Raw genomic sequence first — 55339 nt, 5'->3', positions numbered from 1 at the left:
GAAAGGCTCCCCATATCAGCAAGTATGCGGTTTCTAAAAATGATCCCTGGGCCGCCAAGTCTTGAATAGGAACGCCTCGATATTCCAAAACCCCCTCAACCCCGTCCACATGGCTAATGCTGGATTGGGCCGCAGGTATACCTTCTAATCCGGGTTGATAATCGCAGCTGAACATCGGTCCTCACTTTTTGTCATTGAGCATTCTTGTAAACTTGGACTCTAAAGGTAGGGTCACAAATACGAAGGCCGCAGATGCAACGTCGTCGCGGTCAAGTCCAGTCTTCTTTTTTACTACTGCGGACAGAATAAATCTGTTCACGCCAATGAATTTCTCGGGTTTTTTCAAATAACGTGGAGTCTGTCAGTTTCCACCGGTTCATTACCTTATCCAAATCCGCTTGAATATCCCGGCCTCCCGGAAATCCCTGGTATCGAATCTTGAGTCGAGCTAGTTCAGCGAGATTTAGATCGTTGGCCTCTTCGCGCAAAAGTCGATCGGCAACCTGGCGATCGCGATTCCACTGGGGGTGCTGTTGATCCTTTTGATGAGAAGACTTGTCCATAGTGCATTATAGCTGAACCTTAAAAATCCACTCTGGATGGGAATGATCCCGATTCTCCGTGATGGCCGTGAGCTTGTCGCGGAGCAGCTGCGTTATGGGCCGATCTAAAGGGAGGGCATAGTTTTCAATTTGTTTCACCGGGGTGATTTTGGCAGCGGTTCCGCTCAAAAAGACCTCGTCAGCAATCAACAGTTCAGACTTGTCGAGGGGGCGTTCGATTACCTCGATTCCGGCCTCCTTCGCCAGCTGAATCACGCTATCGCGGGTGATTCCTTCTAAAATGTCTTGGTCAGCACCGGGGGTGATCAAGCAGCCCCGACGAACTGCAAAAATATTCATACCCGATGCTTCACTCACCTTTCCTTGGGCATTGAGCAAAATGGCCTCATCAAATCCAGACTCCACTGCCTCTGTCTTAGCCAGGGACGAGGTGATATAGGCTCCGCCTACTTTTCCTCGCAGAGGCAGACTGCGATCTTCCTGGCGACACCAAGAGCTAAACCGACAGCTGACTCCGTCCGGGGACAGGTAATCTCCTAGTTCTATGCCGTAGATCAAAAAATTCTTTTCAATGTTGTGCAGGCGAGGCGCAATTCCTAAATCTGAGGTGTATACCAGCGGACGAATATAAAAAGACGACTGGGGCCGGTTTTTTTGCACAAAGGTTTCAATGGTGGATTGAATGGCCTCGGCACTCAGGTCGTAGTTTAGGAACTTAGCACTCTGGCTAAGGCGCTGGCAGTGGCGATCGAGGCGAAACAGAAGAATTTGATTGCGCTGATGCGGATCGGGGATGCCTCGCAGTCCGCCAAAGGCAGAGGTTCCGTAGTGCAGAGCATGGGTGGCAATCGAGAGGGTTGCCGATTGAAACGGGATAAACTGATTTTGAAAGTAAGCGATGTCAAGAAATTGGTACATGAAGGCAATCGCGATGGGAAAGCTTTGATTTTGAGCCGTTGAGCGCCATTCACTGGATTGCGCATGGCAGGGCTGGCCCAAAGATCGCCCTTCACCAGCCTAGGAGACGAGGGGAAACCCTGGCAAGCTTTTCTTGAGAGCACCTGGAGGTAGAAATAAAGATGAATATGGACGTCCCCTTTGCACCTGTGGTGGTTACCGCTGCCCAGATGCAGGCCATTGAGGCGCGGATCTTTTCCCACGGGATGCCCGTTGCTGCGCTAATGGAAAAGGTGGCCCAACGGATTACCCAGCGTATCCAACAGCGCTATCCCCTGCCGCAATTTCCCCGCGCTGCCATTTTGGTGGGTCCTGGGCACAATGGGGGAGACGCCCTAGTGGTGGCCCGCGAACTGCATCACCGGGGCTACCAGGTCCAGATGCATCAGCCGGTCTCCACCTTGAAGCCCCTGACAGCTGATCACGCCCGCTATGCGCAGCATTTAGGTCTCTCCTTTTGTCAGAATTCCCAGGATTGGCTCGCTGCGGATTTTATCGTGGATGGTCTCTTTGGTTTTGGCTTGACGCGGCCTGTGAGCGGCGCACTTGCGGATCTCGTGGCGGTGATCAATCAATCCTCTGTGCCCGTGGTGAGCATTGACCTGCCCTCGGGCCTTCACACTGATTCTGGAGCCGTGTTGGGAACGGCGATCGCTGCCCGCCACAGCTATTGCCTTGGACTTTGGAAGCGAGCCTTTTTTCAAACTGCCGCGCTCCCCTACCTGGGACAGGCAGAGCTGATCCCCTTTGATATTCCAGCCCTGGATCAGGCGGCCATTCTCAGTCAATCCGCCCCGATTCAGCTCATTACGCCCTCCTTGGTTCGCCAACTGCTCCCCTGGGATCGTCCCCCTGCAGCCCACAAGTACCAGGTGGGATCGCTGCTGCTCATTTGTGGATCCCAGCAATATCCGGGGGCGGCCTTGCTCTGTGCCCGATCTGCGCAGGCCAGTGGAGTCGGCATGCTCTACGTTGCGGTTCCGCAATCACTTCGGCTCTGGGTCGTCTCCCAAATCCCAGAGGCGGTGGTGATTGCCTGTCCAGAAACTGACACCGGAGCGATCGCCGCGCTGCCGTCGGACATTCACTGGGAGCGCATTGATGCCATTGCTCTGGGACCCGGTCTAGGAGACTCTCCCATTGTGCCGGCACTGCTGGCTGTGGATAAACCGCTGGTGCTGGATGCCGATGCGTTGAACCAGCTTGCCCAGATGCCGGTTGAGGCCACGCTCCAGGCTCGATCCTCTCCCACCCTATTGACGCCCCATGGTGGTGAGTTTAAGCGACTTTTCCCAAGGGAGGCAGAGAGGAATGGAGATCTAATGAACTGCGTTAGGGATCTTGCCTCTCAACTGCATGTCGTACTTGTGCTCAAGGGGGCAAAAACCTTCATTGCAGGTCCCGATGGCTGTCTCTGGATCAATCCTGAAAGTACGCCAGCCCTGGCCCGCGGGGGAAGCGGGGATGTCCTGACCGGCTTGATGGGAGGGCTGCTAGCGCAGCATCCTCAACCGGCAGCGTCCTCCGGCTGGATCACCCAGCTTGCCGCAACGGCTGTTTGGTGGCATGCTCAGGCAGGCTGCTTTGCAGCTCAGCGCTACAGTCAGCTCAGCGTCAGCCCCAGCTTACTGGTGGATACTTTAAAGGACAGCCTTGCTCACCTTCGCCTTGCTTAATCCGCCCATGAAGCCCAAGAAATTTACCAAGTCAAATCTGCCGGAAAAACAATGTCAGGTTTGTGGTCGTCCCTTTAGCTGGCGCAAAAAATGGGCCGATTGTTGGGAAGAGGTAAAATATTGCTCCGAACGCTGCCGTAGGCGACGTCAGAAACCTATTGATCCCCTCTAAGCCCCCTTGGGGAACAACGGGTTTGCCAGACACACAGGGGAATTTCCTGTTAAGGTGAGATCATTCACGCCATGGATCCCCAATGGATAGTCAGCAGCTTGCCCGCTATATTGAAGAAAATGACGGTCTCTCTAAGCCTTGGCTGCTCCTACAGCTCCGGCTCAGGAAGCTGCAGGAGCGTAAGTCTGAACTTTCCCCGGAGGACTATATTTGTGAGCTTGAGGAACTGCATCAAGCCCTCATGGGGCTTGGCGAATGGTGGGTTGGCCAGGAATCAGAGGTCTTTAACCCTGAGTGTCCATAAAACCTGAGTGTCCATAAAAAAAGAGAAGGGAACATTCCCTTCTCTTTCTGCAAGCGCTTTAATAATTCACCACACGAGTCCAGAATCCTAACGAATCTTCTTCGCCATGTTGCGGAACATATCCATACTGGTGTCCACCGGACGACGGGTGGGTGTGGGGGTCGAGGGGCTACTCTGACTCATTGACTCAGAGGCCTGATAGGTGGGGGTACTTTGGGTGTAGCTGCCACTTTGAGAAGAAGCCGCCGACGTTGCGCCACGCTGATCATAGGCGGAGACGGTTTTCTCAGAGGCGTCGATCACACCCCACCCCTTTGATTTTGCAAAGGTGCGCTTTACCTTCTTGGGGGTACGCATGTACTCAATGTCGCCCATGCTTTTAGCATCATCTGGCTCCAGGAAATAAGACTCAGATGAACCCCCTAGTCCCAAAAAACCTGCCATATGTATCCTTCCAAGAACATTAGAAATGTGAATTTATATAACTTATCTTAATCATAAACTCAACTTTTTTCAACTTTTCTTTCAAAAATCATATTGGCCATTTCCAGGACAGGGCTAGGGTTGAGCCTGTGAGTGATCCATTTCCCGCTGCTGCGCAGCGTTACGTTCTACTAAGCTATTTTCATTTGTTGATCCTGGGGGCCTGGGGCTTGGCGCCATGGGTAGGGCAGGGTGGAGCGCTCAGGGATCGATCGAGCCAGCCCACAGCTTGCTGAAGGCGCAATAGAGCCTCTTGGGGCTGATCCTTTAGCAAGAAGACAAGGGCTGCTGCACAATGCTCTAGGGCTCTGGCCTTTCGATTGGACTTGAGCCGGTGCCAGTCCTGGGATTGAATCATGAGCTTCGATGAGATCTGGGTGGCAAGATCGATCACCGTTGAGTGATCTGCAGGACCCGATGGAGAGGATGAAGGGAGAGGGGATGTCACAGAGTGCTCCTTGTGAGGACAGAGAACCACCCAAATTTTAGTGTAAAGCGCGAGGACAAAGTACAGCGTCGGTCGGCGGGGCCTGCTGCAGGAGGACTGCACTGGGCAGCGGTGGGGAATATTGTTAGAATTTGAAAGCCTATTCTACGGTGTTGGTGACTGCCAATAATGTTTTTTGATCTATGTTTTGTTCCTAAGGGAACCTGAAATTGTGCGATCGCGGTAAACCAGGCTCGCACCTGGAAACTTAAGATTGTCAAGAAGGTGCCCACCTGGTTTTTCCAGGTCTAAAACTGAGGCAGAACGGCACAGCGGAATAGACAACAAAAGGCTGGATCACAACCGTGATCCAGCCTTTTGTAAAATGGGGGCGGAGGGACTTGAACCCTCACGACCTTAACGGTCAACGGATTTTCATCCTCCTGCTGCTTTCGCAACGGCCCTGAGGCCTTGAGAATTGGACTCTCCCTTTACCCTCGCCCGTTGGGGCGGTGGGGTAGCTCCCGTCGAGTCTCTGCACCTTTCATGAAAGTAAGCGCCAAATGCTTAACCTCCGATGACTTGGCTCAGGATTGCCCTACTTAGGCTGTGATGGCCTAAACTTAGGTTTCCCTGAATTTGAGAGCATTCACTTACGCAATTCCTCACGCAAGGCTCAACTTACCTTAAGTCCGTAGCGTCTACCATTCCGCCACGCCCCCAAAAATCAAGCAGATCAACCATATCACCCCAGGATTCATCGTGGCAATGGTCCTCGTTGATACTCATCGCTGGGTAGAAGAGGGGGAGGGGCTATGCCAGAGGTCAACCGGAGGCTCAGGCAAAGGACTCCAGATAATCGCGGACCCGATTGCGGCGCTTAGGTTGGCGGAGTTTTTGCAGCGCCTTACATTCAATCTGCCGCACGCGCTCACGAGATAGATGCAGCACCTTGCCAATCTCTGCCAGAGAGTGAGTGTTGCCGTCTCCCAGTCCAAAGCGCATGCGAATCACGTCCTGTTCTCGGCTGGTTAACTCCGTCATGATGTCGTAGAGATCATTTTGCAACGACTCTCGCATCATCGACTCCTCGGGCGACATGGCTTCGGTTTCCAGTAGCTCGCCTAGCTCCGTATCCTTGTCTTTCCCCACCTTCGTTTCTAAGGAAACGGAGCGAGGCACCTTCATCAGCAGCTCCCGAATTTGTGGCGCAGTCATCTTGAGTTCCTTGGCCAGGTCATCGATGGTGGGGGTCCGTCCCATGGCCTGGGAAAGCTTTCGCTGCGCTTTTTTAATTTTGTTGAGTTTCTCGGTAACGTGGACCGGCAGACGTATCGTGCGGCTCTGGGTGGCGATTGCGCGGGTGATGCCCTGGCGAATCCACCAGTAGGCGTAGGTGCTGAATCGATATCCCTTGGTGGGATCAAACTTCTCCACGGCCCGCTCCAGACCTAGGGTTCCTTCTTGAATGAGGTCCAGTAGCTCCAATCCCCGATTTTGATATTTTTTAGCCACCGATACCACCAGGCGCAGGTTTGCCTGAATCATATGCTCCTTCGCGCGGGCACCCTCTTTGACAATGCGATCGAGCTCTGCCACCTCTAGTTCAACCACCGCAGCCCAGGCCTGTTTCCCCTTGGTAATCATGGGTTTGAGCCTCGCTGGATCCACCTGGGCCTCTTTGGCCCAGCGCTCTAAAGAGGGACGATGGCCTAAGGTGGCGGTGAGGCGATCGCGGGTTTCCAAGAGGTCAAGATAGTGTGTCAAGGCAGGATTGTCCTGGGCTTTGGCCTGCTCACGAGACTCCAGCAAGTTCATATAGCGCTGAACTTTCTGAGCCTCGGAGACTTCTTGGGCTCGGGTCAGAAGACTCACCCGCCCAATCTCTTGAAGGTAGAGCCGGACTAAATCAGTGGTGCCGCGAGGGCGTGCCGATTGCTTTTGCTCAGATTGCAAATCCATCTCGATATCGAGATCCCCATCGAGATCCTCATAATCTTCTCCAGTGCGAGATGAAGACAGGGAATCCGCCGCCTCGTCCGCTTGGACTAGGGGGGCAGATTCTAAAGCGTGATCGTCAAAAGTTTTGGGCATGTCTGGCATAGAAAGTTACCTGCGCCGTGTCTCAATTCGACTGGAGTGACATCCTTAGAGTTCCCAGAAAGAAAAGTATTGATTCACCTAAAGGGCTTCCTGGGCTTGGGTTGAAGCGAACAAAGGGATGGATTCCGCGATCGCCTTTGCAAGGGCATGGGGTTACTTTAGGGCGCCTCCCCCTCTTCCCAGGTGATCGGGATCCAATTGCTGCTGTGATCTTAATCACAACTTTCGGGCTCAGCGGATGGGGACTTCACGAGGATCTGGAAAAAATTGATAATAGATAGAATGTCAGCCCCTTAGTATTTGAACTCATATTGTCCATCCCTATGACCAGTCAGACTGTTATTCCCTCCACTCTGTTTCTCACTATTCTGTTGATGATCGGACTTTTCTTCTTTGTGCGGGCCTCGATTAAAGACAGAACCGAGCAGATGGAATGGGTCACAGATGCCCCAGGAGAGGAGGTTCTATCTCGGGTGGAAACTCTCTTGAAATCTCGGGCCTATACGTTGACCCAGGTCAAACCAGAGGAATCCACCGCAATTTTTGAAGGGTTGGTGCGGCCGAGTTTGGGTTTAGCCCTCCTATTAGTCTCTTTAGTGGCCTGTGGTCTGATGGCTTTCAGCATAGTCCTTTCCCTCTCAATGCCTTGGGTGGGGTTAAGGTTTTTAGGCCTGGTTTTGCTCTCGCCCTTGGCCGGTTTTTTTTACTGGCGTGGTGCTGAGCGGGTTGAGCAGGTGGTCGTTCAAATTGTCGCTCCCTCCCCCGACGCCTCACAGACGCCTCGCACTCAGCTACAAATTAGTGCTCATCGGGATGAGCTGCTGGTGCTTCAATCCGCTTTACCGTATCAAGTTGTGTAGTTTGTAAAGAATTCGGCTTGCGCTGAATCCCAATAGTGAGACACTAGGAAAGAATCAACGCTCGTCCATTGTTTGAGAATCTACAGACCTATGTTCAAATTACGTTCCTGGCTGTCTGCTGTTTTGGTCCTTTTGGCGTTTGTTTTAGTGAGCTGTGGAGGGCCTTCTAGGGTAGCGCTACCGACAACCTACGCCCCTGAACAAATTGAACAAATTCAGCTTTATGTTCCTAACATTTTGTCCGCGAAGGAGCGAATGTCCGAGCTTTACAAGGAAATCAACGAGCAGGATTGGCAGGAAGCCCAGGCCTTGATGCGGGGACCTCTGGGAGAGATGTTACAGCAAATGAAGTATACCGCTTCTCATCTACTGCCCGATGATCAAAAATCCGCTCAAGCTTCCACCAGGGCCGTGTTTGAAGATTTTATCGGCATTGATGCCGCTGCTGCTGCCAAAAATATCTATGATGCTCAGCGTCAGTACGACTCGGCGATGCGGGATTTAGATCGATTTCTCTCGGTTATTCCCGAGGAAGCCTTTGACTTTGGTGGTGATCAGGGAGAGCCAGAGGTTAACCTCAACGCTGAGGAATCAGCAGCAGAGGGCTAGACCGCCTAGTTTTTGAGGACTACTGGACGGGGCACCGTTTCCGTCTAGTCCTCAAAAAATCTCGACATTATCTCGACATTATGACGAAAGTGTGAGTTTTTGGCCCCTGGAAAACTCACACTTTTTTAATTCTGAACAACGCGATTAAACCCATGCGTATTGGAATTGTGGGGGGGGGCGTCGTTGGGGCTGCCATCGCCTACCACTTGAGTCAAAATCCTGCCTACACCATTCAGGTCTGGGAGGCGCGATCGCCCCAGTCCTTTGGATCAACCGGAGCTGCGCTGGGCGTTTTGATGGCCGTGATCAGCGGCAAGCTGAAGGGTCGGCATGTCCGGTTGCGTTTAGAAAGCATTCGCCTTTTTGATGAGTGGGTTGATTGCCTGCAGACTCAGACCCAAACCGAGCTTCCCTACAATCGGGCTGGCATTGTGCAGCTGCTATTTGATGTTGATCAGTGGGCCCGGTGGGAGAAGACCCAAGCGGCCCGGATCCGGAAGGGGTTCGAGCTAGAGCGCTGGACTCGGGCCGATCTGCTGGCCCGCTATCCGTTTTTAGATCAGGCCCGATGCTTGCAGAGCGGATCTGCCTGTGTGGGCGCAATTTATTCCCCCAGCGATCGCCAGATTAACCCAGTGGCCTTCACCCAGGCCTGTCGGCAGGCTGCCCAGGACAATGGTGTTCAGTTTTACTACGAAAGTACCATTCATCAACTCGTTACGCATCAAGCCACCGTCACGGCCCTACGAACAGAGTCCCTGGAGGTGCCCTTAGATCTGGTGATCCTGGCGGCTGGCCTCGGATCGACTCCGCTGACCGCCCAGCTCGCTCACCCCATTCCCCTTCGCCCTGTCTTAGGTCAGGCTCTACGGCTGCGCCTTCTATCTTCTGCCTGGCCGCTGCCCTGCCCCGTGATTACCGGCAATGATGTCCACTTGGTTCCCCTCACGGACCAAGAACTTTGGGTTGGCGCCACTGTGGAGTTTCCTGCTGCGGACTGCGCCCCAGACAATTCTCCTCAGGCTCCTGTGCCCGATGTCCAGCTTTTGAGGGCCGTTCAGGATCAGGCCATCGCCCTTTGCCCATCCCTGGCTGCATCAGAGGTCGTTGAAACCTGGTCAGGACTCAGGCCTCGCCCCGTTGATCGGACCGCGCCAATTATAGAGTGGCTCTCTCCTCTGGACAATGTGCTCTTGGCCACCGGTCACTATCGCAATGGTGTGCTGCTGGCACCCGTGACTGCGACCAAAGTAGCCGGGCTCATTGCCCAAAGATTTTCCTGATCCTTTGACCGACCCTTAGGGTCGCCAGGGAAATTGGCGGAAATTGGGAGGCCGTTTCTCCAAAAAGGCTTGTTTCCCCTCGTTGCTCTCTTCGTTCATGTAGTAAAGTAAGGTCGCATTGCCCGCTAGCTCCTGAATGCCGGCTTGACCATCACAGTCTGCATTGAAGGCCGACTTCAAACAGCGGATGGCCAGGGGACTTTTCTGCAGAATTTCCTGTGCCCACCGTACGCCTTCTGCTTCCAGCTGATCGACGGGCACCACTGTATTGACGAGCCCCATGTTCAGGGCTTCCTGAGCGCTGTACTGGCGACAGAGAAACCAAATTTCCTTAGCCTTTTTGGGGCCTACTAGCCGGGCTAGGTAGCTGGATCCTAACCCCCCATCAAAGCTGCCCACCTTGGGACCGGTTTGTCCAAAAATGGCGTTGTCCGCTGCAATGGTCAAATCACAGATAACGTGAAGGACGTGACCGCCCCCAATGGCGTAGCCTGCCACCAGCGCAATGACCACCTTGGGGAGGGAACGAATCAGTCGCTGAAGATCCAATACGTTCAGGCGGGGAATGCCATCGGATCCCACGTAGCCAGCATAGTCGCGGATGCTTTGATCGCCCCCGGCACAGAAGGCATACTTCCCGTCGTGATGGGGGCCAGCGCCGGTCAACAGGACTACACCAATCTCAGGGTCCTCGCGGGCATCCACGAAGGCCTCGTACATCTCAAAAACCGTTTGGGGTCGAAAGGCATTTCGCTTATGGGGACGATTGATGGTGATTTTTGCAATCCCATCGGCCTTGTGGTAGAGGATATCTTCGTAGTCCTTAGCAGCGGTCCAGCTGATGGTCACCATGTTTCCCTTAATCCTTTGGGCTGCACTGTGTAGGAGTGAGCCTATCGTAAAACCGGACCGGTCTTGGTAAAAGTCAACGGTTTGCAATAAACCCTTTCCCGGGATGCGCTCGTCCCTGCATTGACCTATGGTCCCTAAGCCGTTTCAACCTCAGTCATTTCAATGACGCGACCATCGTAGGTTTTGACCAGGAAGTTCATGGGTTTCTCCTGGCGGACCTTAAATTTGACGTAGCGTGACTGGACTCGCCGCAAAATTTGCTCCAGACATTCGCGATCAAAGCAAACGTGGCGCTGCTGATTGCGTTTGCCAACGCTAGCTCCGGGGATAACGTGAAGCTGGACATTTTTCTTAAGCTGGTACCACAGCCCATCTGCTTGGCTGCCTAGCGCGGCATTGCCAGGATTATTCAAGGTGGTGGGCATATAAATGGGATCGAGACTCGAGAGGCCCAGGGTCTGCTCGTAGTTGTGGTAGTAGTGCAGGGGAATGTCGGCAACCGGAAGTTGCAGATCCTGTTCGTAGAACTCCTGGGCGACCTTAATATCGGACACCATGAGGGTAAAAACCTTGGGGGCGCTGGAGAGAAACATCCACATGGCGCCTGCGTAAGCCACCAAAAGCATGACCATGACCCCCTGGGTCGAAAACAGACTGTCAAAAGGAAACATAGACTGAAATGGAATGGGATCGCGCTAAGGTTCATTTAGTATAGCGATCTTCGTTTCATGCAGCGTATTCTTGGGATTGATCCGGGGCTAGCCTCCCTGGGGTTTGGCGGGCTCCAGCTGTACCATACCCCCAAGGGCGATCGCCCCCAGCTTTTAGATTTTGGAATTATTCAAACCCAGCCCAAGACCCCCGTGGGCGATCGCCTGCAAACAATTTACGACGATTTGCATGCCCTCATTGACCAGATCCAGCCCACGCTAGTGGGCATTGAAAAGCTCTTTTTTTATCGCATGGGCAATACAATTTTGGTGGCCCAGGCCCGCGGGGTAATTCTTCTAGTGCTTAACCAGCGTAAGCTACCCGTGGTTGAATTCACCCCAGCGCAGGTAAAGCAAGCCCTGACTGGCTACGGCAATGCCGATAAGCTGGACGTGCAGCAAGCGGTTGCCCGTGAGCTGGAACTCGAGACCATTCCCCGCCCCGATGATGCAGCCGATGCCTTGGCTGTCGCCCTAGCCACCAGCTTTCAGATCAGGGGTTAAGCGGCGAGAAATTAGGCAAAAACTGATGCACAATCTGAAAAATCTGCTCTCGTTCCAGGTCTAGGGGAAGAATGTGATCGGATTGATGCAGCCAGTGCAGGGTCTTACAATCGCTGCCGAGTCGATCGTAAAGCTGCTGTGCTCCGTTGGGATGAACCACGCTATCGGCATGAGATTGAAAAATGAGTGTAGGGGTGGCAATCTCACCCAGTCGAGGCTTGAGGCGATCAATGAGCTGGTTGGTGCTGCGCACCGCGGCGAGGTTAAAGGTTTGGAAGAAGGCCGCGTTCAGTGCTGCTTGGCGCATCTGTGGGTCTCGAATCGGCAAGGTTAACCGGGGTAGATCAGACATGAGATAGCCCAGAGAATAGAGGTAGACCTCCGGGGGTAGCAGGTAATACCAGCGTCGGCGAATGAGCAAATAGGGCGCCATCAGGACCAAGCTGCTGATCTGGTTCTGGGGAAGATTCAAAACCAGGTTGAGCGCTAGCAGACATCCGGTGGAAAACCCAAGGATGCTCACGGACTGATATTGGGACGCTAAGGTTTGGTAGGTGTGCGCAACTGATCCATACCACTCTTCCCACCGGGAATTTGGCATTTTGTCTGCTTGCCGATCATGCCCTGGGTAGAGAAGAGCGCAGGTGGAATATCCCTGTTCCTGGAGCGATCGCGCTAAGGGTTGCATTTCGTAGACCCCACCTCCTAGCCCATGGAGCAGCAAACAGAGATGGCTGCCGTGGCGATCTCCCTGGGTGAGAAAGGGCTGGTTGTGCAGGTGAGGAATAGTCATAAACCTGGGGGCTGGGCCCTTTTGACTGTAACTTTGTGACTTTTGGTTGAAATAAAGCGAGGATTTAGAATTTAGCTTTAAGATTGCGGAGCGAGTATGCAGCATCGATCAAGGATTTGTCTCCATGTCTAAGGGGTTAACCGCATCCATCCTGCTTTTAATCTTGGCACTGTCAGCCTGCGGGAGTGAGGGAGGCAGTGGACCTTTTGAATCGTCACAGGGGGATCCGTCGCCAACAGATCTGTTGAGCCCTGAAACAGCCACAGTCTTGAGAGCGGGACAATTTGCCGACGCGGAGCGCCCCACCTCTGGCCAAGTTCAGCTTGCCCAGATCAACGAACAGGTGCATGTTCTTCTGGGGCAGGATTTTAAGACGGCTAAGGGCCCAGATTTACAGGTGGTTCTGCATCGGTCCTCGGATTTGTTAGCCCAGCTTGACCCCCCGACCTTTCCTTTACAAGAAGCGGATTACGTGGTGATCGGTCCCCTCCGAGGAACCCGAGGACCGCAAAAATATACAGTGCCTGCTAGCGTCAACCTCGCGGATTACGGGTCGGTCGCCATTTGGTGCAGGAAGTTCAATGCGACCTTTGGTGCGGCTAATCTGGAGTGACATCTACTCAGCCTGTACTTTTTGAATCGGGGGAATCCAAATCCCCGGCTCTGAAACCCTTCCCAGGCCTTGTGCAGTTGTTTGATGGTTGGCTGCAGCCCCTGAGACGGGAGCCTCACCCAGTTTGGGAAAGGCCTGCTTAGCCTGTGGCAGAGCAGGCAACGGTTACACTTCACTGGGAAATTTCCAGTCCGCGGGCAGGATATATTCTTGCTCAATCGAGCATCGGTCAATCCTACACTTCCGGCTATGGCACCAGTCCTGTATCTCTCGCAACGCATCGTTGTAGGCCTGGTGACAAGTTTCCATCCACTCAAACAAGGTTGCTTGTGGAGATGATTTCCAGGGGTGGATGTCTCCAGATGGAATCTAACCAGTTTATTCCACTGGATTGGATTTGACCCCACGACTGATCCACTCAATGGCAAGGGTGAGGCCTGAGAAGCATAGCAGTAAGAGCAGCACAGGCTGAAAACTATAGTTGCTCAACTCTTCCCTGAGCAACACACCCAGCCCGCCTGCCCCCACCAAACCCAGGACAAAGCTTTCGCGAATGCAAACCTCTAACCGGTAAAATCCGTATTGGGCAAAGCGGCTGCCGATGCGACTGAACAGCCCATAGACCAGACTACTCATCAGGGGAACGCCTGCATTTTGCAGGGCTTGCATTGGGGCTGCGGCGCAGTTTTCGATTTCCTCTGCAAACAGGCGCCCCATGACGCCTGCGTTGTGAAGTCCCAGGGCGATTGCACCGACGGTAATGCCAGGGCGCAATAGGTACAGCAAGACAAGGGCCCAAATCGGAGAAGGGATGGCCCGCATGAAAAGCAGAATACCGTGGGAGACTAAAATTCGCAGACGACGAGTGGGAGAAAGGACGCGGGGCAGATCGGACTTGCCCCAGGACCGTGCGGCTGACCAGGAAAGTCCAAAGGCGCCAAGGGTGGCAATGGCGATCGCTAAGCTGCCCATGGACAGGGTTTGAACCACTCCCCAGGGTAGGGCGCGAACCAGCTCTGGAGGCAACTGCACTGGAAAAAGCCGGGCTGTCATCTGCGCCCCCAGGTGGACCGTTGGCGGCTTCCCCAGCAAAGAGAGATCAGGGGCCAGGGAGACCCAGGCTGCTCCCGTCAGGGCCAGGATCACCGCCGTTAGGATGAGGCTGCCCCAGGCCCCGAGACCGGGTGAAGGGGCCTGGGGGGCCTGGGTTGGAGGCACGATCAGCCTTAAGGGATCCTTGAGGTGCATACGTGGGGGTGCCCTGATCCGGTGGCGACAGTGGGCACTCAGCAGGTCTACCATGCCATTGAGCAGCACGATAGCATAAAAGAGGGTCCAGATTTGGGCATAGCGTAACGATTGGAGGCTGAGCATCATCTGATACCCCAGCCCGCCAGCGCCAATAACGCCTAGAATTGCAGCCGATCGCAGGGAACATTCAAATCGATAAAAGCTGTAGGACAGCAGGCTTAGGCTGGCCTGGGGGAGAAGCCCATAGATCAGGGCAAGGGCTGGAGGGGCACCGCTTTGAAGAATCGACTGAAGCGCGGATTGGGGAGTGTCATCTAAAATTTCGGCAAAGATCTTGGCCACAATTGCGCCGTAGGGAATGGCGATCGCCAGGAGACCCACCAGCGGATCGAGTCCAAGCAGGTTGATCAAAAGCAGGCCCCAGATGACTTCATGCAGCGATCTCGGCAGGGCCAGGATCGCGCGTCCCCAGCGCTGAATCCCCCAGTGCGCCAGGCTGGGCGCCAGGGTGCTGATGATGACGTCCGAGGTCAGACTGGCGCCCAGGACACCCAGTCCCAGGCTCATGGCGGTGCCCACCAGTGCATAGCTCAAGGTGGTCCAGGTGGCCTGCAGGGTGAGGGTGAGGAAGGCCGGGGAAAGATCGGGGTGCCCGCTTGCCTGAATAAATGCCCAAAACTGAGGCCATCCGTAGGGGTTGATGACCTCGAAATCAGGCGCAAGCGCAATGGCCCCGGCCAGGCCCAGTATGATCAGCAGCCCGACGAGGTTTCGTAGGGTCGGAGGAAACCAGAACTGAAGTGGATGAATCTTGGGGGAAACAGCAGGCAATGCCAGGACAATGACAGGACGATAACCAGATCGGAACCATTGAATCTGCCTAGGGATCAGATCCGGGCCGCGATCGCTTTTTCAGGATAGATTCACTGGGTGACGCTCATTAAAAACTTAGGCTGCAACAGCCACTTGAGTGCGCCCTGTCGGGGACGAACTTGCGACCAAAGCTCACAGTCAAACTCAATCCGAGCGATCGCGGCCGTGGGAAAGATCAAAGTGCCTCCTCCCATGAGCAGGCTTGTCAACCTGGACCAGGTGGGCTCGTGTCCCACCACCATCACCCAATCGGGGCCATTGAGCTTGCGAATCACCTGAAGAACTTGCTCTGGCGTCGAATCATAGAACTGGTCGCAGGTTTGCATGGGTAGCGCAATCCCAAGGGCTGCAATGAACTCCTCTGCGGTTGTGCGGGCACGCACTGCCGTAGAGCTGATAATGAGTTCCGGCAGCTGTTCTGCCCTGGCCAGAGTCTGCCCCATAAATTGGGCGGCTTTGATGCCACGGGGAGCTAGGGGGCGATCATGGTCGCGCTGGACATCATCGCTCCAATCTGATTTTCCATGGCGCATCAAGAGGAGATTGAGAGTCATCCGGGAATATTGTGGGTTTTAGGTACAGGATGCAGTAAAGGCATGATGTATGCTCCTAGGCCGAGTCCTGCAATCAGGCCAAACAAAGTGACGACAGGATTATGATAGTCCCACCAGCCCCAAATTTGGGCATAGAGTTCTGCGGGATAGACCAGGCACAAAGCTCCACAGATGACCAATCCTAAGGGACCAGAGCGATGCAGCCAGAAGAACTCTTGCCCCCCCGATCGGGAAACGAGATAGCGCATGATCATCAGGCCCATCAAGGTTCCATAGCAACGCATGCACACCGCCATCAGGTGGGGAGGCCACAGCATCAGGCCCATCTCCGGTTGTGGACAAACCCACTGGCCCATAGTGTAGATAAGGTTGGCGATCTGGGGAAGCAGCGGCAGGCTAGTGGAAGCTAGAAACGGCGCTGCTAAGGGACCGCTTACCAGACCCACCAGCACAAAGTCTGCTAGGTAACTGCGGAGAGGACGCTGGGAAAACCAGGGTAAGGAAGAAGAAGAGTTCATGGGAAAGAGTTCATGGGAAGTTTTTTAGACCGCGAGAAGATCTGTTCGTGACGTTCTCCCGCCGCTAACCTTTGGTACAGCGCGGGCTTCACTGGATCGCTCCAGCGACTACCTGCTTGGTTCGGTCTTGTCTAGGCAAAGCCCCCGACAGAACCCGTCCACAGGCGACTCCATCAGCCGTGAGACCCACGACTGAGTGTCCACGATTACGAATTATAGGTTAGGGAAGAAGATGGACTCCCTAGAAAAGAGCGAAAAGAGTAGGGCGACTCCGTTCCCCTCCGTTGCCTCGGCGTTCATCCCGACACTCACGCTTCGCTTAGAGGCGGCTTTCCGCCGATTAGGCTAACGATTAGATCACACGATTAAATCAAACGATTACGATATCAGCTTAAAACTCAATGCCAGTTAAAACTCAATGCCAGCTTGGGCCTTAATGCCTTGCTCGCGAAACGGATGCTTAACTAATTTCATTTCCGTGACCAGATCGGCGGTTTCTATAAGGGGGGCAGGCGCACCGCGACCGGTGAGAATGACATGACTTCTGTCTGGTTTTTGATCCAGTCCTGCCTGCACCTGATCGGGGGTAAGATAGCCCAGCTTCAGGGCGACATTCACTTCATCGAGTAAGACCAGACGGTAGGCCGAATCTTGAATATACTCCAAAGCCTTGCCCCAAGCGGCCTGAGCCTTGGCAATGTCGCGATCGCGATCCTGGGTTTCCCAGGTGAAGCCTTCGCCCATGGCGTGGAAGACAAGCTGATCAGAGAATTTTTCCAGAATGGCTTTTTCCGCGGGTTCCCAAGCCCCCTTGATAAACTGTACGATCGCCACGCGATGGCCATGCCCCAGCGATCGCATCACCATGCCCAGGGCCGCCGTGGTTTTCCCCTTTCCATTGCCGGTGTGAATAATCACCAGACCCTTTTCCTGGGTCCGTTCAGCCAGGCGCCTGTCCTGAACTTCCTTGCGACGCCGCATTTTTTCCTGATACTGCTCCGGGCTCAGGCCTTCGTATTGCTGGGCGTCGAGGGTATCTGGAGAGGGATCGCCCAAGGGGCTATGCAGTTGGGACATGGCGGGGGGAGTGTGAATAGCCTTTCTATCCTAAAGCTCAAGGGTCTCTCCTTGCTAGCTCAGCTGAAAGGTCGATTCCAGGGCGGAATCTGTACGGCGATCGCCCCTGAGAAATGGACGGAAACCGAACCTGGGCAAACGTTTGAGCTTGTTATAGTCAAAACAGAGAGGACAGGGATTCTACCCCAAAGAAAGCGTCCCTGGCCAGTGTTAAGGAGGTTAACAACTATGGCAATCGTACGTTGGGATCCATTGGGTGAAGTAGAATCACTCCATCGGGAAATGAACCGACTGTTTGACTCCTTTTATCCCACCCGCGATCGCGGTGGGAACGGGTTTGGAATCCTTCCCGCCCTTGAAATGAAGGAAACCGATGAAGCGTTCCAAATTCAGCTGGAGCTACCGGGCTTTGAGGCAAAGGACCTAGATATTCAGGTGACGGATGAGGCTGTGATTGTCAGCGGCGAGCGTAAGCAGGAGTCCGAATCCGAGGAAGAGGGGGTCCATCGCTCTGAGTTTCGTTACGGCAAGTACCATCGGGTCATTCCCTTAACAGCTAAGGTTGTGAATCAAGAGGCCTCGGCGGACTACCAAGATGGCATTTTGAAGCTCACCTTACCCAAGTCAAAGACCGATGAGAAGGTCCACCGTCTCAAACTCAGCTAGACATGTTTTCGGTCTAAATCACAAACTCTGAGCGACGACGTTAGGGAGAGCCATCGGTTTTCCCTAACGTTTTCGAGTTTCTTTCTCTAAATCTATACAGTAGGATGCGGGAAAGCGCCTTGGACTGCAATCCTTTGCGCTCTGCTGGTTCATCCTAAATGCATCGCCCTCATTGCAAAAAGACTATGCCTGTTACTGACTACAAAGACTACTACAACATTCTAGGGGTTAGTAAAACTGCTAGCGAAGGCGAGATTAAAAAAACCTTTCGCAAGCTGGCCCGTCAGTACCACCCTGATTTAAATCCAGGAGACAGTGCGGCTGAGGCACGGTTCAAGGAAATTAACGAAGCCTACGAGGTGCTATCCGATCCGGATAAGCGCAAAAAATACGATCAGTTTGGCCAATATTGGCAGCAGGCGGGGCAGCCAGGCGTTGACATGGGCAACATGGACTTCGACTTTGGCCAGTACGGCAGCTTTGACGAATTTATTAACGAGCTGTTGGGGCGCTTTGGGGGTGGCTTTGGGGGAACGGGCGCCAGCAGTGGCTTTAGCGGCGGCATGCCGGGTGGATTTCGCTACCGAACGACCTCGGCAACACCGGGCGGATTTGGGGGATTTGGTGACTTTGCAGGGGGCGTTCCGGGGCCGTCAGCCGATACAGAATCCACGCTTACCCTTAGCTTTGAAGAGGCGCTGAAGGGTACGGAAAAGCGACTGTTGATTGGTGGCAGTGAAACCGTGAATGTGCGTATTCCTGCTGGAGCCAAGACCGGCAGTCGCATTCGGGTTCGGGGCAAGGGACAGGTGAACCCCCTTACCCAGCAGCGCGGCGATCTCTATCTCAAGGTGACCCTCAAGCCCCACGAGTTCTTTTCCCTGGAGGGCGATTTTCTCATTTGTGATCTGCCCATTACGCCGGACGAAGCAGTTTTGGGAGCAACGGTGGAGGTTCCGACCCCCACTGGCTTGGTCAAAATGAAGATCCCTGCCGGGGTCAAGTCCGGTCAGTCGCTGCGTTTGCGCAACAAAGGCTGGCCTAAGGCTAAGGGAGGACAAGGGGATCAGCTGGTGAAGCTGCAAATTGTCCCGCCTAAAAATCTGAGTGCCCAGGAAAAGGAGTGCTACGAAAAGTTGGCTCAGCTGCGAACCTATAATCCGCGATCGCACATGAAGGCTCCCTAAGCGATCCAGGGTACCGGTCTATCCACTGTCCCGGTCGGGATCAAATTTGCTCCAGATGCGCTATGGTTTGGGTGCATTCTGCAAGGGGCGTCTTCTGCCTTGAAGCCCCTGCAAGCAAGAGTCATAGCCGCTTGGGGAGGAGCCCCGATGATCCAAACCAACTTTAAATCTGTCCTGATGGCCCTCGTGCTGGTGCTGCCCTCAATGGCCCTGACCCGCGTTGCCAAGTCCATTGCGTTGCTCAGTGACGCGCCCAAAGCCGTGGTAGACGAGGCCTGGCAGCTGGTGAACCGGGAATACGTGGATCGCTCCTTTAATGGCCATGATTGGCGGGCGGTTCGCCAAGATTATCTCAGTCGCACCTATACCTCCCAAGGACAGGCCTACCAGGCCGTCAATGAGATGGTCAATCTGCTGGAGGATGAGTACACCCGTTTTTTACCCCCCCAGGCTCTGAATGACTTGGTCAATAATGTTTCCGGTGAGTTTATCGGTGTTGGCGTGACGGTCAGTGTGAACCCCCAAACCCGAGAGTGGATGGTTGTAGAACCGTTTCGGGAATCCCCCGCCGACAACGCTGGCATTAGGCCGAGAGATGTGATTGTGAGTCTCAACGGCACCAAAACCGCCGATATTGATCCCAGAAATGCTGCTCCCTACCTCATTGGCCCTGTGGGTAGCAAACTGACCATGGTGGTTCGGCGTCAGGATCAACAAGAGACCTATACCCTGGTGCGCGAACAGATTAACCTCAATCCTCTGACTTACCAAGCCCGCCCCACTCCGAAGGGGAAAGTGGGCTACATTCGGCTGCCGGTATTTACCACCAAGTCCCCTGCTGCTATGAAAAAGGCCATCACCGATCTTGAGCAGCAGCAGGTTGTGGGCTACATTCTGGATCTGCGCGGTAATCCGGGGGGCGTCCTTGAGTCTGGGATTGCCATCGCTCAGCAGTGGATTCGCCAGGGCCGAATTATGTCGCTGACAACGGTACGGGGAGGCACTGAGGTATACAACGGGAATCAAACCGCGCTGACCCAAAAGCCTCTCCAGGTTTTGGTCGATGAAGAGTCTGCCAGTGCCAGTGAGGTGCTAGCGGGAGCGCTTCAAGATAATCAACGTGCCGTTTTAATTGGAGAAAAAACCTTTGGCAAAGGTGTCGTGCAATCTCTGGAGAAACTGGGAGATGGGGCTGGCATGGTGATTACGGTGGCCAAATACTCGACACCCTCCGGCCAAGATATCCATAAAAAGGGGATTCAGCCTGATGAGGTCATTCCCACGGACGACACAGCACTAGAGCATTTAGAAACCCATCGCTTTGACCAGGACCTGGCCTATCAGCGTGCGCAAGCCAATCTGCTCCGATCGTTGTAAGGGGATGGGTTTCGTTTGCGGTGGTGCCGAAACAGTCTCAGCTGAGGCCATGCCTCACAAGTTCCTCACATTTAAAGCTTATATTAATAACCTGATAAGAGATCGGCAGCGCTGCTTTTAAGCTGCCGGGTAAGATGCCTAAAATTTAAGGCTAGCCTCACCCTTTAAAATTGAATTTAAAAACTAGCCTCCTGCCCAGGAATTGGGTCAGGGGGCTACATTTTTTATCTAGGGTCTCGCCCGAGCGGAGGACACCGGCTGCCGCTGCCCTGGGGGTGGCGCATAACCTAATCGCGGGGGGCTCTCACGGTCAGGGGCCGTGAGGTTATGGTTCTCGCGTTGCCGAAACCCTGCCCCAGGTAAAAAAAAGCAAGGACAACGTCCTTGCCGGGAACCCATTAATGTTAGATTGTGAAAGGAAAATCCAGAAGGATCGGCCTGCACAAAACCTTGTATACGTTAGAACTCTGGCCCAGGAAGCTGCGTGGAATTCCCACATTCCATGCATGGTTAATGCTTTCTTGCTAGTTCCTAATCTCTATAGTAGGCGATGGATGGTTACAAAATTTAATTCATAAAAGTTTATATTTGTAACCTAGACTACGATAATTTTCACTGATGTATTATAGCGACTGCAGCCTAGGCAAAGCCGATATCGGTCCCGCGGTTGCTGTGAACCAGAGCTAGTTTTTCATATTTTCGGGCATGTTCAATTAAATCTGCGGCTTCGGCCTCGCTCACCTCACGGATGGGCTTTGCCGGAATCCCTACCCAGAGCGATCGCGGCGGAACAGACTTTGACACCACGGCTCCAGCCCCAATAATACTGCCTGCCCCAATCCTAACCCCGTTCAAAATAATGGCGCCAATTCCAATTAAGCAGCCAGCTTCGATCTGGGCAGAGTGAATCACGGCGCGGTGTCCCACCGTCACGTAATCGCCCAGGACCGTTGGCAGTCCCACATCGCCATGAACAATTGCGCCGTCCTGAATGTTGGTGTGGGCACCAATGTGAATGGCTTCAATGTCTCCACGCACCACAGCGCTATACCAGATGCTGGCCCCTTCTTGAAGGGTCACCTTTCCCATTACCGTTGCGCTCTCGGCCACAAAGGCGGCTTGGGAGAGATCGGGAGCGGGCCAATAGTCAAACTGAGATCCCTGTAAATTCAAGACAATGTTCCTCGCAAACAAAGGTTAGAGCCATTATGGACTGAACTCGACATCATCCAACCGTCGCCGCCATTGTTCTTTATACTGCTTAGGAACCGATGCCCCGCCTCCGTTCTCTGGTCCAGGAAGGCTGTGGATGGCTAGGGGTAAACCGGTGGGCGATCCTCCTCCCCCATTCTTCACTCTTGTCCAGGGTCAAACCGCTATGCCTCTGCATCACGTTTCTATCCGCACCGCCAACATTTACCGGGCGATCGCCTTCTACGAATTGCTGGGATTCTCGATGGAGGAGCGTTTTACCGCCGACATTACCCTTGCCTGCTGGCTCAGCGGTCCCGGTGGTCGTCTGGAGTTGCTGCAGATTCCCGAACCCCAGGCTCCCGTAGATGCATTTCATAATGAACATTATGTGGGCTACTATCACCTGTCGTTTGACCTCACCGCGCACCTGGAAGCTGACCAACCCTTAGCGGACTGGTTAGACAAATTTATCCCGGCGGTGGTTGCCCAGGGCATTGGCATTACGGTGCTGTTGCGGCCTGAACTGCAAACCATTGGCAATTGCACCTACGAAATTGCCTTTATTACCGACGCCGATGGCTTACCAATTGAGCTGCTGCGGCAATGCCCCCCGAGTCCTTGATCGCTAGCTCTCTAGATCTTGGACATCCTGAACAATCCGCGAGAGATCACGCTTTTCATCAATGGCGGAGCGTCGAGGGGTGCCGCTGATGATGCCTTCAAAATTGTGGAATGAGTCTTTGATGTCGGGGCCGTTGCGGCTAATGGTATATTCTCGAATTCCTTTATCGTGCCAGGATCCGCGCATTTTAAACACGTTGATGGCGCGCGACATCTCTCCGCGAATTTCAACGTACTGCAGCAGAATAATCGTATCGGTAATGGTAGAAATGTGGGACTCTGTAATAGAGCTTGAACCCAGAAAATGATCGGTGGTGTTGGTAAAAAAGCCGGTAATTTCTTCCTGCTTGGCAAAGCCCGTGACCCCAATTACAAATTGACGAAAGGCATTATTGCTGACACCGCGAGCCAGTGCCGAGAGGGAATCAATGGAAATTCGAGCAGGCTTGAACTCCATAATTTCAGATTTGATAATTTGCAAATGATCCTCGAGTCCAGCGGATTCGGGATAGGCGCAAATAATTTTGAGCAGCCCTTTTTGCTCCATCTCCTCTAAATCAATGCCCCAGGAATAGGCATTGCGAGATAGCTGGGCACGAGATTCCTCATAGGCAAATAAAATAGCTCGCTCCCCCTGGCTACAGGCCTCTTCAATAAACTTACTCACCAGCAGCGTTTTACCTGTTCCGGTGGCGCCGGTGGCCAGGATAATGGAGTCTTTGAAGAATCCGCCGCCGCACAGGGTATCGAGGGCAGGCACGCCTGAGGAAACCCGCACATTGGATGACCGTTGGGTTAAGCGCATTGCCCCAAGCGGGAAAATATTGATCCCATCCTCCGTGATGGTAAAGGGGTATTCCCCCTTCATATGGCTGGTGCCGCGCAGCTTTAAAATTTCAATGGTGCGACGGCGGCGCTCTCCTTCCAGGACATTGCGCAAAATCACCACATTATCAGAGACAAATTCCTCGACCCCGAAGCGAGCAATTTGTCCATATTCTTCAATGCGCTCCGTGGTCATAATGGTGGTAACATCCAGGCGTTTGAGGCGAGCCGTCAGGCGAAAAATTTCTCGACGGACCACTGGGGCTGCATCGTACTGCTGAAAGACTGCCGTCACAGAGTCAATGGCCACCCGCTTGGCTTTGTATTTCTGGATGGCGTACTGGATGCGCTCGATGAGTGCTGAGAGATCAAAACTTCCAACAATATCTTGCCCCTCTGGATCGGGGGAGGCGTCCAAGATAAACAGCTTTCCCTGGTCGATAAGGGCATCGAGATCCCAGCCAAAGCTGAGGGCATTTTGCTTAATATCGGTGGGTGATTCCTCAAAGGTGATAAAAATTCCGGGCTCGTCAAAATCAATAATCCCTCGATACAGAAACTGGACTGCCATCAGGGTTTTACCCGTGCCCGAGGTGCCGCTGAGTAGCGTTGTGCGCTTTTTGGGCAGTCCACCGTGACTGATATCGTCAAACCCCTCGATCAGCGTCTGAATTTTGCGAACCGCGACTCGCTCTGGAGAGTTTTTGTGATCTTGATTGTCGTTGTTTAAATCTGCCATTGTTTCACAAACTTCAGTCTTTTATCAGTCTTTTATAAGGGGGTGACCTGAACAGGCGCGGCAAAGGGCCGGGGGCTAGACTTCAAACTCTCCATCAAAGTTAAGTTCTTCGTAGAGCAGGTCAAGACCAATTAAAACACGTTCGCGATCCGACAAATCCCCGATAATTTTACGTACGGGGGGGGGCAGAATCTTGGCCAGGGTCGGGGTAGCCAGAATTTTGTCTTCTTCAGCTAGCTGAGGATTTTTGAGTACATCAATCACTTTCAGGGCGTAAACGCCTTGAAAATCCTTTTCCAGGATATCATTGAGGGTTTTTAAGGCTCTAATGGAATTGGGGGTATTACCAGCAACGTAGAGCTTGAGCACGTAGGTTTTTTGAGGAGAACTCATGGGAATCTACCGTGAAGAGGGGCCGGACTGAGGTAAAGCGCGTTAGGCGGTAAAGCACCTGGGCAGGGGGCCTGGAGAGGCATATTTAATTATCCCCTGCGCTGTTCAGGCGTCTCGGGGAATACAGCGACGATACATTTCGCACAGATGGGCAATGGTATCAATTAAGGTCAGGCGGTAATCTAAAAGCACATCATCGCTGCGTCCTTCTAGCTTGAGCTGTTTGGCAAAGTTATCCATGAGTTCCATATGTAATTCGAGGATCCACGAAACGGAAACATCGGCAAAGAAGGCCTTAGTCACAAACTCATCCAAAAGGGAATTGACCTGATTGCTTTCGTGGAAATAGCTGAGGACGATTTTGCGATAGTCAGCTTTTAACTCAGTAATGAGCGCTTTGCGTGCATCAGGGTCTAGATTGCGCAGGAACTGTTGTGAATCTCGTTTGTAATAAATACCCAGATACCCTAGACGTTCTTTGAGCTTATCGGATAACTTCTGCTGTTGCTGGGCAATTTTTTCTCGCAGGTTGGGGGCTGAAAACCAGGCTTTGAAATTAGACCCATCATCGACGCGAGCCACTGTGGTGAGCCGCAAAAAGTTGGCCGCTGATTGGTAGACTGCGTAGGCCACCTGAGAGAGTTGGGCGGCTGGCAGCTTTATTTCCGCAGGATGATAGAAAAACAGCCTTGGAGGGAGGTTAGAGTCTTGAGATCCGACCAGGGTGTTTTCAGATTCCCCATCGGTAATCAGCAATGCCGGGAGCAGAATATCGTTGGCGCGCAGCAGATCAATCAGTTGGGGCAGCGCCGCTGTGATCTGGATGACCAGGCAGTCGACAAGATGATGCAGACGGATAATCGAGTCGATAAATGCCTCGATCGTTGAGGTGCAGACTAAGTGGTATTGACTTTCCTGGAGCTGCTCATGGAGCTGATCTTGAATCGTGGATCTGGGGTCAAGAAAGGCACAGATTGAGATCTGGGTGTCCACTTCCCCAGCGTTGTCATGATCCATCAAGTCTGTTCATTCCAAAAAGCATTTCTAAATCTTAACATCGTGTTTTGAAAGTCCCTTGCGCTCCGCGGGATGACTTTGGGGAGATCGCCCATGGTCCCAGCAAAGGCGGACCGAATCTTATAGGATAACCCTTGGGTTTCTTCGGGAAAACGGTGCGCAGCGTGAAAAAAGAGAAGGGGAAAACTCGTCGAGATTTAAAGATCTTACTGTTGCAGGTGCGAGAAGATCCAGAAACTCGGGCTGAGGAATTTCAGGAGTTTGTTCTCTACGGCCAGCTTTTGGCGCACCAGATCACGGTGTTGGATGCCTTTGCGACTCCCCATTTTTCCGCGGATCTCCTGGTGGGCTACGATGCTCTGTTTGTGGGTGGTTCGAGCGATGCCTCGGTCCTGAAGCCGGAAATATACCAATTTATCAATCCGGCACTAGCGCTGCTTGCGTACGCAGTGGAATATGCAGTGCCTGTGTTTGCCTCTTGTTTCGGGTTTCAACTGCTGGTGGTTGCGCTAGGGGGAACCGTAATTCGCGATCGCCCCAATATGGAAATGGGGGTGTACCCTTTGTTCCTCACTGGGGCTGCGAAACTAGATCCATTGCTTCAAGATCTTCCCCAGCCCTTTTGGGCTATTTCGGGCCACCAGGAGCGGGCTAGTCTCCTGCCGCCTGGCTTGATCAATCTAGCCTATTCAGAACGCTGCCCTTACCATGCCATTAAGGTGGTGGGTAAGCCGATTTATGGATTTCAGTTTCATCCCGAGGTAAATCCCCAGGATCTCAGATCGCGCCTGGAGCGGTACTGCGATCGCTATTTAGAAAGTGCGGCCCAGACCCAACAAATCCTGGCAACTTTGCGAGAGACTCCAGAAGCCAATCAGCTAATCGGGAAATTTGTTGATCGCATTCTCCTAAGTTCCTAAAGTAAAGGAAGTTCCGCAGGTCCCTCGTGCCGCTACGCTGCCCCGTCCAGCCCACGGGAATTGGTAGAACCAGAACCTACGGGCTTCTTCATCCCATTAGCGCCATAAAATTCATGCCCCACACCGTTACTGCTGACCAAGTTAATCAGATTGTTCAAAATCACCATCATGATCCGTTTGAGCTGCTGGGGCCTCATTTAATTGAGATGGACGGCCAATCTCAATGGGTTGTGCGAGCCTACCTGCCAAATACCGCTTCTGCCGCGGTTATTTGTCCCGAGCAACGCAAAGAATACCCCATGCAGCCTGTCCATCATCCCCATTTTTTTGAATGCTTCATCGAGGGGGATCAGATGCCGAACTATCAGCTGCGTCTGCAATCGGGCAATCACGAAGTGGTGACCTACGACCCCTATGCCTTCAAGTCTCCGTTGATTACGGACTACGACCGCTATTTGTTTGCTGAGGGAAACCACCACCGGATTTACGAAAAGCTGGGGGCCCATCCCACGCAGATGAATGGAGTCAAGGGAACCTATTTTGCGGTTTGGGCACCCAACGCCAGAAATGTCTCCGTTTTGGGCGACTTCAACTACTGGGATGGACGACAGCACCAGATGCGCAAAGGCGAAACGGGGATTTGGGATTTGTTTATTCCTGGGGTTCGGGTGGGCGAACCCTATAAATACGAAATCAAAAACTATGCAGGGCATATCTACGAAAAATCAGACCCCTATGGTTTTCAACAGGAGCCTCGCCCCAAAACGGCCTCCATCGTTGCGGATTTAGAGGCCTACAATTGGTCTGATGCGGAATGGCTGGAGCGTCGTCGTCAGAGAGATCCCCTGACCCAGCCCATTTCGGTTTACGAGGTTCACCTGGGATCCTGGATGCATGGGTCTGCTGATCAGCCCCCCCTGCAGGCCCAGGGAGGGTACGGGAGTGGGGTGACGGTTTCAGAGCTCAAGCCAGAAGCGCGATTTTTGACCTATCGAGAGCTCGCTGACCAATTAATTCCCTATGTGAAGCAGCTGGGATTTACCCACATTGAGCTGCTGCCGGTGGCCGAACATCCCTTTGACGGATCCTGGGGCTATCAGGTGACCGGATATTATGCCAGCACCTCCCGCTATGGTTCCCCGGAGGATCTGATGTATTTTATTGACCAGTGTCATCAACACCAGATTGGGGTGATTGTGGACTGGGTGCCTGGACATTTTCCCAAGGATGGCCATGGTCTGGCCTTTTTTGATGGCAGCCATCTGTACGAACATCAAGATCCGCGTCAGGGTGAACACAAGGAGTGGGGGACGTTGGTCTTTAACTATGGTCGCCATGAGGTGCGAAACTTTTTGGTGGCCAACGTCCTGTTTTGGGCTGACAAGTATCACATTGACGGCATCCGAGTTGATGCGGTGGCCTCTATGCTCTATCTCGACTATAACCGCAAAGAGGGGGAGTGGGTGGCCAACGAGTACGGAGGCAATGAAAACATTGAGGCAGCAGACTTCCTGAGGAATATGAATAATGTTTTATTTAGTCATTTCCCTGGGGTGCTTTCCATTGCAGAGGAGTCCACGGCCTGGCCCATGGTCTCCTGGCCCACCTATGTGGGGGGGTTGGGCTTCAACTTAAAATGGAATATGGGCTGGATGCACGATATGCTGGACTATTTCCACACCGATCCCTGGTTTCGGCAGTACCACCAAAATAACGTCACCTTCAGCATCATGTATGCCTTCACGGAAAACTTCATGCTGGCGCTTTCCCACGATGAGGTGGTGCATGGGAAAAGCCACATGATTGGGAAGATGCCGGGGGATGACTGGCAGAAATTTGCCAACCTCCGCTGTTTGTACAGCTACATGTTTACCCATCCTGGGAAGAAAACACTGTTCATGGGGATGGAATTTGGTCAGTGGAATGAATGGAACGTCTGGGGAGACCTGGACTGGGATTTGCTCCAGTATGATCGCCATCGTCAGCTGAAACAGTTAGTGGGAGATTTAAACCAGCTCTATAGGCAGGAGCGTGCTTTGTTTGCTGAGGATTTTTCAGAGGCTGGATTTGAATGGATTGACTGTAGCGATAATCGCCACAGCGTCATTTCCTTCCTCCGAAAGGTTAAAGACTCCGAGGAATTTCTGCTGGTGGTCTGTAACTTTACCCCCCAGGCCCATAGTCATTATCGAGTAGGCGTCCCTGAGGCGGGGTTCTACACGGAGCTGTTGAATAGCGATGCTGGGAAGTATGGCGGCAGCAACATGGGGAACATGGGAGGGAAATGGTCTGAGGAGTGGTCCTTTCATTTTCGACCTTCCTCCATTGATCTGTGCCTTCCCCCCTTAGCCACGGTGGTGTTTAAGCTAGATCGTGAGAAAACCCAGCAGGTGCTTCAATCGCAGTCTCAGTCGCCTAGCGAGAAGGCCCTACCCTGATGGATCGTCCTATTTTGCCCCCCAATTTTATCCTGGATCCCTGGCTAACCCAGTGGCTCAGGGAGGACCTGGGGCGAGGCGATCGCACGACCCAGGCTCTGTTTTCCCCGGGGGCGTCCCCCCTGGGTGTGGCGGAGGTGCGACTGAAGCAGTCGGGCGTCATTGCGGGGTTGCCGATTGCGCTGCGGGTCTTTGAGCTGCTGGATCCCCAGATCATTGCCGAGAATGTGGTGAGCGAGGGAGGCTACCATAGGGCTGGCGATCGCCTTGCCACCGTCACCGGACCCGTATCTGTGCTGCTGAGCGCGGAGCGGGTTGCTTTGAATCTGCTCATGCGCTTGAGCGGCATTGCCACCTTAACCCAGGCCTACCAGGCTAAAATTGCGGATCTGTCGGCCCAGCTAGTGGATACTCGTAAAACCACGCCTGGGCTGCGAGTTCTGGAAAAATACGCCATCCAGGTGGGGGGCGGCAAAAATCATCGCTTTGGCCTGGATGATGCCCTCATGCTTAAAGATAACCATATCGCAGCTGCTGGGGGCCTTGGACCTGCGATCGCTCAGGTGCGGCAATCTGCCCCCTATCCCCTGAGCTTAGAGGTGGAGACCGAGACCCTGGATCAGGTGCAGGAGGCCGTCAGCCACGGGGCAGATATTATCATGCTGGACAACATGACCCCCGATCTGATGCGGAAGGCGGTGCAGCTCATTCGCATCAGATCGCCCCAAACTAAAATTGAAGCCTCCGGCAACGTGACCTTGGAAAACATTCGCACCGTTGCCCAGACGGGGGTAGATTTCATCTCCACCAGCGCGCCCATTACCCAGGCGACCTGGCTCGATATCAGCCTGAAGTTTCTGGCGCAAGGGCGCTAGTTTAGGGGGCCGATTTTCAATGGGCGACCATTTTGAGGTTTACTAAACATATTGTGTTGCAGGTCTACAGCTATGTCTGACCTTCCGTTTACCCTGGATCAATTGCGTATCCTCAAGGCAATCGCAACCGAGGGTAGCTTTAAGCGTGCGGCGGATAGTCTTTACGTTTCCCAACCCGCCGTGAGCCTTCAGGTTCAGAACTTAGAGCGGCAGCTAGATGTGCCCCTCTTTGATCGGGGCGGACGGCGAGCGCAGCTGACCGAAGCAGGGCATCTCCTCCTGAACTACGGCGATCGCATTTTGGCCCTGTGTCAGGAAACCTGCCGGGCCATTGAAGATCTCCAAAACCTTCAGGGCGGTTCCCTGATAATTGGGGCCAGTCAGACCACCGGCACCTACCTGCTGCCCCAGCTCATTGGCCTTTTCCGACAGAGCTATCCCGATGTTGCCGTGCACCTCCAGGTGCACTCCACCCGGCGGACCTGCTGGAGCGTGGTCAATGGACAGGTTGACATGGCCATTATTGGGGGAGAAGTTCCTCTGGATCTGCAATCGACCCTGGAGGTCAAGCCCTATGCCGAGGATGAAATGGCCCTCATCGTTCCTGTCTTTCACCCCATGGCCCAATCTGGAACCATTCAGTGCGACGATCTCTACAAACTCAAGTTCATTGCCCTCGATGCCCAATCCACCATCCGTAAGGTCATCGATCAAGTTCTAGGCCGCAGCAATATTGACCCCCGATTAATGAAGATTGAGATGGAACTCAACTCCATTGAAGCCATCAAAAATGCCGTCCAAGCGGGACTAGGGGCCGCCTTTTTGTCAATTTTAGCGGTCGAAAAAGATTTAGAGTTCAATGTGTTCAAGCGGGTGACCATTGAAAACGTTGTGGTCAAACGTCCCCTGTCTCTGGTTCTCAACCCCAGCCGCTATCGATCCAAGGCCGCAGAGATGTTTATCAAGGAGGTGTTGCCTCAGGTGTTTCAGCTCAATCACCACCTGCACCCCCTCGTTCAGCTCCACGAGGATAGCAAGTAGCCTCTCCCCAGGTCGGAGACTCAGAGGAATCCTAGACCTAGGGGTCTTGGGGATGGGTATTGCGCTCCCAGAAAATCTGATCGACCCAGCCTTGAATGTGGGGATCGCTTTGGGCTAACTCCAGCCGACGAGCTGCCAAGAGACAATATTCCCGATTTAAATCGAGTCCCAAATACCGACGCTTGAGCTTGTGGGCCACAGCCAAGGTGGTCCCGCTGCCCATAAAGGGGTCAAAGACAAAGTCTCCGGGATTAGAGCTAGCCAGAATCAGTTTGGCCACTAGTTTTTCGCTTTTTTGGGTGGGATGCTCCGTGTTTTCCGGCATGGACCAAAAGGGAACCGTGATGTCGGTCCAGAGGTTAGAGGGATGGGTGTCTCGGAATTTGCCCTGCGGGGTATTGCTCCAGTCCTTAGGCTGGCCATTTTGGAATTTGTAGGGTGCCATGACTCGCCGTCGGATCTTCACATCCTCCACGTTAAAGGTGTAGTCCTGCGAGCAGGTGCAAAACCAGATGTCTTCACTGGCATTTTTCCAATTTCGTTTGGCCCCGCGGCCTTTCTCCCGCTCCCAGGTGATGCGATTGTGAACCAGAAAATGCTGACTGGCGACACTATGGATGGAAACTGAGGTGAACCAATCGCCGCAGATATAAATGGAAGCCGTGGATTTAAGCGTGGGCTTAAGCGTTTTGAGAACCCGGTTGAGCCAGCGTGAGTAGGCCTGAACCTGAACTTTTTTGAAATGCTGGCCTCGAAAGCTCTTATTGAGGTTATAGGGGGGGTCGAGGATGAGGAGATCGACGAATTCTTTGGGGAATCGACCAGCAAGTTTTAAGCTGTCGCCACAAAGAATTCCTTCTGGTGCAACCCGGTAGCATTGTCTGGCCGGATAGTGCTTTACCTGGGGCAGCAAGCGCCTTCTATCCTGCTCCGATAGCATCAAGGTGCGATTCATGGGGGCTAGGGTCTGGCGTGAAGACCATCCCCCCTATGCTAGTCCATTTTGCTCAAGGACTCCGGGAAAGAACTGGCTTGCTGGGAAAAGTAGCCCCGCGCTAACCGCGCTGTACCGTAGGCCGCCTCGGTTTGGGGTGCGGCTAGCACCGGGACACCCAGGGCCTGTTGACGCAGGACTGTCCAGGCTGCATTTTGGGCTCCCCCCCCGGCGGTATAGACTCGCAAGAGTGGATTGGCTCCTAGGGCCTGCAATTTTCCATAGCCCTCAGCTTCAATTCGGGCCATGCTTTGTAGCAATCCCTGAAGGACGGTGACGGGATCGGCCTCAGGCGAGGGCAGACGAGGTTCCAGGTCAGGATCTTGAATGGGAAAGCGCTCCCCAGGCTTCAGGAGTGGGTAGTAGTTTAGGTCCAGGTTTTGTTGGGGGTCAATCTGGAGACTGAGGGTAGTCAGTTCGGTGGGGGTAAAAAAATGGGCCAGAACGGCTCCACCGGTGTTGGAGGCGCCGCCGACCAGCCAGGCCGATCCAAACCAGTGACTGTAGATGCCGGATTCAAACTGATCAATGCGAGTTTGACTGAGCAGCTTGATTACCAGCGTTGAGCCAAGGGAGGTGACGGCCTCTCCTGGACCTTGGGCGGGACTGGCTAGAAAAGCGGCAATACTATCGGTGGTGCCTGCACAAATCTCGGTCTGGGAGGGCAGTCCCAGATGGCGGGCAAGGGTCGCCTGCGGTGGTCCCACAACGGTACCTGGGGTAAGGGCCTGGGGCAGGAGCGATCGCAACGGGGCAATAAAATCATGGTCAAACCAGTTGGGATAGGCGCGCTGGGCGGGGTCATAGCCTAGCTTCAGGCAGTTGTGATAGTCGCTGATTCCCCACCGTCCGTGCAGCTGAGCGGCGATCCAATCGGCTTGATGCAGCAAGAACCGGGCTTGGGGAAAAAGCGGATGGGAACGCCAGGATAAAAGTTTAGCCAGGCTTGAGCTTGGGCTGAGAACTAAATGTCCAGCAGGCGCAATGTTTGCTAAGGGGGCCAAAGAATCGGGGGGACAGCGATCGCTGTACATCAGCGGTTCGGTGAGGGGCGTCCCGGTTTCGTCACAGAGCAGGACCGTGGCGGAGGTGCCGTTGATGGCAATTCGGGCGATCGCAGCTTTGTACCTTGGCGGAATCGCCTGGATCAATTGGAACAGGGTGGTTCGCCATCGCTGGGCTGGGCCAGAAGCCATGGGCGAGGGGAAAGGAATGCTTTGCTGCCAGCAGAGTTGATCCGTTTCGTCAATCACCGCAGATCTGGCTCCAGAGGTGCCAAAATCAATCCCGAGATAGTACATGCACCTGATCGATGGAGAAAACTTTTGGACTCAATAATTGGACTCAATAATTGGACTCAATAAACAGACCTATCAAAGGGAAAGCGGGTTGAATCCCTCGGGAAAAATCGTTTGGGAGAGATCATAATCGGCCTGGGCAAAGTTCGTCCCCTCTAAATTGGCGTTCCGGAAATTGGTGCCGATGATCAAGCTGCCTCGCAGGTCGGCCTGACTGAGATCGGCCCCTTGCAAGATCGCAAAGCTCAGATCCGCGCCCCGCAGGTTGGCCCCCTGCAGGTTAGCCTGGGAGAGGTCTGCGTAATTGAAATTTACCCCTTTCAAGTTTTGTCCTGCGAGCTGCGCCTGGGACAAGTCGACTTCGGAAAAGTCTCGCTGACCGGATTGGTAGGCTTGGAGAAACTCCTCCACTGTCATGGGTTGCCGATGGGTATACATTGCTTCAGTTCCGACTGGGTAGGGTGACCTGACGGCGATCGCCAGATGTGATCCCAGCCCTGATTTTAGCGAACTCGGTTCCCCCTCTATCCTCCCAGTCCTGAATTTTTGATAAGCCTTGATAAACAATGGGGCAATTGTCAAAGTCCGCGCTGTGCCGAAAGGAAGAATCGGTTTGCCCCAGAAATGGTTAGGGTGGGGGAAATTTTCTGTCCTAAGCGGCCTATGACTGTACAAGATATCTTTGACGCCCAAGCCGATAACCTGGAATACTTTTTTGACAAACCGGGCAGCGCCCCCGGAACGCTGAGAATCAGAGAAAATGCGGCTCCATCCCAGATTTACCTCACCGATTACACCCCAGAGCGCTCCACGCGACATACCCTACAGGTGCCAGAAGACTGTCGGCCTTTTCTAGAAAGTGAGTCTGTCTCCTGGATTGATGTCCAGGGATTGGGCAGCGAAACTACCCTCAAAAGCATTGGCGAAGTCTTTGATCTGCATCCCCTCGTGCTTGAGGATGTCGTGAACGTCCCCCAGCGTCCTAAGGTCGAAGACTACGAAGATCAGCTGTTAATTGTGACGCGGATGGTTACCCTGCGTCCCCAGCAGGAAGACTATGTGATCGAACAGGTGAGCTTCATCCTGGAACCGCGATCGCTGCTGACGGTGCAGGAATATGCGGAACATGACTGCTTTAATGCTGTCAGAATGCGGATTCGCCGCAACAAAGGCGTGATCCGTCGAATGGGAACGGATTACTTGGCCTACGCGCTTTTGGATGCCATTATCGATGGATACTTTCCTGTGCTTGAGCAGTTTGGTGAGCGCATTGAAGCCCTAGAGGAGGAAGTGGTCGACCGCCCCACCCCCCAAACCCTGGCCAAAATCCACCAGATGAAGCGGGAACTTTTGGTGCTGCGGCGCACCATTTGGCCCCAGCGCGATGCCCTGACCCTGCTGTTTCGAGATGGCACCGATTTTATTAGCGATGAGGCCCAGATTTATTTTCGCGACTGCTACGACCACACGATTCAGCTTCTGGATATGGTGGAAACCTATCGGGATCTAACCTCTAGTTTGATGGAGGTGTACCTGTCGTCGGTGAACAACAAAATGAATGAGGTGATGAAAACCTTGACCGTAATCTCCACCATTTTCATTCCTTTGAGCTTCATTGCAGGGGTCTATGGCATGAACTTTAATTCCCAGGTCTCGCCGCTGAATATGCCGGAACTGAACTGGTATTGGGGGTACCCTGCCGTCTGGGTCCTCATGATTACCATCGCCGCTGGTTTGGTATTTTTCTTCTGGCGACGCGGCTGGTTCCACGAATTTACCCATGCTTTGCCCTCTGCAGTGTCCAGGGAAACCAGTCAGGAAACTAGGCCTAGGATTTTCCGGTCAAGAAAGCAATAATCTTGTATGGTTGAAATCAATTGAGATTGGAGTGAGGATTTAAGTCTAGTGCGCGTACTCCTGATTTATCCAGAGTTTCCTCAAAGTTTTTGGTCCTTCGAGCAGGCCCTGCAGCTGGTGGATCGTAAAGCGCTCCTTCCTCCCCTTGGTTTGATCACCGTTGCTGCAATTTTGCCCCAGGATTGGGAATTTAAATTGGTCGATCGCAACGTGAGGGCGGTTTCCGAGGCGGAGTGGGACTGGGCGGAACTGGTAATTGTTTCGGCGATGATTGTGCAAAGTGCCGACTTCAAGGCTCAGGTTCAAGAGGCCAAACGGCGTCAGATTCCCGTTGCGGTGGGGGGGCCCTATCCCACCTCCTTGCCGGAGGAGGCAGAGGCGTCTGGGGCCGACTACTTGGTGCTGGACGAGGGCGAGGTCACCTTGCCTCTCTTTTTAGAGGCGCTGGCGCGGGGTGACGCCTCTGGTCTGTTTCGCTCGGCGGAAAAACCCGATGTGACGCTGACGCCGATTCCTCGCTACGACCTGCTGGAGATGGATGCCTACGATAATATGTCAGTGCAGTTTTCGCGGGGCTGCCCGTTTCAGTGTGAGTTTTGCGACATTATTGTGCTCTATGGGCGTAAGCCCCGCACAAAAACGCCGGAGCAGTTGTTAGGCGAACTTCAGCGTCTCTACGATTTGGGGTGGCGTCGCAGTATTTTTCTGGTCGACGATAACTTCATTGGCAATAAGCGCAATGTGAAGTTAATGCTCCGGGCACTGAAGCCCTGGATGGAGGAACATCAGTATCCGTTTCATTTCAATACGGAAGCCTCCGTGGATCTCGCCGCCGATTCAGAGCTGATGGACTTGATGGTGGGTTGTAACTTCAACGCGGTCTTCCTCGGCATTGAAACCCCAGATACCAGCAGCTTAGACCTCACTCAAAAATTTCAAAACACGCGCACCTCTCTAGATGACTCTGTGGCCAAGATTATGAGCTACGGGCTGCGGGTGACCGCAGGGTTTATCATTGGCTTTGACAACGAGAAGGCCGGTGCGGGCGATCGCATTATTCGCTTTGTGGAGGACAACAACATTACGCTGGCCATGTTCAGTATGCTTCAGGCACTGCCCAATACGGCGCTCTGGGCTAGGCTGGAGAAAGAGGGACGCATTGTGGCCGGCAATGCCAACATTAATCAAACCACCCTGATGAATTTCATTCCCACCCGTCCGGTGGAAACGATTGCCCAGGAATATGTGCGCGCCTTTTGGGAACTCTACGACCCGCTGAACTATTTAGATCGCACCTATCGACAGTTTCTGGCAATGGGAGAGCCACGCCATCGCTCCGAGTTGCGTCGGCCTAACTGGTCGACCCTGCGCGCCCTGGTCATCGTCTGCTGGAGACAGGGGATCGTGCGAAAGACGCGCTGGAAATTCTGGCTTTATTTGGCCCATATCTTCCGGCGAAAACCGGGACATTGGCAGCATTACCTCTCCATTTGCGCGCTGGGTGAGCACTTTTTGGAATATCGCCAGCAGGTGCGATCGCAAATTCAGTCCCAGTTGGAGACCTACCTGCAGCGTCAGTCCCCGGTGAATCCGGCAGAGGCAGCCGTCCCAGCGATCCTGGAGAAAAAAACGGCCTAGGCGCCAGATCTAGCCTGAATCTGGTATCTCTTGCACTGGCCCATCTCCTTAATCGAACTGCCGCACCAGGTCCGCCGCCGCTAACCCTGACAGGTATGCCTGTTCTAACTGAAGTGACGGATCTGGATCTGGGGTCAGGCTAAAGGCATCTCCCGCTAGGATCAAAGGCCCAGGACAGGGCAGGGCGATCGCCCGTTGGCCCACGACTGTCTTGGGGTGGCTATATTTCCAGCGATGGTAGCGTGTTGCCAGAACTGACCCCGCTATCCAGGGTTGGGCCGCCTGGATCAATTGGCTCACCACAGTTTCGGGGGCGCTGTCCCAGTGATCCTGACTAAACTCAGGAGTGGCGTGGATCGTCAAAGCTGGGGTGGAGACAGAAATGCCCTTTTGCTGATTGCAAGCAATCCATTGCAGTGGAGAATCTCGCACAAAGAGTCCTCCCGGTGGCGGAATCAGGCTGGGCTGGTCAAGCAGGGCCATTACGGTCAGGCAGGCATCGTAGGTTACTGCCGCGAGCTGAGTCTGGACCTCAGGCGCGATGGGAATAGAGGAAGTCCTCAACAGATCTAGGGTCTGGGGTAAGGGCGGAGTGATCGCCAGGCAATCTGCCTGAAAGCTCGCCCCGCTGCTTGCCTGGATTTGCCAGCTCTCTGATTGCCAGTGGATCTGATCAACACGAGTTTGTTGATACAGCGTGAGATCCTGGGCCAGGGCCAGAGCGAGCCATCGCTGATGGGGAACCCCGCGATAGCAAGGCGTTGAAAATGATCGCTGCTGACCCTGACTATCAAGGAACGCAGATCCCCACACCGCGACGGCTTGCTGTTCCTCCATGGTCTGCACCCACCGTTGGAACTGAGGGTGGGTGGCGCGAAAAAATTGTGCGCCATAGTCGCACTGCCCTGCCGTTCCGGCTGGATGCGTTAAGGGACGAGAGGCCAAGCGTCCGCCAGGTCCAAAGCCCTTGTCCAGGACCTGCACGCACCAAGGGCTGGGCTTCAATTGCTTGGCAAGGGTTAAACCCGTCAGTCCACTTCCAATAATGATGCAGCGTTTTGACATCTGGTCTCCACAAGGGGGGTGCCCTCCTATGCCGTGGTCGCCCTGGGCTGGATTCCCCTAGGCCAGAGTAAAAAAAGCCGCAGCGTCTTGCGCTGCGGCGAAATGCACACAGGAGATAATGAATAGAATTTCAGGCTATTCGGCGATCGCAGAACTTGCGTAGGCGTCGGAAACGATGAAGCCTGGCTCTCGCGTCATACCCTCAATTTTTTCACCGGTGATAGTTTCGGCAAGTTGATCAAAGGACTTTGAGTTCCAATTGCGCTCATGGATTGGCTTGGTCATTTCACCGCGAAAATAAGCCTGGGATCCAAGGGTGATGGCGGCAACAAAACCCGCGACGACAACGGCAATTAACAAGGTTGTGGCAAACATATCCTGCCTCCTAATGATTCATCTGAGACCTGCAATGAACATCTGCCAAGAACTACAAAGACTGAAGAAGAATCAATCCTAAAGGTCAGTGGCCGACTTGAACGTTGCTTGATGTAAATTAATGTAACATCGTGTTAAGAAAAATGCAAGTAGGTTGATATATTATTTTTTGTGTGCTATGGGCTTTTGGGTGGTGGAGCCTCGAATCCAGGCACGGTTGACTGGGTTGAGATTCGCTCAATCCCATCCAGGGAAACCGCGTGGGCCAAGGCCCGAACCGTCTGTTTCAGGACTGGATGTTGAAAATCGGGATAGATGTCCAGTAGTGGCTGCAGCACAAAGGCCCGATCCTGGAGATGGGGATGGGGAACGCTGATCTGCGGGGTTTGAATGATTTGATGGCCAAAGAACAATAAATCGAGATCCAGAGTTCTCGGTCCCCAATGCTGTTGCCGAACGCGCCCGTAGTGATGTTCTACCTGGTGCAAAATTGAGAGGAGATTTAAGGCTGGGCAGCAGCAGCGCAAAAGGATGCAGCCGTTAATGTAGTCAGGCTGCGGAGGCCCAAGGGCCGGAGTGCGATACCAGTGAGATTGGGCCAGCACCCATAGGTGGGCGTGATTATTCAGGGTGGCGATCGCGCCCTGCAAGATGTTGAGAGAATCTCCAAGATTACTGCCCAGTCCAACGGCGGCAATCAGGCCCGGGGGCGTTGGAGAGTGAGGTTGCATGGTCAAGGGCTGACGAGGAATATAAGAGAGGTCTGTAGAGCTGATATGCTAGACAAGCTGGACAGTCAACCTGATTTTATCTTTTCAATGGATGAGAGCTAGATCGGTTGAGTTGCCCGGCAGTTGACCCTCATGGCTTCGCCCGCGATACCGAGTTCGACTCTAGACCTGTGGAGTTACAAAACATTTTTCAAGTTCCTAATCCCGTGATTGGCGTGGTGCACCTGCAGCCCCTGCCTGCTTCGCCCCGCTGGAGCGGGTCTTTAAAGGCAGTGATTGACCGTGCGGAGCAGGAGGCTACAGCCCTTGCCGCTGGCGGCGTCAATGCTATTCTGATTGAGAATTTTTTCGATGCGCCCTTTTGTAAGGATCGGGTGGATCCTGCCGTGGTGAGCGCCATGAGTTTGGTGGCCCAACGGATTAAGGGACTAGTGCCCTTGCCCATGGGAATTAACGTGCTGCGCAACGATGCTAAAAGCGCCCTGGCGATCGCGGCCAACGTGGATGCTCAGTTTATTCGCGTGAACGTGTTAACGGGGGTCATGGCTACTGATCAGGGCATTATTGAGGGCTGCGCCCATGATTTGCTCCGCTACCGGCAGCAGTTGGGCTGTGACGTGAAGATTTTTGCGGATGTCCTGGTGAAGCATGCCCGTCCTCTGGGTACCCCTAATCTGACCACTGCGGTTCAAGAGACCATTGAGCGAGGTTTGGCAGATGCGGTGATTTTGTCGGGCTGGGGGACCGGTAGTCCTCCCACCACAGAGGATTTAGAGTTGGCCTCGAAGGCGGCGGCAGGGGTGCCGGTTTTGATTGGCAGTGGAGCAGACTGGGAAAATATTCCTCACCTCATGGCTGCTGCGGATGGGGTGATTGTTTCAAGCTCCCTAAAGCGGAATGGACAAATTTCCCAGCCCATTGATCCCATTCGAGTGAGTCGATTTGTGGAAGCGATGCGGCGATCGACCTTTCGGCAAGGTACGGAGTCTAGTCGGATGTCAGTGTCTGTGCTTAAGGAAAGTGGCTGAAGATCAGGAGCTTTTAATCAGAGGCTTTTAATCTTGGATTAAGCAATTTCCAGGGGCGATCGCTCTATAGTCGTAGTCAATCGCTATTCCAGTTGTAGGAACACTTGTTGATGACTTCCTGCCCTCTCCGGCTTTTCCGGTGGCGCTCCCCCCCCTCCTCTGCACGCTTCACCTCAATGGCGTTTCTGTTGCCCCTGTGCTGGATCGCCTCCTCCTGTGGGCGATCGCCCCAATCCCCGGCCGCGGAGCAACCGCAAACCTTAACTCTGACCGGTTCCAGCACAGGGGCGCCGCTGGTGGCCGAAATTGGCAAGCAGTATGAAGCGCAGCATCCCCAGGTGCGGGTGGATGTTCAGACCGGAGGATCCTCTCGCGGGATTGCCGATGTTCGTTCGGGGGTGGCCGATATTGGGCTGGTTTCCCGTGATCTGACGGAGGCCGAAACGGACTTAGCATCCTTTGCGGTGGCTCGAGATGGAATTGGACTCATTGTGCACAGCCGCAACCCGGTCAAGACCTTGAGCGATCAGCAGATTCGAGAGATTTTTCGTCGGCAAATCACCAATTGGCGTCAACTTGGCGGCCAAGATGCCCCGATTACCGTGGTCAATAAGGCGCAAGGCCGTTCAACCCTGGAGCTCTTTGAGAGCTATTTTCAGTTTGGACCCAAGGATATTAAGGCCGATGTTGTCATTGGCGATAATCAACAGGGGCTGAAAACTGTGGCGGCCAATCCCCATGCCATCGGCTATGTTTCCATTGGGGCAGCCACCGTGGAAATTGATCGCGGAGAACCCATCAAACTCTTGCCCCTAGAGGGGGTTCCTGCGACCTTGCAAACGGTGCAAGATGGAAGTTTTCCCCTGTCCCGCACCCTCAACTTGGTGACGAAGGGCACGCCTACGCCGCAGGCGCGGGAATTTATCGAATTTGCGACCTCTCCCCCGATGGCGGCGACGGTGAAACGTCAGTTTTTTGTCCCGCCGGAGTCTTAGGGTGCTGAAAACCCTGAATCATCTGGCTCCAGGCGATCGCGTCTGGTTGATCCTGCTCCAGGGGGCTGCCCTGCTCTCGGCAAGCCTGGTGGGATTTATTCTCCTGTTTTTAGTCAAAGAGTCCTGGCCCTTTTTTCTCGACCCAGGCATCGCGACTCTGTTCCAGGACCCGGACTGGTCACCAACTCTGGAAGACTACAACCTGATACCGATGGTGGTGGGATCCTTTGCGGTCACCCTTGGGGCCTTGGCCATTGCTGTACCCTTTGGCTTGGGCGCAGCCATCTTTGCCTGCTACTACGCCCCTTCCTTCATTGCCCTAATTTACCGTCGTATGCTCGAACTCCTCGCTGGGATTCCTTCGGTCGTCTATGGGTTTTGGGGGCTGGTGGTTCTGGTGCCCCTCATTGCCCGTGTGCATCCGCCCGGCCCCAGTTTACTGGCAGGGATTGTTATCTTGGCCCTGATGATCTTACCTACCTTGGCCCTGATTGCGGACAGTCAACTGCGGCAAATTCCGCCCCAATACTGGCGTAGTTCTCAATCCATGGGCATCGGTCGTTGGGCAACCCTCTGGACCGTTTGCTTGCCCGCCGCTCGACCTGGATTAATGACAGCTATCGGTCTGGGCTTGGGGCGTGCCCTGGGTGAAACCATGGCGGTTCTGATGGTCTGTGGCAATGTGGTTCAGATCCCGGATTCACTGTACAGTTCAGTGCGCACCCTGACGGCCAACATTGCCCTGGAGATGGCCTATGCCAGCGGGCATCATCGTGCGGCTCTGTTTGTGACGGGGCTGCTCCTGTTGGGATTGGTGGGACTGACGTTTTCCTTGAGGGTGATCAGCTTTTCGTGGACTCGGGGGGGCTGGTCAGGGGTAGAGGGTGACCCGTCCCGCTTAGGGAGGCAGGAGTGATGTCTCCAGAGCGTTTGCCGACCCTGATTCTTTGGATGATGGCCCTGGCTGTCGTCGGAGCGCTGCTGTGGATTTTGGGAGATTTGCTATGGCATGGGCTGCCGCAAATTTCCTGGCGGTTCATCAGTGAAGCGCCCGTGGATTCTGGGCGTTCAGGCGGTATTTTTCCGATCCTGGTGTCTACCCTCTGGATTTTGGCCCTGTCTCTAGGGCTGGCTCTTCCCCTGGGCTTGGCAACGGCCACTTTGCTTGCCGAGTTTGGTCAGCAGTTTCCCCGGTTTCGGGCCACGGTGGAGCTGAGTCTGGACATTTTGGCAGGGGTTCCATCCATCGTCTTTGGCCTGTTTGGGAATGCTGTGTTCACGCAAGTGCTGGGGTTGGGGCTGTCCCTCCTGTCTGGGGCGCTAACATTGGCCTGTATGGTTTTACCCATCTTTATTCGCGCTGTGCAGCAAAGTTTACAGGCGATTCCCCAGCGGGATCGCCGAGCCGCCGCTGCCCTGGGACTCTCGCGCTGGTCCACCTTTCGGACTCTTCTGTTCCCGGCTGCAATGCCGGGCATTGCGGTGGGATCGCTCCTGGGATTTGGTCGGGCGATCGCGGAAACAGCGGCGCTCATTTTCACCAGCGGGTATGTGGATCGCCTCCCCACCTCAATCTGGGACTCCGGGCGATCGCTCTCGATTCACATCTACGATTTGGCCATGAATGTGGCCGGGGGAGAGCCCAACGCCTATGGGACGGCCTGTATTCTGATTGGCATTTTGCTGTTCACCAATAGTCTGGTGGCCGGTCTGAGTCACTGGTTTCAACGATATTCCCTAAGGTCGCGATAGTTGCTGAGGATGGACGATATGTTCAAGCTGTTTCCCCGCTGGTCGACTGGGTCAAAATCTGCGGCGGCCTCTGCCCCGATGTCGGCCTCTGCCCAGTCCGCGCCAGGGATGCGCACGGAAAATCTGTGTTTGTTCTACGGGAAAACGCCTGCCTTTCGCGCTGTGACCCTTCATTTTGCTGCGGGCCAGGTAAATGCCATCATCGGTCCCTCGGGCTGTGGCAAGACTAGCCTTCTAAACTGTCTCAATCGCCTCATTGAACTTGATGTTGGGACCCACCTCGCCGGTCAAGTCTATTTGGGGGAGGACCGCATTCAAGATATTCCCCTATGGCAACTGCGGCGGCGCGTGGGGATGCTGTTTCAGCGCCCTAGCCCCTTTCCTCTGTCCATCTATCGAAATCTGGCGTTTCCGCTACGAGAGCATGGTCTGCGCGATCGCCAGCAGCAGCGGCGTCAAATCCAGCAGGCTCTGGAGGATGTGGGACTTTGGGCCGAGGTGAAGGATCGACTCCAGTCTCCAGCCCAGGCGCTCTCCGGGGGGCAGCAGCAGCGACTGTGCTTAGCGCGAGCCTTGGTCCTCAAGCCTCAGGTGCTGCTGATGGACGAACCCTGTAGTGCCCTTGACCCAATTGCCAGTGAAGTCATTGAAGATTTAATTCGCCGCCTGCGGGGGCAGTACACCATTGTGATTGTCACCCATAATCTTGCTCAGGCTAGCCGAGTGGCTGATCGCGTTGCAGTCTTCTGGCAGCATCAGGGTGTGGGGCAGCTCATTGAGGTGGGACCCACCCAGGATATTTTTGAAGCTCCCCAACATCCTCTCACCCAGGCCTATGTTTCCGGGCAGCGGGGGTAGGCGAGGGCTAAATCGCCGGGAACGATGGTGTGAGGTCTCGATCCACGGGCCTCCCCAATGAGACAGAAATGATCAAGGGGTCCCAAAACTTCGGCCCTGTGGCGATCGCGCCCCAGGAGTCAGTATACTTGGCACCGCCAGCCTATCTTTTGCCAGCATGTCTTCCTCCTCCCTCATCTCTCAGTTGGTGCGATCGCACCTGCGATCCGTGTCAGGCTATCGCCCCGGATCGCAGCCGCCCCCTGGCAGTCCTGTCCTAAAACTCAACACCAACGAAAATCCCTATCCTCCCTCTCCGAGGGTGCTTGAGGCTTTGCATCATCTGGATGCCGAACATCTGCGGCGCTATCCGGATGCCAGTGCTCAGATCTTTCGAGAGGCTGCAGGACACCTGCATCAGGTTGACCCTGATTGGGTGATCGTGGGCAATGGGAGCGATCACCTCTTGAGTTTAATCATGGCTGCCTTTGTGGATGCGGGCGATCGCCTGGTCTATCCCTGGCCCACCTATGCCCTCTATCCCACCCTGGCCGACCTCCAGGGTGCTCAAAAGCAGGCAGTACCCTTCCCCAAAACCTTCGACCTTCCCGTTCAGGCCCTGCTTCAAGCGCGGGGAAAAGTCACCCTGGTGGCGGCTCCAGCCAGCCCCTCGGGCACCGCGATTGCCCTGGCGGATTTAGAACAGTTGGCACAGCGAGTTTCAGGACTGCTGGTGATTGATGAAGCCTATGGGGATTTTGCCCCCTCCTCGGCCCTAGCCCTGGTGCGAGCCTCGGAACGGGTTGTGCTGCTACGCACCTTGTCAAAGGGCTATTCCCTGGCGGGTCTGCGATTGGGATATGCCATTGCTCAGCCCCCGGTCATCCAGGCCCTCAATCAGGTCAAGGATAGCTATAGCTTGGATGCGATCGCCACTTTGTTGGGCACTGCCGCAATCCAGGATCAAGATCATCTGGGCCGCAATGTCGAGAAGGTGCGGCGATCGCGGCAGTGGCTAGCGCAGCAGCTCCAGCGCCTCGGCTGTCAGGTTTGGCCTTCAGTGACGAACTTTTTGCTGGTGCGCCCACCCGTTGACGCTGAGCAGCTTATGCTAGATCTCAAGGCAAGGGACATTTACGTGCGCTACTTTGCTCTACCGGATTTAGAGGATAAGCTGCGAATTACGGTGGGCACCGACGCGCAAAATGCGCTGCTCTGTGGAGTCCTTGCTGATCTGATCTCGTGAGGTCCCATGGTGTCTACGCCTCCCATTCAATGGTATCCCGGCCATATTGCGAAGGCCGAACGCGCCCTGCTCGATCAACTCAAACGCGTGGACTTGGTGTTTGAGGTGCGGGACGCTCGGATTCCCCTGGCCAGTCGACACCCCAAGGTTCTCCACTGGATCGGCGAGAAACCGCGGATTCTTGTGCTCAACCGCATGGATTTAATTTCTGCGGCGGCCCGCGATCACTGGCGAGAGTACTTTAAAGCCATAGGGGAAACCCCCTTTTTTACCAATGCTCAGGCCGGGAAGGGATTACAAAACGTGATGCAAGCCTCCCAGGCGGCGGGAAAGCAGCTGAACCAGCGACGACGCGATCGCGGCATGTTGCCCCGTCCGGTGCGGGCGGTGGTGATCGGTTTTCCCAACGTGGGGAAGTCCGCCTTGATTAACCGCTTGCTCAAGCGACGGATTGTAGAAAGCGCACGCCGCCCTGGGGTGACGCGCCAACTGCGCTGGGTGCGCGTTTCGCAGGAACTCGAACTTTTAGATGCGCCGGGGGTCTTGCCGGCCAAACTCACGGACCAAAGCGCCGCCTATCGTTTGGCGATGTGTGATGATATTGGCCAGGCGGCCTACGACAATCAGCGGGTTTGTGCACAGCTGATTGAGCAACTGCAGCAGATTGAGGCCTACAACGAAGTGGTGACTCACTACGTGCCCTGTCATGTTTTGGCCAGTCGCTATGATCTGGCCTTGACAGATCAAAGTGGGGATGAATATCTGGCTGAACTTGCCCAGTTGAATCATCGGGGCGATGTGGAGCGGACCGCCCAGCAAGTTCTCAACGACTTTCGAAAGGGGATGCTCGGGGCGATCGCGCTGGAAACGCCGCCCGAAAACTCAACAATTTAGATCGGCAACCGAGGTTCGATTCTCAGGATGAATTGGGTATGCTGACCTCAAACAACCCTTCCTCATTTATGCTCAGGTACGATCCCCACTCCAAACGAATTGGCAGCTATCTCATTGATGCGGGTTTGCTGACCGAGGCGCAGGTTGACGTCATCTTGAGCGACCAAGTCTCCACCGGGATGAAGTTTGGTGAAATTGCCGTGATGCGAGGCTGGCTAAGCCAAAAAACCCTGGATTTTATCTCCACCAAGGTGATGGAAATTGAGCGAGGCTTAGGAGAACCCCTCTCCCAGGAATTTGTGGAAATGCAGAAATTTCGCAAGCGAAAAGCCCGTTAAATTTATCCTGCTTTTTCCTGTCTGCATCATGAAAGCCGATAAGGTAGAAGGGTGCTCAAGAGAGGAAAAATCTGTGATGAACCGACGAGTATGGGGACTGTTTCCTGTCCTGCTGGGGGTTGTATTCCTAACAAGCTGTGACGGTGGTTCTGCGCCCTCTGGAGATTCGGGAAGTCCGGGAACAGATCCGATTGACCGTGCGATCGCGGTGTTGACCCCTACCCAGGGAAACGACGTCTCCGGAACGGTGGACTTTGTCCAGGCGGGTGAGGCGGTGCAAGTGGTGGTTAATGTGCAGGGGCTTAAGCCCAATACGGTTCACGGCTGGCATATTCACGAATTTGGGGATATCAGTACCCCAGATGGGAACTCCATGGGCGGGCATTACAACCCTGAAAATCAAGATCATGCCCTGCCCAACAAAACCAATCGTCACGCCGGAGATTTGGGCAATTTAACCGCAGATGCCCAGGGCAATGCGCGCCAAGAAATTACGGTGGACAATATTTCCATCAACGGAACTAAAAATCCAATTCTAGGGCGCGGCGTGATTATTCATGCCGATGAAGACGACGGTGGCCAGCCCACGGGAAATGCTGGTGCTCGGATTGCCCAAGGCGTGATTGGTGTGCGGCAGGTGAATCAACCGGAGTCATGAGCCGATCTGCCGACCGCCCCTGGCCCATTTACCTCGACGGCATGGCCACAACCCCTGTTGATGAACGGGTCATTGCCGCCATGCTGCCTTACCTGCACACCTATCCCGGTAACCCGGCCAGCTTGAGCCATGCCCAGGGCTGGCAGGCGGCGGCGGCAGTGAAGCAAGCCAGGCGCACGATTGCTAAAGCGCTGCATGCCCAGCCAGAGGAAATTATTTTTACCAGCGGCGCCACGGAGTCCAATAATTTGGCGATTAAGGGAGTGGCGGAGCGATACCTGGCAAAGGGACGACATTTGGTCACGGTGCAGACAGAGCATAGTGCCGTGCTGGCCCCCTGTCGCTATCTGGAGACTCTGGGGTTTGAGGTGACCTACCTTGGGGTGGATTCCCAGGGATTGCTGGATATGGGGGAGCTTGAGCGATCGCTCCGTCCGGATACCGTTCTGGTGTCGGTGATGGCGGCCAACAACGAAATTGGGGTACTCCAGCCCCTTGCGGAGATTGGTGCAATTTGCCGGGAGCGCGGCATTTTGTTCCACACCGATGCGGCGCAGGCCATTGCCAAGGTGCCTCTAGATGTGGTGGCTCAAAAGATTGATCTGCTCTCAATCACGGGACATAAGCTCTACGGCCCTAAGGGAATAGGGGCGCTGTATCTCAGGCGCTCAGTGCGACTAGCACCCCAACTCCACGGCGGTGAGCAAGAACGGGGGGTGCGATCGGGAACCCTGGCTACCCACCAGATTATGGGACTCGCGACAGCCATTGATCTGGGGCTGGCAGAGCAAGCCAGGGAACAGGCGCGGCTGATCCAGCTTCGAAACGCCCTCTGGCAAGATCTTCAGACCCTGGGAGGGGTTTACCGAAATGGTCATCCCACTCGCTGCCTGCCAGGTTGCCTGAGCGTGAGTTTTGCTGGCGTGGATGGATCGGCCCTGATCCTGGCGGTACAAAAGGCCATCGCCGTCTCCTCGGGGTCAGCCTGTTCCTCCGGAAAGTCGGCACCCTCCCCTGTCCTCAGGGCTCTGGGGCGACCAGCACGGCTGGCTCAGGCAACCCTGCGCTTTGGCATGGGTCGCTTTACCACGGCTGAAGAGATTGCGGAAGCTGGGCAAGGGGTGCGCGAGGCCGTCACCAGTTTACGTGCCGCGGTTCGCCCTTAAGGCGATCGCGGCAGGGAATGGCGGCGAATTTGGCGATCTAAATGCTCCAGAAAATGGGGAATTTGATCGGTATCATCTGTGTAGAACAAATTGCGGTTCCCCCGATCGGTTTCTTCCCAATAGGTGGGCTGGGTGGCCTGGAGGCGATCGCAGGTGCGCTGCATCATGGCCTGAAAGCCCTGGGTCCCCAAGATCTGCATGTCATCCAGGATATCCTCAATGATCAGTGCCACAAACTCCGGCTGTTGAACCTTGAGGTAATAGAGGGCCAAGCTGATTTGCAGCATCCGCACGCCGCTATTTTTATGCCGCGGCTCGATGCTGGTGGGGTCGAGTTCTGGTGGGTTATCCACTTGCAGCATCTCGCTCAGGAGCGATCGCTGAATCTCTAAGGGCCAGCGAGCCTGATGGGTTTTGATCAGCAGCGTTCGCATTTCTGCCGCGACCACATCCACAATGAACAGGACCTGCGGCGTTGATTGGCCCTGCTGATAAATTTCATTGGCGTAGGTGCGAAGATAGTAAACGCAGCGCTGGGCTTTCTGGCGGCGTTCGAATTCAATGAGTGACTCAATGAGTTCGCGGTAGTGAAAGACAAGGTTGTAAAGATGACGTGCCTCGTTGTGGGTTAAGCCATGCTTAAGGGCAAACCGCATCAAGGTATTGATGCGAGTGATGGTAATGTCGAGCAGTCCCTCATCGTTGGCCTGAAGGGCCGTGGCCCCCACCTGAATCAGCTGGGTACCGCACAAGGAGGCTAAATCAAACTCCTGGTCTTCCAATAGCCTCAGGTAGGCGTTCCCCAACACCCGGTAGCATTTTTGCTCATAGAAAATATGATTTTCTTCAATGGCCTGGAACTGATCGGCCATGGTTTGGAAGGCGAGATCTTGGCGAATGGCTGAACTAATCTGGAAAAAACGACTGCCGAGGGCCGGCTTCATCCAGACGTATTCCTGCAGCAGCATCCCAATGACCTGAATGACTCTAGCCTTGGGCTCTTTGAAAGTGACATAGCCAAAGATACTTTCAAGCTGAGTCAAAGACTCTAACAGGGACTGATGGAGAGCTGTGCGATAGGGATCCTTTGCTAGGGCCGTCTGAAAACTGGGGCGGGTGAGCTGCCGCATTAGGCTGCTATGCCGCCGAAAAATAATTTGAATGACCGTATCAGGCTGAATGTTCCTGAGGACATAAAAAATATAGGGAAAGGCCAGAATAATGGCCAGCGGCAGCAGGATAAACAGGTTGAGGATCAAACTGGCGGGGAGAATAACGCTGTTGTCCTGAAGCACCTTGAGGTACACCGCATGGGCACTGCCCCCGATCACAAACCAGATGTAGAACAGGCTGACCCAGTCTTGCATGTAGAGATCCGCCACCTTCGGGATGGTTTGGGCGGCAATGGAGATCACAATGACCAGGGTTCCCAGGGTGAGGCCAATCACAGATAGCCAAACCTCTGGGGCAAAGCCAATGTCCAGAGGGTTGCTGTTGCCGCTCTCCATCCGTTGCCAGAGGGTGCTCAATAGTCTTCCGGCCAACCGATCGATCAGAAAGATGCTCAGGGTGGTGGCGGCAAAGACCAACCCCAGCCGGTGCCGGGCCGTCAAAAAGATCAGGCGCTGCCGCACTACAGAGAGCTTCATAGCCCCTGAGGTCGCCGCTCCTGACGCCCGTTCGGGGCGGCTGCGCTTCGGAGTTGCCTAGAGCTGACGGCGAGCATAGGCGATGGCCTCGGCTTTGCTGTGGACCTGGCCTTCGGCTTGGGCATAGGCGATCGCCGTGAGCAGCTTCCCGATATTGGGGCCTGGAGATAGGTGCAGGGCCTGAATTAACTCATAGCCGGAAAGGAGGGGTTGGGGGTGGGCCACCGGACTAGAGGGATCTCCATAGGCGTGAATCAGGGGCTGAAGCTGCGCTAAACAACCGCCCATGGCCAGGTTGACCACCACAAAGGCCGGAAAGAATTTGCCCATGAGCTGGAAGAACTGATATTGCTGAGTCTTTGACCCCAAAATTTGGGACGTCTGCTGTGCAAAGGCTTGAATGCCGCGAATGACGGTACAAATTAAGCGAATTTCATTGCGGCTATATTTTAGCTTCAGCAGCGTAGCCTCAGCGGTGTCCGGGTCGAGGGCCACCAAGGCCAGCAGCTTGACCGTGGAGAGAACTGTGCGCCGCAGGGCCTCTGCACCTTGAGCGCGATCGCTGAGCCGCTGATGCAATTTAGAGGCCAAATCGGGATATTGACGACTCAACATCCCCTCCGCCTCATCAATGGCGGCCAGTCTTGCGATGCTTTCCGTCGAGAGGTTTGGAAAGCAGTGCTCTAGGAGGCCATCTTTGTAGAGCTGCGACAGCCAGGGCGTCCCTGCACTGCTGCTCAGCAAGTAGCCTAGCTCCACCTTGATGCGCTCTGCGGCAACCTGAGAGAGGAGGGGGGCAAATTCTCGAATGGCATTTTGCGTCTCTGGATCCAGGGTGAAATTAAGCTGGGCGGCTTGGCGGTAGGCTCGCATCAACCGCAGCGGATCATCACGCAGGTTGGCTTCGGAAATCATCCGAATGGTTCCGCGTTGCAGATCGGCATAGCCGTTCAGGGGATCCATGATTTTGCCATCATGGGGACGGTAGGCGATGGCGTTAATGGTAAAGTCCCGGCGGTGCAAATCCTCTTCCAGGGACTTGCCCACCTGCAGCGCAAAGTCAGCGGTGGTCTTGGGAAAAACCACGCGCGCAATCTGACGCTCTGCATCCAACAGAACATAGCCAGCCTGGTAACGGCGGGCGATGGCCTGGGCGATTGAAACCGGACTATCTTTAACGACAAAGTCTAGATCCAGATAGCCTGAAGAGTGGCCTAAGAGGGCATCTCGAACGCCGCCACCCACTAAACGGGCTGAGTTGGGTAAATCCTCCAGCTCAAAGGGCCAGCTTTGCGGGTTAAGTACCGATTGCATGGGCGGAGAGAGACTCGAACTCTCACGACCGAAGTCGCCACATTTTGAGTGTGGTGCGTCTACCAATTTCGCCATCCGCCCTCAAGCTCACTCATTATACAGGACATAGAGAATTTATAAACACCTTCCCAATAGAACAGTTGACTGGCCTCTTAGATCCTGCTTTCAGACAAATCTGCTTGCAGGCAAATCCACGGGGGGATGCCTCTGGTCAGGAGCAGATCTCAGTAAAATGGGTGCCCCAAAACTTGACAGAGACTCAGCTTATTTATGATACTGGTAAGCTGGTGTTTTGAATCAGCTGAGTTTTAACTTTGTTATCTCAAAAATTCAGAAGCCACAAAGCTATAGATGGCTTGACTCCGCTCGGATCAGGTTCAGATAGGCAAAAATCCTGAGTCCTCTTGGGCGCTTGCCCCTTAAGACTCTCAGGAACCTGTACGGCGAATTGATTGAAAGGACATTCCACGCTATGACATACGCAATTATCGAAACGGGTGGGAAGCAACTCCGGGTAGAACCCGGACGGTATTACGACATTGAGCGTCTCAGTGCAGAGGCAGAGGACAAAGTCACCCTCGACCAAGTGCTGCTGGTGAATGAAGACGGCAAGGTGACCCTCGGCCAGCCCCTTGTGCAAGGGGCTACTGTGGAAGCAACGGTCATGCAGCACCATCGGGGGCGGAAGGTTGTGGTTTACAAAATGCAGCCGAAGAAGAAGACCCGCAAAAAGCAGGGACATCGTCAGGATCTAACGCGCGTGATGATTGATAAAATCAACACGGGTAAGGCGGCTGCGGCTAAGAAGGCAGAGTAGGCCAGGTTAGGCTCCTGCCCAAGGGCCAAGGGGTTTTTTAGACTGTTAAACAGAGACGTTATTGATTTAGCTTGAGGTTGTCATGGCTCATAAGAAGGGAACTGGTAGTACTCGGAACGGACGCGACTCGAACGCCAAACGTTTAGGTGTTAAGCGGTACGGCGGTGAGGTGGTTCTGGCCGGAAACATCATCGTTCGGCAGCGCGGTACCAAGATTCATCCGGGTAACAACGTGGGGCGCGGCAATGATGATACGCTGTTTGCCCTAATTGATGGTGTCGTCCAGTTTGAGCGCCGCGGTAAAAATGGCAAGAAGGTCAGCGTGTACGCGGCTTAACCACCGGTGTTTATTGATGACAGATTACGCGGTGGCGGTCAATGACTGACACTAGCGTATCTTAGCAATCCAGCGCTGCCTGCGGGCGGCGTTTTTTGTGATCTGATGGGGGAGAGAAGGCTATAAATCCCCGCCATAGTTCCTCTCCTCGCGACCACAGAGGGGCGTTTCGATCCGCCATTAATGGCCATCATTGTCTTTCCCTTTCCACAGGGCGACGGGGATACGCTATCGTGAGGAACAGGTTTCATCCCAACAGTCTGCCCATGGTTGCTGCCCATAAAAAAGCGAGAGCGCTTAACCCCAAGAGTCGCCGTCCTGCCAAAGAACTCTGTAGTGAGTGCGGGTTGTGTGATACCCACTACATTCACTATGTCAAGGAGGCCTGTGCGTTCCTCAATCAGCAAATTCCTGCGCTAGAGGAGGCTGCCCACGGGCGCAGCCGAGATCTCAATCAAGAGGACGATCTCTATTTTGGGGTGCATCAGTCCATGATGGCGGCTCGGAAGACGGATCCGATTCCAGGGGCGCAGTGGACGGGGATTGTCAGCACCATCGCCATTGAGATGCTCAACCGCGGCTGGGTGGAGGGCGTGGTCTGTGTCCAGAACACTCAGGACGATCGCTTTGAGCCCAAGCCCCTCATTGCGCGATCGCCAGAGGAAATCCTTGCTGCCAGGGTGAATAAGCCCACGCTGTCCCCAAATTTGAATATCTTAGAAGAGATTGAAGCCTCAGGTCTGAAGCGTCTGCTGGTCATTGGCGTTGGCTGTCAAATCCAGGCCCTTAGATCCGTGGAGAAAAAGCTGGGATTAGAACGGCTGTACGTGCTTGGAACCCCTTGTGTCGACAATGTTTCGCGCTCCGGGCTGCAAAAATTCCTCGATACCACCAGTCGTTCGCCCGACACAGTGGTGTATTACGAATTTATGCAGGACTTCCAGGTGCACTTTAAGCATGAGGATGGGTCCGAGGAGAAAGTCCCCTTCTTTGGTCTCAAAACAAACCAGCTCAAGGATGTCTTTGCTCCCTCCTGTATGAGCTGTTTTGACTATGTCAACTCCCTTGCCGATCTCGTGGTGGGGTACATGGGTGCCCCCTATGGCTGGCAGTGGATTGTGGTTCGCAACCCGACGGGCCAAGCCATGCTGGATTTAGTGCAAGATCAAATTCACACCCAGCCGGTCACGGCCCAGGGCGATCGCAAACAGGCAGTCCAGCAAAGCATCCCGGCCTACGATCAAGGCGTCACTCTTCCCCTGTGGGCGGCCAAGCTCATGGGCATCTTCATTGAGCGTTTCGGACCCAAGGGTCTGGAATATGCAAGGTTCTCCATAGATTCTCACTTTACGCGCAATTATCTCTATGTGCGTCGTAATTATCCTGAAAAGCTTGACGCCCACGTTCCAGACTACGCCAAAAAAATTGTTGCTCAGTACCGTCTCCCGAAGAATTGACCTATGGCCGAAGCTGGAGAAATTCAATCCGTTACCGTCACCCTCCGAAAGCTTGGAACCGGATTTATCCTGTGGGGGCGATTCAGCCTATGGATTAAAGTGGTTTTAACCATTTTGTCGGGGATCTTAGCGCTGGTGGGATTCTTGCCAACTTTTTTTGCCCGGCAGGTGCCTCGCACCCCGGCCACTAATCCCTCTGGCGGCACCGGGACAGCCCCAGCTCCCGTTCCTACCGTTGATCCCAACACGGGAGTGGGTCTTTTTCTCATCGCCTGTAGTGTCGTGTTGTTGGCGGCCAGTGCCTACTGGAGCTACCGTTATATCAATTGGGGGCGTCGCTTACAGACAAACTCAGTTGATACGGCACCCTCTAAAAATTCAACCCTGGATCTGCTGCGATTAGGGCTGGGGATTGATTTAACGGGAATGCTGCTCACGCTTACGGCTGGAGAAGGAAGTGGGGGGCTGCTCCTGCTGAAATCTCTCTCTCAGCTTGGAAACGTGTTTGAAATTCGCATTGGCCCCCTAGACTTGATCGTGATTCTGGTCTGCATACATTTAGCGGTGGGAGAATATGTGGGAATTTTGGCCTCCCTATATCTCTTGCAACGGACGACGCAACCGCAGCGATAGGGGGAGTTAAAGAACAAGCGGCCGAACCTGTTCCGGCTCGGCCACTCATCTCCCAAGGTGGGGATTGCTTAAGCAGTTAGATAATTGCAAAGTCTTCATAAATGAGGGCGACTTTGAAACATACACCGTTATGGTAAAGAGAATACCCAAATCGGTCAGTGATCCAAAACACCCGTTGAGTTAATTTTCTTGAAATCTCCTGAGATTCGCATCGTTCAATGCTTTGCAAACTCCATGACTAGTTCCGACTCCAGCCTAGAGGTTCTGCCGTTGACCCAGCAAACCCTTTGGCAAATTTTAGAGGATCAGGTGAGTGACCTCGCAGTGAACCAGCTGCTCTGGCAGTCTTTAGGGTATCAGCATCAGGACGGGCAATGGGATATAAGCCACGTCGAGGCCTACTGGGCGGAAAAATTTCCGACTCCTCCTGATTTTATAGGCAGCCGTCCGGCCACTGTGCATCTGACGCGCTCAATTCCACAGGAGAATAAGCAGCTTCTTAAAACCTATTTGGGATTCAAAGGCTATACCGTGGATCAGCTTCAACCGCGACTCACCCGCCGCGCCACCGCTGTGAGTTGGTTATTAAGCTACATGAAAGCCCAAGGCATGCTCGCCTAGATCTCAAGGTCTCAGGCTGAGTCAGTGATTGATTGTGCAGAGGTCGGTTGTGCAGAGGCCGGTTGTGCCCTGCTGCAGGGAGCCTGGCTCAATTCATGGTCCCCAACCTAGTCTGATGGCTGCGGCTGGGGACAGGATGTGAACCGTCAGGATGTAAACCCGGCAGCCACAAAACTCTGGATTAGCCAGCGAGATCCGCTAGAACCGCTGACCAAAGACTTTCCACATCTCAGCCTGATGGGGTGTGATCGATTCTGCTGTGGCTGAAGTATCCGTCGACAGTGCGTTGAGCACAACCCGAGTGGCCGAGTAACCTACCACAAACATGGACAGGGTTGCTAAGGAAATGGCCATCAGTCGGTCGGTGAGGGAGCCGGCAGCAACCGGGTTAGATGAATTTGTGTTCATGAGCATGCCCTTGATAAACGCTCACCTTATCTTCATCTATTTTTTGTATTCTCGGCTACAGTTAACAAAAAAATTACACTTCGCCTCGGTTTAGAGTTCGGTGGGAAGCGTCTCAGGGGCAATTACGCTCATGACTTGATCGGGAAGTGACATCGGGAGATTGGCGCGGTGGGAGATGACCCCATGGCCAACTCCAGCCAAAAGACCAATCATCGCCGGTTTGATCAAAAATGAAACAAAATTCATGAAGGGCGCGCTGAGAGGGTGCAGTTCATTTAACGGATCACAGCTTCCCTGATTTAATTCCGGCTAGTTGTATCAATCTTTACTTTTCTTAAAGAACTGGTTAACGTCAATGCAAAAAAAGTTGACAAGCCTTGCAAAACTAGCATCACGCTCTGCTGAAGGTTGGGTGATGGGCCGCTTGAGATTGGCCAGGCTGGCCCCCACGAATTGACTTCGAGGAACGGAAAAGGTGTCTTGCCTCAGGAGAATGCGGTCAGTTGCTGCTCAAAATAACCTGGCCATCTTCCACCGCCACCAAGACCAAGTCTAAGGGACCAGCGGTATAGACATCAGATTGGGTAATGGTGTAAACCTGAACCGGACGGGAGAGGTTTAGCGATTTAAGGGCTGTGGTGAATTTAAACAGCTTGAGCGTGCTAAACTCACCCCCAACTTTGCCTGTGAGGGGATCTCTGGGAATGCCTGCTTCCACCGCTCGTTGCTGAGCCAGGACAAAAAGCGACTCCACCT

61 protein-coding genes, 1 tRNA gene and 1 other RNA gene (2 of these 63 only partly in view) are annotated in these 55339 nt (G+C 54.1%); 34 read left to right on the top strand and 29 right to left on the bottom strand.

Annotation, left to right across the window (positions count from 1 at the left end; genetic code table 11):
• The 3 genes from QQ91_RS11200 to QQ91_RS11190 all read right to left on the bottom strand — a co-directional run.
• On the bottom strand, positions 1–175 hold the 5' end (the start) of the coding sequence (locus tag QQ91_RS11200) for a citrate synthase (RefSeq protein ID WP_166275098.1). The gene continues 989 nt to the left of window position 1, outside the view; 175 of the gene's 1164 nt are visible here — the first part of the coding sequence; it begins with the start codon at positions 173–175; its stop codon lies beyond the left edge, outside the window.
• 94 nt (positions 176–269) lie between these two features.
• Positions 270–563 (bottom strand): DUF3288 family protein, encoded by a 294-nt coding sequence (locus QQ91_RS11195; RefSeq protein WP_166275096.1) that lies wholly within the window; start codon positions 561–563, stop codon positions 270–272.
• Positions 564–569: 6 nt separating this feature from the next.
• Complete coding sequence (locus QQ91_RS11190) at positions 570–1481, bottom strand: branched-chain amino acid transaminase (RefSeq protein WP_166275094.1); 912 nt, start codon at positions 1479–1481, stop codon at positions 570–572.
• 161 nt (positions 1482–1642) lie between these two features.
• Between QQ91_RS11190 and QQ91_RS11185 the strand changes: the two genes are divergently transcribed.
• The 3 genes from QQ91_RS11185 to QQ91_RS11175 all read left to right on the top strand — a co-directional run bounded on the left by QQ91_RS11185 (position 1643) and on the right by QQ91_RS11175 (position 3672).
• Complete coding sequence (locus QQ91_RS11185) at positions 1643–3196, top strand: NAD(P)H-hydrate dehydratase (protein WP_166275092.1); 1554 nt, start codon at positions 1643–1645, stop codon at positions 3194–3196.
• 7 nt (positions 3197–3203) lie between these two features.
• Positions 3204–3368 (top strand): DUF2256 domain-containing protein, encoded by a 165-nt coding sequence (locus QQ91_RS11180; RefSeq protein ID WP_166275090.1) that lies wholly within the window; start codon positions 3204–3206, stop codon positions 3366–3368.
• Between the two features lie 82 nt (positions 3369–3450).
• Positions 3451–3672: a hypothetical protein gene (locus QQ91_RS11175; RefSeq protein WP_166275088.1), complete on the top strand. Its 222-nt coding sequence runs from the start codon at positions 3451–3453 to the stop codon at positions 3670–3672.
• An 87-nt stretch (positions 3673–3759) separates the two neighbouring features.
• Here the strand turns inward: QQ91_RS11175 and QQ91_RS11170 are convergent, their stop codons facing one another.
• The gene (locus QQ91_RS11170; protein WP_166275086.1) at positions 3760–4116 is read right to left on the bottom strand and encodes a hypothetical protein; all 357 of its coding nucleotides are present in this window, start codon (positions 4114–4116) and stop codon (positions 3760–3762) included.
• Between the two features lie 181 nt (positions 4117–4297).
• Positions 4298–4549, bottom strand: coding sequence for a DUF6439 family protein (locus QQ91_RS11165; RefSeq protein WP_375340947.1), 252 nt, complete (start codon positions 4547–4549; stop codon positions 4298–4300).
• A 192-nt stretch (positions 4550–4741) separates the two neighbouring features.
• Here QQ91_RS11165 and ssrS point away from each other — a divergent pair.
• Positions 4742–4925: non-coding RNA, 6S RNA (gene ssrS / locus QQ91_RS11160), on the top strand.
• Between the two features lie 494 nt (positions 4926–5419).
• On the opposite strand, the gene sigC is transcribed toward ssrS, so the two are convergent.
• The gene (sigC, locus tag QQ91_RS11155) at positions 5420–6676 is read right to left on the bottom strand and encodes an RNA polymerase sigma factor SigC (protein ID WP_201277088.1); all 1257 of its coding nucleotides are present in this window, start codon (positions 6674–6676) and stop codon (positions 5420–5422) included.
• 332 nt (positions 6677–7008) lie between these two features.
• On the opposite strand from sigC, the gene QQ91_RS11150 reads away from it, so the two are divergent.
• From QQ91_RS11150 to QQ91_RS11140, 3 genes are all read left to right on the top strand, one after another.
• Complete coding sequence (locus QQ91_RS11150) at positions 7009–7545, top strand: cofactor assembly of complex C subunit B (RefSeq protein ID WP_166275080.1); 537 nt, start codon at positions 7009–7011, stop codon at positions 7543–7545.
• A gap of 90 nt (positions 7546–7635) precedes the next feature.
• The gene (gene psbQ / locus QQ91_RS11145) at positions 7636–8154 is read left to right on the top strand and encodes a photosystem II protein PsbQ (protein ID WP_166275078.1); all 519 of its coding nucleotides are present in this window, start codon (positions 7636–7638) and stop codon (positions 8152–8154) included.
• A gap of 152 nt (positions 8155–8306) precedes the next feature.
• On the top strand, positions 8307–9437 hold the full coding sequence (locus QQ91_RS11140) for an NAD(P)/FAD-dependent oxidoreductase (protein ID WP_166275076.1): 1131 nt from the start codon (positions 8307–8309) through the stop codon (positions 9435–9437).
• A 15-nt stretch (positions 9438–9452) separates the two neighbouring features.
• Here QQ91_RS11140 and menB read toward each other — a convergent pair whose 3' ends face one another.
• Both menB and QQ91_RS11130 read right to left on the bottom strand, forming a co-directional pair.
• Positions 9453–10289 carry a 1,4-dihydroxy-2-naphthoyl-CoA synthase gene (gene menB / locus QQ91_RS11135; protein ID WP_201277087.1) on the bottom strand — a complete coding sequence of 279 codons (837 nt, stop codon included), beginning with the start codon at positions 10287–10289 and terminating at the stop codon, positions 9453–9455.
• A 134-nt stretch (positions 10290–10423) separates the two neighbouring features.
• Positions 10424–10960: a VOC family protein gene (locus tag QQ91_RS11130; RefSeq protein ID WP_166275074.1), complete on the bottom strand. Its 537-nt coding sequence runs from the start codon at positions 10958–10960 to the stop codon at positions 10424–10426.
• A gap of 57 nt (positions 10961–11017) precedes the next feature.
• Between QQ91_RS11130 and ruvC the strand changes: the two genes are divergently transcribed.
• A complete protein-coding gene (gene ruvC, locus QQ91_RS11125) occupies positions 11018–11503 on the top strand; it encodes a crossover junction endodeoxyribonuclease RuvC (RefSeq protein WP_166275072.1) in 486 nt (161 codons plus the stop codon).
• Here the strand turns inward: ruvC and QQ91_RS11120 are convergent.
• Positions 11493–12296: an alpha/beta hydrolase gene (locus QQ91_RS11120; protein ID WP_166275071.1), complete on the bottom strand. Its 804-nt coding sequence runs from the start codon at positions 12294–12296 to the stop codon at positions 11493–11495. The two genes, ruvC and QQ91_RS11120, sit on opposite strands and share 11 nt — an antisense overlap.
• A gap of 124 nt (positions 12297–12420) precedes the next feature.
• Here QQ91_RS11120 and QQ91_RS11115 point away from each other — a divergent pair, with 124 nt between their 5' ends.
• Positions 12421–12909 carry a DM13 domain-containing protein gene (locus QQ91_RS11115; protein WP_166275069.1) on the top strand — a complete coding sequence of 163 codons (489 nt, stop codon included), beginning with the start codon at positions 12421–12423 and terminating at the stop codon, positions 12907–12909.
• A gap of 378 nt (positions 12910–13287) precedes the next feature.
• Here QQ91_RS11115 and QQ91_RS11110 read toward each other — a convergent pair whose 3' ends face one another.
• The 4 genes from QQ91_RS11110 to cobO form a co-directional block, all read right to left on the bottom strand.
• The gene (locus QQ91_RS11110; RefSeq protein ID WP_166275067.1) at positions 13288–14991 is read right to left on the bottom strand and encodes a PhnE/PtxC family ABC transporter permease; all 1704 of its coding nucleotides are present in this window, start codon (positions 14989–14991) and stop codon (positions 13288–13290) included.
• Positions 14992–15083: 92 nt separating this feature from the next.
• The gene (locus QQ91_RS11105; RefSeq protein WP_166275065.1) at positions 15084–15587 is read right to left on the bottom strand and encodes a SixA phosphatase family protein; all 504 of its coding nucleotides are present in this window, start codon (positions 15585–15587) and stop codon (positions 15084–15086) included.
• Positions 15584–16105: a DUF2085 domain-containing protein gene (locus QQ91_RS11100; protein ID WP_166275063.1), complete on the bottom strand. Its 522-nt coding sequence runs from the start codon at positions 16103–16105 to the stop codon at positions 15584–15586. The genes QQ91_RS11105 and QQ91_RS11100 overlap by 4 nt, the downstream gene beginning before the upstream one ends.
• 408 nt (positions 16106–16513) lie before the next feature.
• The gene (gene cobO / locus QQ91_RS11095; protein WP_166275061.1) at positions 16514–17182 is read right to left on the bottom strand and encodes a cob(I)yrinic acid a,c-diamide adenosyltransferase; all 669 of its coding nucleotides are present in this window, start codon (positions 17180–17182) and stop codon (positions 16514–16516) included.
• Positions 17183–17410: 228 nt separating this feature from the next.
• Between cobO and QQ91_RS11090 the strand changes: the two genes are divergently transcribed.
• The 3 genes from QQ91_RS11090 to QQ91_RS11080 all read left to right on the top strand — a co-directional run bounded on the left by QQ91_RS11090 (position 17411) and on the right by QQ91_RS11080 (position 20412).
• The gene (locus QQ91_RS11090; RefSeq protein ID WP_166275059.1) at positions 17411–17848 is read left to right on the top strand and encodes an Hsp20/alpha crystallin family protein; all 438 of its coding nucleotides are present in this window, start codon (positions 17411–17413) and stop codon (positions 17846–17848) included.
• 185 nt (positions 17849–18033) lie between these two features.
• Positions 18034–19035: a DnaJ C-terminal domain-containing protein gene (locus QQ91_RS11085; RefSeq protein ID WP_166275057.1), complete on the top strand. Its 1002-nt coding sequence runs from the start codon at positions 18034–18036 to the stop codon at positions 19033–19035.
• A gap of 147 nt (positions 19036–19182) precedes the next feature.
• Positions 19183–20412, top strand: a complete 1230-nt coding sequence (locus QQ91_RS11080) for a S41 family peptidase (protein ID WP_166275055.1) — start codon at positions 19183–19185, stop codon at positions 20410–20412.
• Between the two features lie 639 nt (positions 20413–21051).
• Here the strand turns inward: QQ91_RS11080 and QQ91_RS11075 are convergent.
• The gene (locus QQ91_RS11075) at positions 21052–21585 is read right to left on the bottom strand and encodes a gamma carbonic anhydrase family protein (RefSeq protein WP_236095872.1); all 534 of its coding nucleotides are present in this window, start codon (positions 21583–21585) and stop codon (positions 21052–21054) included.
• Positions 21586–21796: 211 nt separating this feature from the next.
• On the opposite strand from QQ91_RS11075, the gene QQ91_RS11070 reads away from it, so the two are divergent.
• Entirely contained in the window at positions 21797–22228 is a 432-nt protein-coding gene (locus QQ91_RS11070) for a VOC family protein (RefSeq protein ID WP_166275312.1), read from the top strand.
• A gap of 3 nt (positions 22229–22231) precedes the next feature.
• Here QQ91_RS11070 and kaiC read toward each other — a convergent pair whose 3' ends face one another.
• The 3 genes from kaiC to QQ91_RS11055 all read right to left on the bottom strand — a co-directional run bounded on the left by kaiC (position 22232) and on the right by QQ91_RS11055 (position 25201).
• Positions 22232–23791, bottom strand: coding sequence for a circadian clock protein KaiC (gene kaiC / locus QQ91_RS11065; protein WP_166275053.1), 1560 nt, complete (start codon positions 23789–23791; stop codon positions 22232–22234).
• 75 nt (positions 23792–23866) lie between these two features.
• Positions 23867–24184 (bottom strand): circadian clock protein KaiB, encoded by a 318-nt coding sequence (gene kaiB / locus QQ91_RS11060; RefSeq protein WP_166275051.1) that lies wholly within the window; start codon positions 24182–24184, stop codon positions 23867–23869.
• A 105-nt stretch (positions 24185–24289) separates the two neighbouring features.
• Positions 24290–25201: a circadian clock protein KaiA gene (locus tag QQ91_RS11055; RefSeq protein WP_166275049.1), complete on the bottom strand. Its 912-nt coding sequence runs from the start codon at positions 25199–25201 to the stop codon at positions 24290–24292.
• A 164-nt stretch (positions 25202–25365) separates the two neighbouring features.
• Here QQ91_RS11055 and QQ91_RS11050 point away from each other — a divergent pair, with 164 nt between their 5' ends.
• The 4 genes from QQ91_RS11050 (at position 25366) to QQ91_RS11035 (ending at position 30475) form a co-directional block, all read left to right on the top strand.
• Complete coding sequence (locus QQ91_RS11050) at positions 25366–26121, top strand: type 1 glutamine amidotransferase (protein ID WP_166275310.1); 756 nt, start codon at positions 25366–25368, stop codon at positions 26119–26121.
• Positions 26122–26234: 113 nt separating this feature from the next.
• Positions 26235–28559, top strand: coding sequence for a 1,4-alpha-glucan branching protein GlgB (gene glgB / locus QQ91_RS11045; RefSeq protein ID WP_166275047.1), 2325 nt, complete (start codon positions 26235–26237; stop codon positions 28557–28559).
• Positions 28559–29434 carry a carboxylating nicotinate-nucleotide diphosphorylase gene (nadC, locus tag QQ91_RS11040; RefSeq protein WP_166275045.1) on the top strand — a complete coding sequence of 292 codons (876 nt, stop codon included), beginning with the start codon at positions 28559–28561 and terminating at the stop codon, positions 29432–29434. Before glgB ends, nadC begins: the two co-directional genes overlap by 1 nt.
• Positions 29435–29506: 72 nt before the next feature.
• Complete coding sequence (locus QQ91_RS11035; RefSeq protein WP_166275043.1) at positions 29507–30475, top strand: LysR family transcriptional regulator; 969 nt, start codon at positions 29507–29509, stop codon at positions 30473–30475.
• A gap of 37 nt (positions 30476–30512) precedes the next feature.
• Here QQ91_RS11035 and QQ91_RS11030 read toward each other — a convergent pair whose 3' ends face one another.
• From QQ91_RS11030 to QQ91_RS11020, 3 genes are all read right to left on the bottom strand, one after another.
• Positions 30513–31430, bottom strand: coding sequence for a DNA-methyltransferase (locus QQ91_RS11030; RefSeq protein ID WP_166275042.1), 918 nt, complete (start codon positions 31428–31430; stop codon positions 30513–30515).
• A 38-nt stretch (positions 31431–31468) separates the two neighbouring features.
• Complete coding sequence (locus QQ91_RS11025) at positions 31469–32770, bottom strand: FGGY-family carbohydrate kinase (RefSeq protein WP_166275040.1); 1302 nt, start codon at positions 32768–32770, stop codon at positions 31469–31471.
• A 72-nt stretch (positions 32771–32842) separates the two neighbouring features.
• On the bottom strand, positions 32843–33205 hold the full coding sequence (locus QQ91_RS11020) for an Alr5209 family pentapeptide repeat protein (RefSeq protein ID WP_166275038.1): 363 nt from the start codon (positions 33203–33205) through the stop codon (positions 32843–32845).
• A gap of 225 nt (positions 33206–33430) precedes the next feature.
• On the opposite strand from QQ91_RS11020, the gene corA reads away from it, so the two are divergent.
• Together corA and QQ91_RS11010 are read left to right on the top strand one after the other, a co-directional pair.
• The gene (gene corA, locus QQ91_RS11015; protein ID WP_166275036.1) at positions 33431–34624 is read left to right on the top strand and encodes a magnesium/cobalt transporter CorA; all 1194 of its coding nucleotides are present in this window, start codon (positions 33431–33433) and stop codon (positions 34622–34624) included.
• A gap of 48 nt (positions 34625–34672) precedes the next feature.
• Positions 34673–36262 (top strand): B12-binding domain-containing radical SAM protein, encoded by a 1590-nt coding sequence (locus tag QQ91_RS11010; RefSeq protein ID WP_166275034.1) that lies wholly within the window; start codon positions 34673–34675, stop codon positions 36260–36262.
• 48 nt (positions 36263–36310) lie between these two features.
• Here the strand turns inward: QQ91_RS11010 and QQ91_RS11005 are convergent, their stop codons facing one another.
• From QQ91_RS11005 to folK, 3 genes are all read right to left on the bottom strand, one after another.
• Complete coding sequence (locus QQ91_RS11005; protein ID WP_166275032.1) at positions 36311–37327, bottom strand: NAD(P)/FAD-dependent oxidoreductase; 1017 nt, start codon at positions 37325–37327, stop codon at positions 36311–36313.
• A 135-nt stretch (positions 37328–37462) separates the two neighbouring features.
• On the bottom strand, positions 37463–37702 hold the full coding sequence (locus QQ91_RS11000; protein ID WP_166275030.1) for a photosystem II protein, Psb35-related: 240 nt from the start codon (positions 37700–37702) through the stop codon (positions 37463–37465).
• Positions 37703–37878: 176 nt separating this feature from the next.
• Positions 37879–38433, bottom strand: a complete 555-nt coding sequence (gene folK / locus QQ91_RS10995) for a 2-amino-4-hydroxy-6-hydroxymethyldihydropteridine diphosphokinase (RefSeq protein WP_166275028.1) — start codon at positions 38431–38433, stop codon at positions 37879–37881.
• Between the two features lie 170 nt (positions 38434–38603).
• Here folK and btpA point away from each other — a divergent pair, with 170 nt between their 5' ends.
• From btpA to QQ91_RS10945, 10 genes are all read left to right on the top strand, one after another.
• Positions 38604–39461, top strand: coding sequence for a photosystem I biogenesis protein BtpA (gene btpA, locus QQ91_RS10990; protein WP_166275026.1), 858 nt, complete (start codon positions 38604–38606; stop codon positions 39459–39461).
• 110 nt (positions 39462–39571) lie between these two features.
• Positions 39572–40456: a phosphate ABC transporter substrate-binding protein gene (locus QQ91_RS10985; RefSeq protein ID WP_236095871.1), complete on the top strand. Its 885-nt coding sequence runs from the start codon at positions 39572–39574 to the stop codon at positions 40454–40456.
• A gap of 1 nt (position 40457) precedes the next feature.
• Positions 40458–41372 carry a phosphate ABC transporter permease subunit PstC gene (gene pstC / locus QQ91_RS10980; RefSeq protein WP_250833333.1) on the top strand — a complete coding sequence of 305 codons (915 nt, stop codon included), beginning with the start codon at positions 40458–40460 and terminating at the stop codon, positions 41370–41372.
• Complete coding sequence (pstA, locus tag QQ91_RS10975; protein ID WP_166275024.1) at positions 41372–42208, top strand: phosphate ABC transporter permease PstA; 837 nt, start codon at positions 41372–41374, stop codon at positions 42206–42208. Before pstC ends, pstA begins: the two co-directional genes overlap by 1 nt.
• Positions 42209–42226: 18 nt before the next feature.
• Positions 42227–43066 carry a phosphate ABC transporter ATP-binding protein gene (locus QQ91_RS10970; protein WP_236095870.1) on the top strand — a complete coding sequence of 280 codons (840 nt, stop codon included), beginning with the start codon at positions 42227–42229 and terminating at the stop codon, positions 43064–43066.
• A 157-nt stretch (positions 43067–43223) separates the two neighbouring features.
• Entirely contained in the window at positions 43224–44291 is a 1068-nt protein-coding gene (hisC, locus tag QQ91_RS10965; RefSeq protein WP_166275022.1) for a histidinol-phosphate transaminase, read from the top strand.
• 6 nt (positions 44292–44297) lie between these two features.
• Positions 44298–45185 carry a ribosome biogenesis GTPase YlqF gene (gene ylqF, locus QQ91_RS10960; protein WP_201277083.1) on the top strand — a complete coding sequence of 296 codons (888 nt, stop codon included), beginning with the start codon at positions 44298–44300 and terminating at the stop codon, positions 45183–45185.
• A 38-nt stretch (positions 45186–45223) separates the two neighbouring features.
• Positions 45224–45523 (top strand): cyclic di-GMP-binding domain-containing protein, MshE-related, encoded by a 300-nt coding sequence (locus tag QQ91_RS10955; RefSeq protein ID WP_236095869.1) that lies wholly within the window; start codon positions 45224–45226, stop codon positions 45521–45523.
• Positions 45524–45599: 76 nt separating this feature from the next.
• Positions 45600–46181 carry a superoxide dismutase family protein gene (locus QQ91_RS10950; protein WP_166275020.1) on the top strand — a complete coding sequence of 194 codons (582 nt, stop codon included), beginning with the start codon at positions 45600–45602 and terminating at the stop codon, positions 46179–46181.
• Positions 46178–47347: a cysteine desulfurase family protein gene (locus tag QQ91_RS10945; protein WP_166275018.1), complete on the top strand. Its 1170-nt coding sequence runs from the start codon at positions 46178–46180 to the stop codon at positions 47345–47347. The genes QQ91_RS10950 and QQ91_RS10945 overlap by 4 nt, the downstream gene beginning before the upstream one ends.
• Here the strand turns inward: QQ91_RS10945 and QQ91_RS10940 are convergent.
• The 3 genes from QQ91_RS10940 to QQ91_RS10930 all read right to left on the bottom strand — a co-directional run bounded on the left by QQ91_RS10940 (position 47344) and on the right by QQ91_RS10930 (position 50391).
• A complete protein-coding gene (locus QQ91_RS10940; protein WP_166275016.1) occupies positions 47344–48996 on the bottom strand; it encodes a hypothetical protein in 1653 nt (550 codons plus the stop codon). The two genes, QQ91_RS10945 and QQ91_RS10940, sit on opposite strands and share 4 nt — an antisense overlap.
• A 57-nt stretch (positions 48997–49053) precedes the next feature.
• On the bottom strand, positions 49054–50310 hold the full coding sequence (locus QQ91_RS10935; protein WP_166275014.1) for a CCA tRNA nucleotidyltransferase: 1257 nt from the start codon (positions 50308–50310) through the stop codon (positions 49054–49056).
• A tRNA-Leu gene (locus QQ91_RS10930) sits at positions 50310–50391 on the bottom strand. Before QQ91_RS10930 ends, QQ91_RS10935 begins: the two co-directional genes overlap by 1 nt.
• A gap of 391 nt (positions 50392–50782) precedes the next feature.
• On the opposite strand from QQ91_RS10930, the gene rplU reads away from it, so the two are divergent.
• The 5 genes from rplU to QQ91_RS10905 all read left to right on the top strand — a co-directional run bounded on the left by rplU (position 50783) and on the right by QQ91_RS10905 (position 54175).
• The gene (rplU, locus tag QQ91_RS10925) at positions 50783–51127 is read left to right on the top strand and encodes a 50S ribosomal protein L21 (RefSeq protein ID WP_166275012.1); all 345 of its coding nucleotides are present in this window, start codon (positions 50783–50785) and stop codon (positions 51125–51127) included.
• An 82-nt stretch (positions 51128–51209) separates the two neighbouring features.
• Positions 51210–51464, top strand: a complete 255-nt coding sequence (rpmA, locus tag QQ91_RS10920) for a 50S ribosomal protein L27 (protein WP_166275010.1) — start codon at positions 51210–51212, stop codon at positions 51462–51464.
• 266 nt (positions 51465–51730) lie between these two features.
• Positions 51731–52921: a Coenzyme F420 hydrogenase/dehydrogenase, beta subunit C-terminal domain gene (locus QQ91_RS10915; protein WP_201277082.1), complete on the top strand. Its 1191-nt coding sequence runs from the start codon at positions 51731–51733 to the stop codon at positions 52919–52921.
• 3 nt (positions 52922–52924) lie between these two features.
• Positions 52925–53554, top strand: coding sequence for a DUF3611 family protein (locus QQ91_RS10910; RefSeq protein ID WP_166275008.1), 630 nt, complete (start codon positions 52925–52927; stop codon positions 53552–53554).
• Positions 53555–53788: 234 nt separating this feature from the next.
• Entirely contained in the window at positions 53789–54175 is a 387-nt protein-coding gene (locus QQ91_RS10905; protein WP_166275006.1) for a DUF1823 family protein, read from the top strand.
• A 198-nt stretch (positions 54176–54373) separates the two neighbouring features.
• Here the strand turns inward: QQ91_RS10905 and QQ91_RS10900 are convergent, their stop codons facing one another.
• The 3 genes from QQ91_RS10900 to QQ91_RS10890 form a co-directional block, all read right to left on the bottom strand.
• Positions 54374–54583 (bottom strand): hypothetical protein, encoded by a 210-nt coding sequence (locus QQ91_RS10900; RefSeq protein WP_166275004.1) that lies wholly within the window; start codon positions 54581–54583, stop codon positions 54374–54376.
• A gap of 90 nt (positions 54584–54673) precedes the next feature.
• Entirely contained in the window at positions 54674–54829 is a 156-nt protein-coding gene (locus QQ91_RS10895) for a hypothetical protein (protein ID WP_166275002.1), read from the bottom strand.
• Positions 54830–55082: 253 nt separating this feature from the next.
• A protein-coding gene (locus QQ91_RS10890; RefSeq protein WP_166275000.1) for a DUF3084 family protein crosses the window boundary here: on the bottom strand, positions 55083–55339 show its end. Its footprint extends 1282 nt past the window's final position; only the last 257 of its 1539 coding nucleotides appear in the window; the start codon falls outside the window, past its right edge; its stop codon occupies positions 55083–55085.

Source organism: Lyngbya confervoides BDU141951 (assembly GCF_000817775.3).
Taxonomy (GTDB): Bacteria; Cyanobacteriota; Cyanobacteriia; order Thermosynechococcales; family Thermosynechococcaceae; genus Lyngbya; species Lyngbya confervoides.
Note: the sequence above shows the minus strand (reverse complement) of the source record. Positions and strands in the feature narration are given on the sequence as shown.

Coding starts and splice junctions, on each gene's coding strand:
- QQ91_RS11170 (WP_166275086.1), bottom strand. CDS start 4,116: ATGGCAGGTTTTTTGGGACTAGGGGGTTCATCTGAGTCTTATTTCCTG.
- QQ91_RS10935 (WP_166275014.1), bottom strand. CDS start 50,310: ATGCAATCGGTACTTAACCCGCAAAGCTGGCCCTTTGAGCTGGAGGAT.
- QQ91_RS10985 (WP_236095871.1), top strand. CDS start 39,572: ATGACTTCCTGCCCTCTCCGGCTTTTCCGGTGGCGCTCCCCCCCCTCC.
- QQ91_RS11120 (WP_166275071.1), bottom strand. CDS start 12,296: ATGACTATTCCTCACCTGCACAACCAGCCCTTTCTCACCCAGGGAGAT.
- corA (WP_166275036.1), top strand. CDS start 33,431: ATGACTGTACAAGATATCTTTGACGCCCAAGCCGATAACCTGGAATAC.
- QQ91_RS11025 (WP_166275040.1), bottom strand. CDS start 32,770: ATGTACTATCTCGGGATTGATTTTGGCACCTCTGGAGCCAGATCTGCG.
- ylqF (WP_201277083.1), top strand. CDS start 44,298: ATGGTGTCTACGCCTCCCATTCAATGGTATCCCGGCCATATTGCGAAG.
- ruvC (WP_166275072.1), top strand. CDS start 11,018: ATGCAGCGTATTCTTGGGATTGATCCGGGGCTAGCCTCCCTGGGGTTT.
- QQ91_RS11180 (WP_166275090.1), top strand. CDS start 3,204: ATGAAGCCCAAGAAATTTACCAAGTCAAATCTGCCGGAAAAACAATGT.
- menB (WP_201277087.1), bottom strand. CDS start 10,289: ATGGTGACCATCAGCTGGACCGCTGCTAAGGACTACGAAGATATCCTC.
- QQ91_RS11035 (WP_166275043.1), top strand. CDS start 29,507: ATGTCTGACCTTCCGTTTACCCTGGATCAATTGCGTATCCTCAAGGCA.
- QQ91_RS11030 (WP_166275042.1), bottom strand. CDS start 31,430: ATGAATCGCACCTTGATGCTATCGGAGCAGGATAGAAGGCGCTTGCTG.
- QQ91_RS11000 (WP_166275030.1), bottom strand. CDS start 37,702: ATGTTTGCCACAACCTTGTTAATTGCCGTTGTCGTCGCGGGTTTTGTT.
- QQ91_RS11130 (WP_166275074.1), bottom strand. CDS start 10,960: ATGTTTCCTTTTGACAGTCTGTTTTCGACCCAGGGGGTCATGGTCATG.
- QQ91_RS10955 (WP_236095869.1), top strand. CDS start 45,224: ATGCTGACCTCAAACAACCCTTCCTCATTTATGCTCAGGTACGATCCC.
- kaiC (WP_166275053.1), bottom strand. CDS start 23,791: ATGGCAGATTTAAACAACGACAATCAAGATCACAAAAACTCTCCAGAG.
- hisC (WP_166275022.1), top strand. CDS start 43,224: ATGTCTTCCTCCTCCCTCATCTCTCAGTTGGTGCGATCGCACCTGCGA.
- QQ91_RS11175 (WP_166275088.1), top strand. CDS start 3,451: ATGGATAGTCAGCAGCTTGCCCGCTATATTGAAGAAAATGACGGTCTC.
- QQ91_RS10905 (WP_166275006.1), top strand. CDS start 53,789: ATGACTAGTTCCGACTCCAGCCTAGAGGTTCTGCCGTTGACCCAGCAA.
- cobO (WP_166275061.1), bottom strand. CDS start 17,182: ATGTCCCAACTGCATAGCCCCTTGGGCGATCCCTCTCCAGATACCCTC.
- sigC (WP_201277088.1), bottom strand. CDS start 6,676: ATGCCCAAAACTTTTGACGATCACGCTTTAGAATCTGCCCCCCTAGTC.
- QQ91_RS11140 (WP_166275076.1), top strand. CDS start 8,307: ATGCGTATTGGAATTGTGGGGGGGGGCGTCGTTGGGGCTGCCATCGCC.
- QQ91_RS11105 (WP_166275065.1), bottom strand. CDS start 15,587: ATGACTCTCAATCTCCTCTTGATGCGCCATGGAAAATCAGATTGGAGC.
- QQ91_RS11150 (WP_166275080.1), top strand. CDS start 7,009: ATGACCAGTCAGACTGTTATTCCCTCCACTCTGTTTCTCACTATTCTG.
- QQ91_RS10950 (WP_166275020.1), top strand. CDS start 45,600: ATGAACCGACGAGTATGGGGACTGTTTCCTGTCCTGCTGGGGGTTGTA.
- QQ91_RS11195 (WP_166275096.1), bottom strand. CDS start 563: ATGGACAAGTCTTCTCATCAAAAGGATCAACAGCACCCCCAGTGGAAT.
- QQ91_RS11100 (WP_166275063.1), bottom strand. CDS start 16,105: ATGAACTCTTCTTCTTCCTTACCCTGGTTTTCCCAGCGTCCTCTCCGC.
- QQ91_RS10940 (WP_166275016.1), bottom strand. CDS start 48,996: ATGAAGCTCTCTGTAGTGCGGCAGCGCCTGATCTTTTTGACGGCCCGG.
- QQ91_RS10895 (WP_166275002.1), bottom strand. CDS start 54,829: ATGAATTTTGTTTCATTTTTGATCAAACCGGCGATGATTGGTCTTTTG.
- glgB (WP_166275047.1), top strand. CDS start 26,235: ATGCCCCACACCGTTACTGCTGACCAAGTTAATCAGATTGTTCAAAAT.
- pstA (WP_166275024.1), top strand. CDS start 41,372: ATGTCTCCAGAGCGTTTGCCGACCCTGATTCTTTGGATGATGGCCCTG.
- kaiB (WP_166275051.1), bottom strand. CDS start 24,184: ATGAGTTCTCCTCAAAAAACCTACGTGCTCAAGCTCTACGTTGCTGGT.
- QQ91_RS11080 (WP_166275055.1), top strand. CDS start 19,183: ATGATCCAAACCAACTTTAAATCTGTCCTGATGGCCCTCGTGCTGGTG.
- QQ91_RS10900 (WP_166275004.1), bottom strand. CDS start 54,583: ATGAACACAAATTCATCTAACCCGGTTGCTGCCGGCTCCCTCACCGAC.
- nadC (WP_166275045.1), top strand. CDS start 28,559: ATGGATCGTCCTATTTTGCCCCCCAATTTTATCCTGGATCCCTGGCTA.
- QQ91_RS11020 (WP_166275038.1), bottom strand. CDS start 33,205: ATGTATACCCATCGGCAACCCATGACAGTGGAGGAGTTTCTCCAAGCC.
- QQ91_RS10970 (WP_236095870.1), top strand. CDS start 42,227: ATGTTCAAGCTGTTTCCCCGCTGGTCGACTGGGTCAAAATCTGCGGCG.
- QQ91_RS11115 (WP_166275069.1), top strand. CDS start 12,421: ATGTCTAAGGGGTTAACCGCATCCATCCTGCTTTTAATCTTGGCACTG.
- QQ91_RS11085 (WP_166275057.1), top strand. CDS start 18,034: ATGCCTGTTACTGACTACAAAGACTACTACAACATTCTAGGGGTTAGT.
- QQ91_RS10915 (WP_201277082.1), top strand. CDS start 51,731: ATGGTTGCTGCCCATAAAAAAGCGAGAGCGCTTAACCCCAAGAGTCGC.
- QQ91_RS11055 (WP_166275049.1), bottom strand. CDS start 25,201: ATGGATCATGACAACGCTGGGGAAGTGGACACCCAGATCTCAATCTGT.
- QQ91_RS11190 (WP_166275094.1), bottom strand. CDS start 1,481: ATGTACCAATTTCTTGACATCGCTTACTTTCAAAATCAGTTTATCCCG.
- QQ91_RS11005 (WP_166275032.1), bottom strand. CDS start 37,327: ATGTCAAAACGCTGCATCATTATTGGAAGTGGACTGACGGGTTTAACC.
- QQ91_RS11185 (WP_166275092.1), top strand. CDS start 1,643: ATGAATATGGACGTCCCCTTTGCACCTGTGGTGGTTACCGCTGCCCAG.
- QQ91_RS10910 (WP_166275008.1), top strand. CDS start 52,925: ATGGCCGAAGCTGGAGAAATTCAATCCGTTACCGTCACCCTCCGAAAG.
- rpmA (WP_166275010.1), top strand. CDS start 51,210: ATGGCTCATAAGAAGGGAACTGGTAGTACTCGGAACGGACGCGACTCG.
- psbQ (WP_166275078.1), top strand. CDS start 7,636: ATGTTCAAATTACGTTCCTGGCTGTCTGCTGTTTTGGTCCTTTTGGCG.
- QQ91_RS10945 (WP_166275018.1), top strand. CDS start 46,178: ATGAGCCGATCTGCCGACCGCCCCTGGCCCATTTACCTCGACGGCATG.
- rplU (WP_166275012.1), top strand. CDS start 50,783: ATGACATACGCAATTATCGAAACGGGTGGGAAGCAACTCCGGGTAGAA.
- folK (WP_166275028.1), bottom strand. CDS start 38,433: ATGCAACCTCACTCTCCAACGCCCCCGGGCCTGATTGCCGCCGTTGGA.
- QQ91_RS11090 (WP_166275059.1), top strand. CDS start 17,411: ATGGCAATCGTACGTTGGGATCCATTGGGTGAAGTAGAATCACTCCAT.